We start from the raw sequence: 56,562 nt of genomic DNA, 5'->3' as shown, positions 1-56,562 counted from the left end.
TTCTTGGTCTTAGGGTCGTACACCTCGTTCTTGCCCGGCACCAGCTGGCCGATCTCGTCCAGGCCGGAGAGGCTGAGGATCTTGCCGTCCGACATGGTGGTGAGCGTCGGGTACCAGCGGGCCTCGTTCATCGGGTCGACCTTGATGTACTTCTCGGCGACCGGGTCGAACTCGAAGGCGTCGCGGATGCCCTGGAAGTCCTTCTTGTCCAGGGCGAGCTTCTCGGCGATGCCGTACGTGTTGCGGGAGTCGGCGCCCGACAGACCCTGCACGCGGTAGTTGTCCTGCGTACCGGTCTCGTACTTGGCGCCCTTCTTCTGCGCCTCGACATAGATCCGGCCGAGCCCCGGCTCGTTGCGCAGGAACGCGCCCGTCGCCTTGTCGAAGATCTTCGTCGCGCGCTCCACGACGACCGGGTCCTTCGACACGAACGTCTTGCCGTTCTCCTTGCCGGTGAACTTGGTGCCTGCGGGCAGGGTGATCGGCTTGTCCGGGTTCTCGTTGTGGACGACCATCAGGCCGCCCGCCTTGGTGACGTCACCCTTGAGCTTCTCGTACCGCTTGGTGCCGCCCGCGATCAGCAGGTTGCCGTTGGCGAGCTGTGTGTGGCCGGTGCAGAACAGGTCGGCGGGCGTCGGGATCTTCTTGATCGTGCCCTTGACCGGGTCCCAGATGCGGGTGTCGAACTTCTTCGCGTCGAAGTTGTCCGCGTTGTTGCCGGAGCCCGCGACGAGCAGGACCTTGCCGGTGTGCAACAGGGCCGCGTGGATGGTGTTCTGCCGGTACTCCTCCGGGAAGTTCACCACCTCCCACTTGCCGTTCTCGGCCTTGTACTCCGGTCTGTTGATCTTGTAGTCGTGGTACTTCTCGGTGCTGAAGCGGTACACCCACGGCCCGTTCATCCCCGCCAACGCGAGGACCACCGCCGTGCCTATCGCGAGACGACGGGCGCGGCGGCGGCCTGCACGGTCATTCATTCCTTACGTCCCCCAAGTCCACCAAGGGCAATCTGCATGGTCTGGTCGTTGCCCCCGCTCCCCACGCTGCCCTCGCCCGTCCCGCCCGATGCGGCCCACTGGGGCTTGTGCTGCGGCGCATGGGTGGAGTGGGGGGCGTGCGGGGCGTGTGGCGTCTGTGCCGTCGGCTGGGCCGGCACCGTCGGGTACGGCGAGGGGACGGCATCCTGCGGCTCGGCGCCGGCCGGACGGGCGGCGAGCTTCTTCTTCTCCTGGCGCAGCATGAGCCGCCAGACGACGATCGGCGTCGCGGTGATCCCCGTGGCGAACGTCGCCCAGATGATCATCGCGGGGTGCGAGTGCCCGAAGGCGAAGCCGGCCGCGATCGAGCCGCCGAAGATCAGGATGAAGTACCAGTGGTACCGGAACGTCCCGAACCAGCGGTCCGGGCTCGCCGAGTCGCCCTTGGGCGTGACCACGAACTTGCTCTTGCGCCGCAGCGCGGAATCGATGAGCGCCTTCGCGTAGAGCGGCGCCGACAGCGCCGACATCACCATGCCCGCCACACCACCCGAACCCTCCGGCTCGTGCGGGGAGACGTTGTGCCGCCGGTTCCAGATGTACAGACCGATCTGGAGCGCCGAGGCGTTGCCGTAGAGCATCAGCCACACGGTCGGGTCGATGTTCACACCCGAGGCGCCCAGGCCCAGGAACAGCGCGCAACTCAGCGCCGCGAGGATCCAGTTGAGGGCGGACATCGGGTAGAAGATGATCATCATCGTGTAGTTGAAGAGCTTGCTCGGCGGCAGCGAGTACCAGCCCTTCCAGTACTGCGTGAGGATCGTCTCGTACGTCCCGCGCGACCAGCGCATCTGCTGCGTGAAGAAGTCCGTCCACGCGCTGGGCCCCTCGCCGACCGCGAGCACGTCCGGCGTGTAGACCGAGCGCCACTTCCTGCCCGTCGCCGGGTTCTTGTGGCGGTGGATCTCGAAGCCGGTCGCCATGTCCTCGGTGATCGAGTCGTACAGGCCGCCGATCTGCTTCAGCGCCTTGATGCGTACGGCGTTGCTGGTGCCCACGAACATGGGCGAGCCGTAGCGGTTGCCGGCCCGCTGGATCAGCGCGTGGAAGAGGAACTGCTGCGACTCGGCGGCCTTGGTGACGAAGTTGTCGTAGTTCCCGTAGACCTGCGGGCCGATGACGAAGCCGATGTTCGGGTCCCGGAAGAAGCCGAGCATCCGCTCCAGGTAGTTGGGCAGCGGGACGTGGTCGGTGTCGACGGAGGCGAAGAAGTCGTAGTCGTCGCCGTGCGCGTCGAGCCAGGCGTTGTAGTTGCCGTGCTTGGTCTTGGCGCGGTGCGGGCCGTTGGGCTGGTTCCACTTCGAGACGCCCTTGCGGGAGAAGTGGTGCACGCCCAGGCGCTCGCAGACCGCCTTCACATCCGGGTCGTCGCCCTCGTCCAGCAGCCAGACATGCATGAGGCCGCGGTGCCGGATCCGCACCGCGGCTTCGAGCGTCTTCGTCACCATGTCCAGCGGCTCCTTGCCGGGCACGAAGGAGGTGAGGAAGGCGACTCTGGTGCCGGTCTCGGGCACCACCGGGATCGGGTCGCGGGCGACCAGGGTCGCGTGCGCGTTCGACAGCACGTTCAGGCAGCGGAACAGCTCGATCAGACCGATCGAGACGAGCATCACGATGTCGAGCGCCGGCAGGAAGTCGTAGGCCGGGTAGTCGCGTTCGGTCCAGTGCGCGGGCTGGAGCAGCCAGACGAGCAGGACGATGGAGAGCAGCGGAGCGGCGCCCAGCATCAGCGCGGCTCGCAGTCGGTGCGGCTCCTGCGAGAGCAGGGACCGGTACTTGACCGTGTACGGCTTGGTCGGGTCGGGCTGTGTGAGGGGTCCGGCGAGCCGGCTGTAGTGCTCGTAGTCGTACTTCGGCAGGGTCTTCTTGATCCGGCGGAAACCGCCGGTCCGGTTCGACGGCAGCCTGAGCTGGGTCGTCTGTGATCCGTCGAAGTTATGCCGGGCGCCCGTCGGCGTCGACGTCATGAGTCATCCCCCCACACGCGGGTCACCGCGTGTTTGTCGGTTCCTATGCGTTCGCTCGGCCCCCCTCGGCCTTCACAAACGCATCAGTAAAGGACCACGGCCCCCACGTCATCCACACTCTATAGACATGGAAGTGTGCCCTTCCGGTTGCATGATGCCCCCCTCGGCATCTGTTCATGAACGGGGCCCCATCCCCGTGTCAACGCAACCGGTCCCGCCCCCAAGTGCCGCGTATCCGCAGCATCTTGCAGCCCAGGGTTCTATGCCGTTCAGCATGATCGCAAGACGCGAAACATGGTGTTTACCGGTCATACGCGCCCATTGTGACGGCTGTTGAGCCCGATTGGTGTGACTGCGACCGGTTGTGCGCGGATGATGCCGAAGTGCTTACGTATTGTCTCCCTGAGTGTTCGAGGAAATCCCCGGCGATCTTCCGGGGCGCGTACTGCCGGGCGTGACGCCGGGCGCACGCGAACAGGCCCCCCGCTGAGCGGAGGGCCTGTCGTGTGTCTGTGCGCCGCCAGGGACTCGAACCCCGGACCCGCTGATTAAGAGTCAGCTGCTCTAACCAACTGAGCTAGCGGCGCGCGGTGACGTCGACAACTCTACCCGACACCGGTGCGTGGTCCGGACCACCGGAGTGTCGCGCCGGGGCCGTGGGCCGGCTGTACATCATTCGGACCGTCAACATGCGACAGCGGGTGACAGTTGAGAAACTGCGAGCGTGGAGAAGCGCGCAAGTCATCGCCGGGTGAGTGAGGGGAATCGTATGGCGACTCCGGTATTCGAGGAATTCGATCCCGCGAGCGACTGCGAATGCCCCGGATGCGTTCACGGACGAAGGGCCGCACCCTATTCAGGGCCGGTGTCGGGCACGGGTCCAGGACCCGCCCGTACGGCGGTCAGGCGGACCCTCGTCGTCGCCGCGGCGGCCTCCACCGTCCTCGGCGCCGGCCACGCCCTGCCGGCCGCGGCCGCCCCGCACGCGCCCCAGCGTCCGGGCGTACCCGCAGGTGACGAGCCCGACACCCCGCAGGGAGGCAAGGCGCCACTGCACGGCCCGTCCGGGAAACCGGCGTCGGGCAAGCTCCGGGTGACGACCCGCGCGGAGATCGTCAACCGGGCCAGGACCTGGGTCGCCGCGCGGGTGCCGTACAGCATGAGCACCTATTGGGGGGACGGTTACCGGCAGGACTGTTCGGGCTTCGTCTCCATGGCCTGGAACCTCGCCGGGAACGAATGGACGGGCAGCCTCGACAAGTACGGCGTGCGGATTACCAAAGAGGATCTCCAGCCCGGCGACATTCTCCTGTTCCACAATCCGTCGGACCCGGAGAAGGGCTCACACGTCGTCATTTTCGGCGGCTGGACGGACTACACGCACACCTATTACATCGCCTACGAGGAGACCCGCCCGCACGCCCGCAGACAGGCCACCCCGTTCGCGTACTGGAGTCACTCGGACCGCTATCAGGCCTACCGCTACAAGGGCCTCGCCGCGAGCACGGGCGGCACCTCGGACCCGGACGACCCGAGCGAGCCGGGCGACCGGGGCGATTCCGGCGGTACGGACGGTACGGGCGGTACGACGGGCGGTACGACGGGGGGCGCGGCCCCCGGCGCCTCCCCGGACCCGGTGGTCCGGTTCCCCGGCCGGGCCTACTTCGGTCCGGGCGCGAACAACAGGTACGTCACCCTGCTCGGCCGGATGCTCGTGGCGCGCGGCGGCGCCCGCTACTACACCTCGGGTCCGGGCCCGCGCTGGTCGGACGCGGACCGCAGGGCGACCCGGGCGTTCCAGCGGGCCCAGGGTTGGACGGGCTCGGCGGCGGACGGACTGCCGGGCCCGCGCACCTGGGCACTGCTGGTGAGCGGGACGGGCCGGGACATCGGCGACAACACCGCAGGGCAGCCGCCCCAGACGCTCCCCGCGACCCAGCCGGCAACGACCCCCGCGACCACCCCGGGGACGGCTCCCGAATCCCCTGCGGGAACGCCCCCGTCCGCCACGTTCCCGGGCGCGGCCGGCCCGCCCTCCGCCGACCAGGCGGTCCCCGTGTTCCCGGGGCGGGCCCTGTTCCGGCCGGGCGCCGACGGCCCGCACATCAGCCGGCTCGCACAGCAGCTGGTGTGGAAGGGATTCGGCCGCTACTACACGACCCGGCCCGACTCGCGCTGGAACGAGGAGGACCGGCGCGCGGTCCAGGCCTTCCAGCGAGCCCAGGGCTGGCGGGGCGGCGCGGCCGACGGCTACCCGGGCCCGGAGACCTGGCGCCGCCTCTTCTCCTAACCACAAGGCTCGTCAGCACAAGGCTCGTACGCACAAGCAGGAACGCAAGGGCGAACGCATCTGGCGCGGAGGCTGGAGGCACACATGAGTACGACGACCGAACAGACACCGGAACCCGAGGGACCCCCGGACAGCGGCCCCCGGCCCGCCCGGCTCATCCAGAACGAGGCGACCACCGAGATCCCCGTCCACCTCCTGTTCCGCGACGAACCCGACCCGACCCTGGTACCCCTGAGGCCGGCGGTCGTAGGGCGCAGACAGGGTACGGGTGAGCAGCCGCGCATCCGCAGACCCGCACAGGCCGCTCCACGCCCGGCGGCCCCGACCGTCGACCCCGACCTGGTCGAGCGCCCGGCGCGGGTGCTGCCCGGCGCGGTCGGCCTGCTCGCCGGTGCCACCGGGGTGGCCGGGGGCGTGCTCACCACCTGGTGGGCGGGTGCGCTGCCGCACCTCGCGACGGAGGCGCTGCGCCTGCCGGCGACCTACGCGGGCGCCGGTCTCGGTCCCGCCCAGTGGGCGGCGTACGCGGGAACGGGTGCCCTTGCCCTGTTCGGTTTCGGCGGACTGGCGCGGGGCCGGACCGGACGGGCCTGGGTGCTCGGCCTGTTCGGCCGCTACCGGGGGACGGTCCGGCGCACCGGCCTGCTGTGGGTCAACCCGCTGCTGCTGCGCGCCCGGGTCGACGTACGGTTGCGGCACTGGCGCGGCGAGCCGATGGCGGCGGCCGACGCGAGCGGGGTCGCGCTGCGGGTCGTCGCCCTCGTGGTGTGGCGGGTGCGGGACACCGCGCGGGCCACGCTCGGCGTCGAGGACCACGAGGCGTATCTGCGCGAGTGTGTCGAGGCGGCGCTGGTCCGGGTGCCGGTGGAGATGCCGGGCGCGGGACGCCGGGCGATGGAGACGGCGGGGGACGCGCTGACCCGCGTCGTCGCGGCGGACACGGCGGCGGTCGGCCTGGAGGTGTTCTCCGTCCTGCCGGTCCGGGTCGAGTACGCCCCCGAGGTCGCCGCCGCGATGACCCGCCGCCGCATCGCGGCCCTGGACGCCCAGCACCGGGCCGCCGCGCTCACCTCGGTCGTGGACTCGGTGGAGGACACGGTGACCCGGCTGACCATGCGCGGCCTGGTCGAACTGGACGACTACGAACGCAAGGTGCTGGTGAAGGACCTGACGGTGGCGTTCTGCGCGGGGCGGAGCGAGCAGGGGCCGTGAGAGTGGGGGAGTCGGGCCTGTGATTGGTCTGGACATGCTCATGGGACGGTAATAATCTGGGACTTGGTCTAGACCTGCACGGCTCACTTCCTCCCTTGAACCTCCCCCACGTTCAGCAGGAGCGGCAGCATGCGCAAAAAGACCAAGTTGTGCGCTGCGGTGGTCGGTCTGGCCACCACCGGCGCGCTCGTCCTCACCACCGGCGGTGCCAGTGGTCACGGCTACACCGACCTCCCCATCAGCAGGCAGAAGCTCTGTCAGAACGGCACCGTGACGGGCTGCGGCGACATCCAGTGGGAGCCGCAGAGCGTCGAGGGCCCCAAGGGCTTCCCGGCAGCAGGACCGGCCGACGGCCGGATCTGCTCGGCCAACCACGCCAACTTCGGCGCGCTCGACCAGCCGAAGACCCCGTCCGGCGGCACCTGGCCGGCCACCACGGTGACGGGCGGTCAGAGCTACACGTTCCGCTGGCAGTTCACCGCCATGCACGCCACGACCGACTTCAAGTACTACGTCACGAAGCCGGGCTGGAACCAGAACCATGCCCTCGCCCGTTCGGACCTCAACCTCACCCCGTTCCTCACCGTCCCCTACAACGGCCAGCGTCCGCCGGCCACCCTCTCCCACACGGGCACCCTGCCGTCCGGGCTCAGCGGTCGGCATGTGATCGTCGCGGTGTGGACCATCGCGGACACGGCGAACGCGTTCTACGCCTGCTCGGACGCCAGATTCTGAGCTTCCCTTGAGTAAATCCACGTCCCCCCACGGGTACGTTCCCCGTACGCCCGCAGGACCAGGTGAGGCGGCGTACGGGGAGCCGTACCGAACAAGAGACCGGGGGAACGGCCATGGACTTCATGTTCTACGCGGGGCCGACATTCATCATCGTGATCACCACGCTGATGGCGGCGGCCCTGATCCGCCGGGGGCTGCGGATACGCCAGGCATGGAACAGCGGCCTGACCGCCGAGGCGCGCTGTCTGCGCACGTACACGACGACGAGCGGCGGCTCCGGCGACTCTTCGGTGCATACAACACTGAACCACGTGTACGAGTTCGTCGCGCGCGACGGCCGCACCATCCGCTTCGACGAGCCGCACGGCTCCGGCACGGTCCTCGAGGGCGACTACGTCACCGTCTTCTACAGCGAGGGCGAGCAGGTCAACGCCACGGCCCACCGCCCGAGCCCGGTCCGGCACGGGCTGGCCCTGGCGGGCATCCTCGGGTTCCTGGGCGTGGTGGTGGTGTTCTGCGTCGGGTTCATGGTGACCTACAGCCAGATCTTCGACCCGATCGGCGACGTCTTCTTCGGGACGGACGACGCGTACGTGGTCGACGAGCAGACGGGGGAGACCTTCCCGGCCGACCAGTTCGCGGAGATGCCGTGACCCTCCACATCTGACGATACGTCAACTACCGTGCGCGCCCATGGAGTCCATGGAGTCCAAGGACAGGAAGCGCACGGTCGCGGAACTCGTGGCGGCCCGGTGGGGCGACCACCGGCCGGGGCTGTGGTGCGAGGACCGGACGCTCACGCATCACGAGGTGGCCGCGGGCGCGGCGGCCAGGGCCGGGCTTCTGACGGACCTGCTGCCGCCGGGCGCCGAACCGCACGTGGGCGTCCTGCTCGACAACACCCCTGAATATCCCCTGTGGTTGAGCGCGGCAGCCCTCGCCGGTGCCGCCGTCGCAGGCATCAATCCCACCCGCCGGGGCCCCGAACTGGCCCGCGACATCCTGCACACCGAGTGCCCGGTCCTGCTCACGGACCGCACCCACCTTCCACTCCTCGCCGACCTCGAACTCCCCGGTATACGCCTGCTGTTGACCGACACGGAGGAGTACGAGGCACTGCTCGCCCCCTACGCGGGCGCGGCGCCCGACACCTCCCGCGCCACCCCCGCCGACCGCCTCCTCCTCTACTTCACCTCGGGCTCGACCGGCGCGCCCAAGGCGGCGATCTGCACCCAGGGCAGGCTCGCCGCAGCCGGGCGGACACTGGCCGAGAACTTCGGGGTGCGCCCGGACGACGTGCACTACGTCTGCATGCCGATGTTCCACGGCAACGCGGTGATCGCGGACTGGGCACCGGCGTTGGCGGCGGGCGCCGGGGTCGCGCTGCGCCGCCGCTTCTCGGCCTCCGGTTTCCTGACCGACGTACGTCGGTACGGGGCGACCTACTTCACGTACGTGGGCCGGGCCGTCCAGTACCTGCTGGCCACCCCCGCCCGGCCCGACGACCGGGACAACCCTCTGCGGCTCGGCTTCGGCACGGAGGCCGGCGCGGTGGACGCGGCGGCCTTCCAACAGCGGTTCGGGGTACGGCTGGTGGAGGGCTACGGGTCCTCGGAGGGCGGGGCGGCGGTGCGGTGGACGCCCGGCACTCCGCCCGGCGCGGTCGGCCGGGCGGCACCGGGCGACGACCTCGCGGTGGTCGACCCGGCGACCCGCGCCGAGTGTCCTCCGGCGGACCTGGACGCCTCGGGCCGGCTGCTCAACGGCACCGCCGCGATAGGGGAGTTGGTGAACCGGGGCCCCAACCCCTTCGAGGGCTACTGGCGCAACCCGGAGGCGGAGTCGGCCCGGCGTCGGGGCGGCTGGTACTGGACGGGCGACCTCTTCTACCGGGACCCGGACGGCTTCCTCTACTTCGCGGGCCGCGCCGACGACCGGCTGCGCGTGGACAGCGAGAACCTGGCCGCCGCGACGATCGAGAACATCCTCGCCCGGTACGAGGGCGCGGTGGCCGTCGCGGTGTACGCGGTGCCGGACCCGGTGGCCGGCGACCAGGTCATGGCAACGCTGGCCGGCACCTTCGACCCGGCGGCCTTCACCGCCTTCCTGGCCGCGCAGCCGGACCTGGGGACGAAGATGGCCCCCAGATTCGTCCGGGTCGTACGGCGCATGCCGGTCACCGCGACCAACAAGATCCACCGGGCGGCCCTCAGGCGCGAGGGCTTCCGCTGCCCGGACCCGGTGTGGTGGCGCCCACCGGGCGAGGAGACCTACCGCGTACTCACCGGCGACGACGTGACGGACCTGGTGGAGCGGTACCGGGAGCGGGGGCGCGAGGAACTGCTGACCAGGTAGCGGGCGAAGGACCGCAAGCGGCTGCGAGAGGTCCAGGTCTTCCACCGGGATGCGGCCACTTCGGCGAGCCGCCCCATGACTCAACGCGACGGCTTCCTACTCTGTGTCACGATCGATTTGCAGGGTGAGGGGTCGATGCACATGAGCGACGACGGTGCCGAACCGACAGGCGGCGGCCCGACAGGCGGCGGCCCGACAGGCGGCGGCCCGACCGGCGAGGGCCCGGCCGGCGGCGGGTGGGGCGTTCTGATCCGGTGGGGCCCACGGCTGCTGTTCCTCGCGGCCGCCATCGCGCTGACCACCCAGTCGGCCCGTGGGGTGCCGAGCTCGGAGCTGAACTGGACGCTGGGAATCTTCGCCGCCTGCAGCCTCCTCCTCGTCTGGCGGCAACTGGCACGGGGAAACGATCCGGACGAGGCCGGCAGTCCCGCGCGTCTGCTGATCGGCGCCGGAGCCGTCCTGTGCGCCGGAGGGGCGACGATGCTGATCCTCTCCAGGACGGGCGTGGAGGCGGACACGCTGCCATTTGTCGGCCTGGTCGTGCTGGTCCTCGGTCTGGGCTGCTTCGTCGAACTGTGGCGACAGCAGGACGACAGGGCGCTGCTGCTGCCGGGTGCGATGCTGCTGGGGATCGTGGGAGTCGTCCTGGTCGTGGTCCTTCTTGTGCTGCGCGGGGGCGGGAACGGTCTGTCCACGGGGCTGCTCGTCGCCCTGGGTGTGGCGGTTTTCGTGTGTCTTCCCCTGGGGCTCAACGCTTTGTCCGAGTGGGGCCTGCGTGCGGTGAGCGGACTCTGGGCCGAGGAGGGCCGCCGGGGTCCCCTCGTCCTGTCCGGCGGGCTCGTGGGAGCGGTCGTCGTCGCCGGGGCCACAGGCTTTGCCGTGTGGCTGGCGTCCCACGACTGGGTGCTGACAGCGATCCTGGCCGGTTCGGTGCTGGTGCTGCTGGTCGCCATCGTTTCCAACACGCACGCGGACGTGGCCCTCGTACTCGCGGGGGTCTGCCTCCTCGCGGCTGCCCCTCCGGAGCTGCCCGCGCCCCCGCCGGGAGGAAACAGGGTGCTGGTCGCGGTCGGCGACTCCTACATGTCGGGGGAAGGCGCGGGCACCTACATCGAGAACACCAACGATGCCGGCGGCGACCACTGCCGCCGGGCGCCGTCCGCGTACGCGGTGAAAATCGCCGCACAGGACCCACGGTTCGACGGCCTCCGGTTCGTCGCCTGTTCCGGCGCCCGGACCTTCCATGTCATCGCCGACGCGGACGACAGACGCGCTCATCCGCAGAGGGGAGTGTCGGACACCCAGATCGATCAACTGAAGAACATGGGATCGTCGCTTCACCCCGCTCTCGTCGTCATCTCGATCGGAGGCAACGACGCCGGCTTCTCCACCATCGGCGAGGCGTGTATCGCACCGGGCCCCTGCGAGACACAGAAGTCCCTGTTCGAGGGCAACCTGGACAGCGTCAAGGACGCCGTGGCAGCGACGTACCTTTCTCTGCGAAGAGCTCTGCCCGCCGACGTGCCGATCGTGGCCGTGCCCTACCCGCAGCCGATCGCCAATGGCGTCAAGTGCAGCGGGGTGGCCCTTACGACGGCAGAGCGCGCTTTCATCCGTGACTTCGTGCACAAGCTCAACATGAAGGTCGAGGAGGCGACACGGGAGGCGCAGGGCATCTTCTATCTGAGGAAGATGGAGGACACGCTCGCCGACCACCATCTCCAGCTGTGCGACAGGAAGAAGAGGGCGGCCGGCGTCAACTTCGTGGGTCTCAAGTCCGTCAACGGAACCTCCGTGCAGCGCTTCAACCCGGCCCACTGGCTCCACAACAGCCTGCACCCGAACGAGCGGGGCCACGAAGCCATGCGGGCGACGTTCGAAGACTGGTTGAAGGACAAACCGCAGCTTCTCGAAGGAGGGGCGGCAACCGAGGAGCCCGACACCTCCCTTCCCGCACCCGAACGCGGGGCAGTGGAGAAGCCCGATCCGCAGTGCCCCCTGGCCCAGATCAACCGCTCGAAATGCCAGTTGGCACTCCGCGACTGGGAAGTACGGCAGATCACCAATCGCTGGCCCGTGTTGCTGGCCGTGCCGCTGCTCCTCCTCGTCGTCTGGGCAGCGATCATCGCCGGCCTCGCCTGCTGCCGCAGGCAATAGGCGATAGGCAATAGGCGATAAGAGACAGGTGATGTGACCCCGAAAACCACCAAGGGCACCCTCCGGAGGAGAGTGCCCTTGGTCATACTCTGTGCGCCGCCAGGGACTCGAACCCCGGACCCGCTGATTAAGAGTCAGCTGCTCTAACCAACTGAGCTAGCGGCGCATGACCCTCGCCGACCGCTTTCGCGGCTGGCGACAGAGAAAATACTACCTGGTCCGGGAGGGTGCTCCGGACCAGGTGGCAGTGGGCGTCGCCGCGGCCCTCGCTACGCCTGGATCGCCAGCGACAGCAGCACCGGCGCCGCACTCCGGTTCAGCCGGTCCGCCGCCTGGCGCAGGCGGTGGGCCTGGCGGAGCGGGAGGGAGAGGGCGAGGCAGCCGACCGTCGAGCCGGCCGTGATCGGGACCGCCGCGCAGACCGTGCCGACCGCGTACTCCTGGAGGTCCAGGACCGGCACCGTGGGCGGCTGGGTCTCCAGGCGGGAGAGCAGGAGCCGCTCATTGGTGATCGTGTGCGAGGTGAGGCGGGCCAGCTTGTGGCGGGCGAGATGGTCGCGGCGGCCGTTGTGGTCGAGCTGGCCCAGCAGGCTCTTGCCGATCGCGCTGGCGTGCGCGGCCGAGCGGAAGTCGACCCACTCGTTGACCGCCGGGGTCGCCGCGCTGTCCGCGCACTGGGTGACATGGATCTCGCCGTCGACGTACCGGCTCATGTAGACGGCCGCGCCGACCGAGTCGCGCAGCCGGTCGAGGGTGTGCTGGAGCTGGGCGCGCAGGGCCTGGTCATGGCCGTGCGTGGAGCCGAGACGGCTGAGGGCCGCGCCGGTGACGTACGAACCGTCGGCGGCCTGTTCGACGTACCCCTCGCGACGCAGCATGCGCAGGAGAGGGGTCAGCCGGTCCGTGCCGAGGTGGGTCTGGCGTGCGATTTCGGCGTCGGTGACACCGGCGGAGTGCCGCGCCACCGTCTCCAGGACGCGCAGGGCGTCCCGGGTCGAGTGGTGCGGCGCGGTCGGCTCGTGCTTGAGAGCCACGGTGTTCCCCCTGGCTTGCTTTTAGCCGCTATCCGGACAGCCAATCCCCTCCACGATAGCTGCCAAGTGGTCCGTATGGAGGGGGCGTTGACGAGATTGTCGCCCGGGGCCCGGCCTCTCAGCAGGGCAACTGTTCACCTGGCATATGCCAAAGGCATCAAAAAGATCGCAAAGATCCCCATGACTCTCCCTCTGTCACAGTCAGAGCACCGCGCTGAGGAATTCGCGTGTCCTGTCCCGCTCCGGGTCGCCGAAGATCTGCTCCGGCGGACCCGACTCGATCACATGGCCGGAATCGAACATGAGCACTTGGTCGGATATGTCCCGGGCGAAGCCCATCTCGTGGGTCACACAGAGCATCGTGATGTCCGTGCTGCGCGCGATGTCCCGCAGCACGTCCAGGACACCCGCGACCAGCTCCGGGTCGAGCGCCGAGGTCACCTCGTCGAGCAGCAGCACCTGCGGGCGCATGGCCAGCGCCCGCGCGATGGCCACGCGCTGCTGCTGCCCGCCCGACAGCCGGGACGGCCGCTCGTCGCACTTGTCAGCGAGGCCCACCAGTTCGAGCAGCTCGCGCCCGCGCGCCTCCGCCTCCTCCTTCGGCAGACCGAGGACGGTCACGGGCGCCTCGGTGATGTTGCGCAGCACGCTCATGTTCGGGAAGAGGTTGAAGTGCTGGAACACCATCCCGATCTTCTTGCGCACCTCGCGCACCTGCTTCTCGGGCGCCGGGAACAGCGCCTCCCCGTCCACGGTGATCGTGCCCTCGTCGGGCTTGGCCAGCGTCATCAGCAGCCGCAGGATCGTCGTCTTGCCCGACCCGGACGGACCGATGAGCGTGACATGCCGACCCGCCTCCACGGAGAGGCTCAGCCGGTCGAGGACGGTCTGCTCACCGAACCGCTTGGTGACCTGGTCGATCCGGACCAGCTCACGTGCGGGAGCGGACGCGGGGGTGTCGGAGATCTTCTCGGTTTCAACTGGCAAGGCGTCGCTCCAGAGCTCGTACGAGGAGGGAGGCGGGAAAGGAGATGAGGACGAAGGCGACGCCGATCACGGTCAGCGGCTCGGTGAACTGGAAGTGCTCCTGGGAGAAGAGCCGCGCCTCACCGAGCATCTCCAGCACGGTGATCGTCATCAGCAGCGGCGTGTCCTTGAGCATCGCGATCACGTAGTTGCCGAGCGCCGGTACGACCCGGCGCACCGCCTGCGGAAGGATCACCGCCGTCCAGGTGCGCCGCGGGGGCAGACTGAGCGCGGTGGCCGCCTCCCACTGGCCCGGCGGCACACCCTCGATGCCGGCCCGGTAGACCTGCATCGTGTACGTCGAGTAGTGCAGCCCGATCGCGACGACACCGGTGGTCAGCGCGGAGGCGGCGAAGCCCCACTCGGGCAGGACATAGAAGAGGAAGAACAACTGCACGAGCAGCGGGGTGTCCCGCACGAACTCCGTGACCACCCCCACCGGCCAGCGCACCCAGCGCGTCGGCGTCCGCATCAGCAGCGCCCAGACCAGCCCCAGCGTGAACGAGATCAGCGACCCGAGGGCCAGCGCCTGCAGGGTGACCAGCAGCCCGTCCCAGAAAGTCGGCAGGAAATCGCGTACGGCGCCCCAGTCCCACTTCACGCGGCACCTCCCGCCGGCTGCCCGGCCAACCGTTCCTTCAGCCGCTTCTCCAGGCCGCGCATGAGCCGCGCGAGGAGGAAGGCGATCACGAAGTAGATCAGCAGGATGTACGAGTAGATCTCCGCGCTCTCCTGCAGCGCGAGCCGTACGAGGTTGCCGCTGAAGGCCAGATCACCCATGCCCATGACGGACACCAGCGCGGTGCCCTTCAGCAGCTCGATCAGCAGGTTCCCGAAGGAGGGGATCATCTCCGGCACCGCCTGCGGCAGCAGGACCAGCCGCATCCGCTGCCAGGGCGTGAACCCGAGCGCGATCCCGCCCTCCCGCTGCGCCGGCGCGACGGCGTTCAGCGCGCCGCGCACGATCTCCGTGCCGTACGCCCCGTAGGTCAGCCCGAGCGCGAGCGTGCCCGCCCACATCGGCACCAGCTGCCAGCCGAAGGCGGGCGGCAGCACGAAGTACACCCAGAAGATCATCACCAGCGCCGAGGTCCCGCGGAACACCTCGGTGTAGCAGCCCGCGAGGAAGCGCACCCACCGGCTCCGATGGGTTCGCGCGATCCCGACGACGAAGGCGACGACACCGCCCAACAGGGCGCTGAAGAAGAGGAGTTGGACGGTGACCCAGACTCCCTTGAGTACGATTTCCCAGAGTCCGGAGGTCATCCGCCGCACAACTCCTTCGCGGTCAGATCGGTCATCTCGTCCTGGGTGAAGCCGAACGGACGCAGGATGCGGAACACCTCGCCGCTCTTCTTCAGCTTGTGCAACTCGACGTTGAAGGCGTCCCGGAGCCTCGTCTCGGTCATCCGGAACGCGAACGCGCCCCCGTCGACGCGCGGCTTGCCGTCGATGACCGGGGCGAAGGCGTCGGCGGCCTCCGCCTTGCGGGAGTTCTTCGCGACCAGCCGGACGGTGACCGCCGTACCGGAGAACGCGTCGACGCGGCCCGCCTCGACGGCGTTCAGCCCGGCCACCTGGTCGGGCACGATGAGGAGATCGCTCTCCTTGTAACCGGCCTCCACGGCATGCTGAATCTGCGCATATCCGGTACCGGTAGCGAGCTTGGCCTTCTTCTCGACGACATCCCGGTAATCGTGAAGATCCTTGGGATTCCCCTTGCGGACAATGAAGGAATCGAGCATCTGATAGTCGGGATCGGCGAAGATCACCTGCTGACAGCGCTCCGGATTGACATACATACCGGCCGCCACGACATCGAACTGCTGGGAATTCAGCCCCGGTATGAGCGAACCGAACTCGGTGGGCACGGGCTGGAGCCGGTCCACCCCCAGTCGCTTGAAGATGACTCTCGCCAACTCGGGCGCCTCACCGGTCAGTTCACCGTCCTTGTCGATGAACCCCTGCGGAATCTCACCGGCGATACCGAGCCGCACGACACCCTGCGCCCGCAGTCGGTCCAGAAGGTCACCGCCGTCGACCCCGGAGTCGGCGGCCACCCGGCTGCACCCGAGAGTGCCCAGGGAGCCGACCGTACCGAGCGCGCCGAGCGCCGCCACCCCCGCGAACAGCGACCGGCGTCTGAGACTTGGTGGTGGGGTTGATGCGATTGTTGGAGCCATGGGCGCGCGGCTACCCGAGAAAGCACAAGTTATGCGCCGGCCGCCCTCGGCGGGATATCAGTGCCCCGGTACATATCCGCGCTGCTTGTCCACGACATTCGTCAGCGTTTTCCCTGCTTCCCACCGCTCGTAGAACTCCACGAACTGGGCACTGAGTTCATCGCGCCAGCCCACTGTGTCACCGCTCATGTGCGGGGAGACGACCAGTCCGGGTACCTCCCACAGCGGACTGTCCGGCGTGAGCGGCTCGTCCTCGAACACATCCAGGGCGGCGCCCGCGATCCACCGCTTCGACAGCGCCTCCGCGAGCGCGCGCTCGTCGACGAGCTGACCCCGGCCCACGTTGACGAAACGTGCCGAGGGCTGCATGACACCGAAGCGGCGCGTGTCGAACATGCGGTGCGTCTCGGCGGTGAGGGGAGCGGCACAGATCACCCAATCGGCGCGCGCCATCAGCCGGTTGAGATCGTCGGGCCCGTGAATCCCGGTACGCGGGACACGTCCGACGAGCGCCGTCGTCACCCCAAGTGCCTTCAGATACTGGGTGATCGCCCGCCCAATGGGCCCGGACCCGACAACACACGCCTTCGTCCCGGCGACCCGCTGCGACTCCCGGTGCCGCCACTCGTGCCGCTCCTGGAGACGCAGGGTCCCCGGCAGGTCCTTGGCCATGGCGAGGACGAGGGCGGCGACGTACTCGGCGATGGACTGGTCGAAGATGCCCCGCGCGTTGGTCACCACGGTGTCGGACGCGACCAATTCGGGACACAGCAGATGGTCGACACCGGCACTCGCCGTGTGCACCCAGCGAGGACGAGCCCCCGCACCCGGCCAGGCGTCCCGCACGGCGCGCGAGGCGTAGTCCCAGACGAACAGGACGTCGGCGTACGGCAGCCGCGCGGCGAGAGTGGACTCGTCGGCGTGGACGACCCGGGCCCGCCCCGTGAGCCGGCCGAGGCGGGGCGGGGGATCGGCGTCCAGAACGAGGAGGGTAGGGAGCGGGGATATCGGAAGTATCGGAGATATCGGAGATGTCGGGGGTGTCGGGGGCATCGGAGCCGTCTCCGATCAAGGACGCGGAAGCGCGGATTGACACGCTCGCACCCGGGCCTGCCTCCGTCAACACGGAGGTAAACGTTCACGACGTGGGCAGCGCGGCGTGAACGGGGTACCCGGGTCGCGGACACGCCGAAAACCGGCAGGCGAGCAAGAGCGGGAAGGTTGACATGACGGCACTCGGATTCCTCCACCCGGGCCACTCCGCCGAGGACGACTATCAGCGCATCGAACAGCTACTCGGCACGGACATCCGGCTGGATCTGGAGAAGAGCTCCGCGGACCGCCTCACGGCGGGCGTGGAGGCACTGCGGTTGTCGGGCGCGGAGGCGGTGGTGTGGGCATCCACCAGCAGCAGCTTCGGGTACGGCTGGGAGGGCGCCCACGACCAGGTACGCACTCTCGCCCTGGCCGCGGGCCTGCCGGCGTCGTCGACGTCGTTCGCCTTCGTGCACGCGGTACGGGAACTCGGGGTGCGAAGGGTGGCGATCGGCGCGACGTACCCGGCGGACGTGGCGGAACGCTTCGCGGAGTTCCTGAGGGCGGCGGGGATCGAGGTGACGGGGGTCCACGCGGCCGGGGTCGCCACCCGGGCGGAGGTGGGGGAGTGGGGCCCGCAGGAGGTGACCTCGCTGGCCGAGAAGGCATCGGCGACGCCCGCGGAGGCACTGCTCCTCCCGGACACGGCACTGCACACGGCGTCCCACATCACCACGCTGGAGAAACACCTGGAAAAGCCGGTCCTCACAGCCAACCAGGTCTCCGTCTGGGAGGCCCTGAGGCTGACGACCCGCAAGGTGAACGCCCCATCCCTGGGCACACTGTTCACAAGGAAATCCGTGGTCCAGGCCACTTCCAGCCCGTCCGGCGTTTGAGGACGAGGCCCGTTCAGGGCCGTAGCGGGGGTCTGGGGGCGGCAGCCCCCTGGGATGGGACGGGTAGGGGCGGCGGGGGCGAAGGAATAAACGGAGCCCCCCTCCTGTTCCCCCGTCCGGAGGACCCCGCCCCGACCCACCCCCAGGAGGCACCCACAGTGACCGCAGACCCGACGGCAGACGAGATCCGGGGCAAGACACACGGCACAGCCCCAGTCCCCCTCTCCGCCCTCGACCTCGTCACCGTAGGCTCCGGCCACACCGCCACAGACGCCCTGCGAACCAGCGTCGCCCTCTCCCGCCTCACCGAATCCCGCGGCTTCCACCGCTACTGGGTCGCCGAACACCACTCCATGCCGGGCGTGGCCTCCTCCTCACCGGCCGTGATCCTCGCCCACCTGGCCGCCCACACCGACCGCATCCGGCTGGGCTCCGGCGGAGTCATGCTGCCCAACCACGCCCCCCTCGTCATCGCGGAGCAGTTCGGCACCCTCGAGGCGATGGCACCGGGCCGCATCGACCTGGGCCTGGGCCGAGCGCCGGGCACGGACGGGGCGACGGCCGCAGCGCTCCGCCGTACGGAACGCCTCAACGAAGGCGCCGACGACTTCCCCCAGCAACTCGCCGAGCTGACCCGCTTCCTGGACGACGACTTCCCGACCGGTCACCCGTACCACCGCATCCACGCCATCCCCGGCCCGATCCAGTCGACGTCCCCGGGCGGAGTCCAGTCGGCCCACCGCCCGCCCATCTGGCTGCTGGGCTCCTCCGGCTTCAGTGCTCGTCTGGCGGGCGTCCTGGGCCTGCCCTTCGCCTTCGCGCACCACTTCTCCGCGCAGAACACCGTCCCGGCGCTGGACCTCTACCGGCAGTCCTTCCAGCCGTCGGCCGTCCTCGACGCCCCCTACGCTCTGATCGGCGTCTCCGCGCTCGCCACGGACGACGAGAACGAGGCCCGCCGCCAGGTGCTGGCGATGGGCCTCAACATGGCCCGCCTGCGCTCGGGCCGCCCCGGCCTGTTCCCGACCCCGGAGGAGGCGGAGGCGTATGAATTCAGCGTGGTTGAGCGGGAGTTCATCGGCTCATGGATGACGAACATCGTCCACGGCACGGCGGACGAGGTCCGCACGGGCCTGGACGACCTCCAAAAGCGCACGGGGGCAGACGAGTTGATGCTGGTCTCACACGCCCACCGGGGCGACCTGCGCCTACGCTCGTACGAACTCATCGCGGACGCCTACGACTTGCCCAAGACGCCGAACTAACGCAAACACCCACACCCGGACGGGCCCCGGACCCCGCCCGGGCGGGGGCCTCCGGCCGAACAGGAACCCACTCCGCGCCGCCCGGGAACTGCGGGCCGGTGGGGGCTCGTCGCGCAGTTCCCCGCGCCCCTGAAAACCCGCCCCGCCTGCGGCCTCGGCTGGTGGGGGCTTGGCGCGCAGTTCCCCGCGCCCCTGAAAAACCCGCCCTGCCTGCGGCCTCGGCTGCGGGGCGGTGGGGGCTTGGCGCGCAGTTCCTCGCGCCCCTAAAGCCCGCGCCCCCGCTGCGTCACCGGGTGGCGTGCTCAGCCTGCGGGCATGCGTGCCGTCTGGGGCGGCGCGGGCGGCGCCCCGTGCAGCGCCGGGCTGCGCGATCCCACCCGGCCGTTTGAACCCCTGGCCGGCCGGAAACCGAACCCGGGCCGGCCAGGGCCCCAGGCCCCCCGGAGACAGACCGGCCCCTCCGGGGCCGAACCGTCTCAGCCCCGCCGGCACGCACTCCCCCCCATCAGCACCGAGATCCGATCCGCCCCCACCGGCCGCGAGTAAAGCCACCCCTGCCCCGTATCGCACCCGATACGACGCAGACGGCCGGCCTGCGCGGCCGTCTCCACGCACTCCGCGGTGACCGTCAGCCCCAGCCGGTGCGCGAGCTGGATCATCGCCTCGACCACGATCTCGTCGGCCGGGTTCGGCGCGACGCCCTCACCCTCGTATTGGAACCCCCGGACGAAAGAACCGTCCAGTTTCAGTACTGACACCGGCAGCCGGCTGAGGTAGGCGAGGTTCGAGTACCCCGTGCCGAAGTCGTCGATCGCGATGCGCACACCCATGTCGCTGAGCGCCTGGAGCGCCTGGAGGGGCCGCCCGGCGGAGCCCATGACCGCGGACTCCGTCAGCTCCAGCTGCAGCAGCCGGGCCGGCAGGCCGGTCTCCGCGAGGATCTCCGCCACGTCCGCCACCAGGTCCGAGTCCCAGACCTGACGCACGGCCACGTTCACGCTCACGAAGATCGGCGGCTCGTCCGGGCGTTCGAGCTGCCAGCGCCGCGCCTGACGGCAGGCCGTGGCGAGAACCCAGCGCCCCAGCTGCACGATCGAGCCGTCCTCCTCGGCCAGCCCGATGAACCGGTTCGGCGTGAGTGTGCCGAACTGGGGGTGGTGCCAGCGCACCAGCGCCTCGACACCGTGCACCCGACCGTCCTCCATGCCCACCAACGGCTGGTAGTCCAGGGCGAATTCACCCCGCTCGATGGCCGGCCGGAGCGTGGAGGACAGGGCCTGGCGGGTCATCCGGTGGGCGTTGCGCTCGGGATCGAAGAGCGTCCAGCGCGACTTGCCGTCCGCCTTCGCCCAGTACAGCGTCGTGTCCGCGGCCTGCATCAGACCCGTGGGCGTCGTGCCCGCCGCATGCCGCTCCACGACACCGATGGACGCGGAGACCGACACCCGCTGACCGGCAAGGTCGAAGGGAAGCTGGAGCGACTTCAGCACCGACTCGGCCAGGTCGGCGAGTTGCTCGGTGCCCGTCGAGTCCTCGATGAGCAGCGCGAACTCGTCGCCGCCCAGCCTCGCCACCAGCGGAGCGACGGCGCCGGGGTTCCGCCGCGCCAGGCCCGCCTCCTCCGCGCACCGGGTGAGCCGTTCGGCCACGGCGGCGAGCAGCCGGTCGCCGACGCGATGGCCGAGGGTGTCGTTGACGGCCTTGAAGCCGTCGAGATCGAGGTAGCACAGGCCGATCCGGCCCGTCCCGCTCTGCTCGTACGACTCCGCCTCCAGGGCCGCCGACAGCCGCTCGAAGAACAGCGTGCGGTTGGGCAGCCGGGTCACCGGATCGTGCATCTGCAAGTGCCGCAGCCGCGCCTGGAGTTCACGGCGCGCACTGATGTCGGCCACGGACAACAGGACGCCCTGGCCCCCGAATCCCTCGTCCGACGTGTCCGAGGTGTCCGACGTATCCGACGTGTCCACCGGCAGCGGAGTGACCGTCACCTGGGCCCAAAGGGAGTGCCCGTCAGGGTGTTTGAGGCGGCGTGTGCAGCGCAGCCGTGCCTGTCGGCCGCGCAGCACCTCGCGATAGGCGTGCCACGCGCGCGTGTCGGACGTCAGGTCCACCAGATCGGCGGCCACCTTTCCGCCCGCCACCGCCGGGTCGATGCCCAGCAGCGCACCCAGCGACTCGTTCGCCGCCACGACCAGGCCCTCGCGGTCCACGACGGCCATCGCCAACGGCGCCGCGGCGAACGCGCCCGGCATCAGGCCCGTACCGACAGCGACCGGGGACGACGTCGAGGGTGCGGACGACGACGTGGACGAGGTTGTGGACGAGGAGTTGGAGGACGTGGAGGACGTGGAGGACGCGTCGGAGTTACTCTCTGTGACGGCCGGCCGGACGTGATCTACCGCGGGCGCCGGCCCTTGGGACGTTCCGCTCACCGCTCGCTCCCGCAGTGCACTCGGTCTTCATATGGATCCCGTCGGGCGGCCGACCGGGCGGCAAACCGCCGCCCCGGCCCAGTCCGTGCAGGAAAGTGTCAGGGAAGTGCCAGGAAAGTGTGCCGATCATAGAGGCTGGCCGGAAGCCCTTCCAGCCACTGTCCAGTGTCCATGAACGACCGGCACTTCTGACAGATCGTTTCTGCCCGCGCCTGGACGGGTTCCTTCGCTCGCGATCGGTTGTGACGGTCCGTGAGTGTTTCGGGGTGTCGTTCCACAAAGGGTGAGCTCTCCCATGCATGGCCGCCTACCCGCCCGTCCGGGATCGTCGCTGGTCACCCCCTCGTTCGCCGCCCAATCACCCTTCTGGTGCAGACAAACAGGGCATATAAACGCAAGATCACACAGGCTGGGCTGCGGTATCCCCAAAACCCGCACCCGGAGGTCCGCGTGCCGCGTCAGCTCCCCCTCAAGGGGCTCACCCGTGATGCCCTGACGGGATTCAAGGGGCTCGCGTGCGCCGGAGCGTACCCCCGCTTGCGCAGCACGGCCGCCGTACTCACCACCATGACGGCCCTCGCCGCCACCTCCCTCATCGCGGGCCCCTCGGTCGCCGAACCCTTCTCGGCGCAGCCCTGCGTCCTCCAGCGCACCGACGCCCACCACTCGGAGGGCCTCGACACCTGGAACGCCGCCTATCCGCGACCGTCCCGCGCCCTCGACGCCGTGATGATCTTCCTCTCCTTCCCGGACGCGCGCCCGCGCAGCACCCCCGCCGCGATCACCGCCGACCACTTCCCCGCCACCACCGACTTCTTCGCCCGGGCCTCGTACGGCAGGTTCACCCTGCGCCCGCACCCGCTCCGGAACTGGATCCGGATGCCGAGGCCGTCCACCGAGTACGTCATACAGCGGGACTGGAGCGCCGCCCACCGCGCCGCCTATCTGGGCGACGCGCTCGCCGCAGCCGACCGCTACGTGGACTTCTCGCGCTACGACATCGTCTACTTCGTGGCCGACCCGGACGCTCCCGGCGTCGACTCCGACGCGACGAAGGTCGTCAACCTCGACGTCCCGCTGCACGCCGACGGCACGGACATCCGCCGGGTCGTCACCGTCTTCGAGAAGCACCCCCCGGACCGGCTCGTCCTCGCCCACGAGACGGGCCATGTCTTCGACCTGCCCGACCTCTACCACCGGCCCGTCGACGGAAAGGGCGACTGGGACACGTACGTCGGCGACTGGGACCTGATGGGCAGCCAGTTCGGCCTGGCGCCGGACCTGTTCGCCTGGCACAAGTGGAAACTCGGGTGGCTGGATCCGCGCCAGGTGGTCTGCGTACGCGGCCGAGGCCCCACCCGGCTGACCCTGGAGCCGCTGGGGGCGCATCCGTCCGCGACGGCGCAAGCGCGTGCGGACACGGATGTCGATGTCGATGTCGATGCCGATGCGGATCTGACGGATTCGGATAGGGGTACGAACGCGAATACGAGCGCGCATGCGGGTGCGAAAACGGATGCGGGTGCGGGTGCTGATACGGGTGTGAGCGGGGCCGGGGGTACCGGAGCCCGGGCGCCCGTCTTCGGGCAAGGGGACGGGGTGAAGCTGGCCGTCGTGCGCACCGGGGTCGACCAGGTGCTCGCCTTTGAGGCGCGGGGTGCGACGGGCAACGACCGCGCGACCTGCAAGCAGGGCGTCCTCGTCTACCGGGTACGCGGCGGGACCCAGTCGGGCGGCGGCCCGGTCGAGGTGATCGACGCCCATCCGCGTACCGAGGCCTGCTGGGAGGACTCCGTCTACCCGCCTCTCGCGGACGCGCCCGTCGCCCTCGGCGAGAGCTTCACGGTGCCCGGCGACGACGTCCGCGTGGAGGTGCAGAGCCGTACGCACTCGGGGGCCTGGACGGTGCAGATCACGGGCGCCGGTTGAGGGGTTTGGCTGGGGGTCCGGAAACGACGTTGGCGAGGCTGTTGGTGAACAGCCTCGCCAATCGACAACGTGCGCCGCCAGGGACTCGAACCCCGGACCCGCTGATTAAGAGTCAGCTGCTCTAACCAACTGAGCTAGCGGCGCCTGCTGACGTCGTAGACCTTAGCACCCTGATCGACGGGAGGAAAAATCGATATCCGCACCCCGCCGGAGACCGCCGCACGGGCCGCTCGTACGGCCGCCCAGAGCAGGATTTCCGGGCCCGGAAGCCAGGGATGGCTGGTGTCGGGGGCGACCACCCAGCGCGACTCGGGGCGGGCATCGCCCGACGCCTCCTCGTGCTCGGCGCCGTCGCTCACCAGGGCGGGAACCGTCACCGCGTCGCCGCGGCCATGGCAGAGGAGCGGCGGAATCGAATACCGGCGGCCGACGCGACTCTCTCCGTCCTCACGGTCCTCACTGCCCTGGCCGTGCCGGCCGTGCCGGCCGATCCGGTCGCCGTGACCGTTCTCGCCGGCCGAGCCCCACTCCTCCCACCGCAGGAGCGACGGCAGCCGCTGGGCCGTACCCAGTGCCGCGAACAGGAGTATCCGGCCCCGGTAGGCCGCGACCGGGCCCGAGCCGGGCCCGTCGTCCCAGAGACGATCGAGCATTCTCCGGCCGAAGACCGCGGGCACGTTGACGACGTCGAACACGGTGCCGCAGGGCAGGACGAGCGGGGCGGTGGGGCGCTCGGCCCAGAGGGAGAGCGTGCTACGCGGATACGTTCCTGCGGAGGCGAGCCAGACGGCGCCCTCCGAGGTGACTCCCGAGACGTCAGAGTGTGGGCTGCTCATGCGTCCAGATGTACCGGCAGTGAGCACCCGGTCTCCGACGGTTGCCGGAAACCGGGACAGGAGGGGGCGAGCTGGAGTACCTTGCCCTCCTGAATATGCCGCACGGACTTTCGAGCCGGGTTGGGCGGCGCCCCAGGGGGACCGACCCGGACCGGCTCACGCCGGCTCACACCGGGTCGACGTGACCGCGTCCCTGTTCGCCGTTGCCGCCCCCGCCGGCGTTCTCGCCGCCGCCGCGCAGCAGCTCACGGCCGTACTCGACCATCTTCCGGGCGTAGTCCTCGGTCCACTCGGCGCGCTGCGCGATGTCGGCCATGGTCAGCCGGTCGAAGCGGCGCGGGTCGGCCAGCTGGGCCGCCGCCATCGCCTGGTACTCGACCGCGCGGTCCGTCGCCGCACGGAAGGCCTGGGTCAGCTCCGTGGCGCGGGTCAGCAGGGCGCGGGGGTCGTCGATCGACTCCAGGTCGAAGAAGTGCTCGGGGTCGTCGGCCACCTGCGCGGGCTCGAAGAGCAGGGGCGCGGGGCGTAGCCGCGGTTCATTGCGACGCGGCGTGGGCTCCGCCATGTCTTGTCCTCCTCGTACGGTCCGCACCGTTCGTACGTGCCCTGCACGCCACACGGCATGTACGGCACACGGTCGTATGGCCCAGCCGTCCAGCCGGGCCACCGTCCATTGTCCCCTGCCCGCGCAAGTGGGCCCCGGCTCAGCCGGACAACCCACCTGAGCTGCGCCTACGGCCGCCAGGCGATCCGGTGTTCGGCGAGATGCGACAGCACCGCGTGGTTGGCCTCCCAGCCGTCCGGAAACTTCACCGTCACCCCCAACTGCACCGGCTCGGTCGACGGATGGTCGTCCAGGAGTTCCGTCACCCCCGCCCGGCACACCACCACGCACGCGTGCCGGTGGCGGGAGGCCAGGACACAGAGGCGGCCCGTCTCCAGGTGGAAGGCGGTGGCGTCGGGGCGGCCCGAGAGGGGGTGCAGGACCACCGTCACGTCGAACTCCCGTCCCTGGAGCCGGTTCGCCGTGTCCACGGTGACGTCCGTGACGCCCAGTTCGGCGAGCGCCGCCCGGACCGCCGCCGCCTGGTCCCGGTGCGCGGTGCCGACCGCGATCCGGTCGGCCGTGAGCGGCGTCGGCTCCGGCCCGCGCTCCGAGGTGGCCGCGCCGCCCCGGTCCAGCATGCGGCGTACGACCATGGCGACCGCGCGTACCGCCTCCGGGTCCGTACGAGGGGTGCGGCGGGCGGGGAGTTCCAGCAGGCCCCAGCCCGATTCGGCGGCCTCGTCGATCACCCGGTCCGGGCCCGAGCCGTCCGACGGGACCGCGAAGGCGAGCCGCCGGTCGCCGTGACCGGTGCCGCTGCGGAACGGGGTGTACGGGTAGAAGGCGGCCGAAACGAGCGGCGCCGCCGAGGCCGGCAGCCGCCAGGACACCGGAAGGCGGTGCTGGGGCAGCTCGGGGTTGTGGGCCAGCAGCGTCGTGACCGCCGAGGCCGACGGGTCGTACGACAGCCCCGCCCACTGCTCCGCGCCGACGATCGAGAAGGGGTCCAACTGGCCCGGGTCGCCCACGAACAGCGCCCGCTCGAACAGCCCGGCGACAGCGAGCAGCGCGTCCGAGCGCATCTGGTACGCCTCGTCCACGATCGCGTGCCGCCACGGTTCGTCGACCTTGACGTGCGCCCACTTCGCGGCCGTGGAGATCACCACGTCCAGGCCCGCGAGCTCGGCGGCCTTCGCGGACTTCCGTACGTTGGGAAGGTCGTCCAGCGCCTTGTCGTACGGGTCGGTGTCGCTGCTGTGGAGGCGGCCCACCGGCAGCTCGGGGTTCTTCTCGGCGAGGCGGACGACCAGGTCGTCGACCTGCGCGTTGGTCTGCGCGATGACCATCAACGGGCGCCCGGCGTCCGCCAGTTCGAGCGCGGCCCGGACGACGAGCGTGGACTTCCCGGCCCCGGGCGGCGAGTCCACGACGACTCCGCGGTGGGTGCCGTGCAGGGTGTCGTGGAGGATCGCGTCGGTGGCCCGGCCGGCGGCGGCACCGGGGTCGAAAGCGGCCTGCTGGGTGTGAGCGGCGTTCACAGCACATCCTCCTCGGTCACCGGGTCGGCCGCCGGCAGGGTCGCCGCCGCTTCCTCACCCGGTGGCCCGCCGTGGGTCCACGGGGTCTGGTCCGCGTCGGGGAGCTTCGCGCCGCCCCGCTGTTCGTGCTCGAAGAGCGTGAAGCAGATCAGGTCCCCCTTCTCGGGTACCGACCCGGCCTCCGGCTCCTTGCCGCGGCCCATCTTGTCGAGAACGCGCAGGACGATCACCGAACCCTGGTCGCCCGGACCGTCCCCGTCCTCGTTCTCATGGCCCACGAACTCCGCCGACTGCGGCTTGCCGCCCAGCGAGCGGTACACCTTCACCCGCTCCCCGAGCTGCGGACGGTCCTCCGTACGGACGGTCACCAGCGGGCGCGGGCTCGGCCGCTTGCCCTCGCTGTACGCCATGACGACATCCACGACCTCACCCACGAACGCCTCCCCGGACAGCCGCCGGCCCGCCATCACCAGCGGGTCGTCCAGGGCCTCCTGCGCCTCCAGCCGGGCCTGTTCACGCTCGCGCGTGGCCAGTTTGTTCGCCGCGGTCACCGCGTCGTCGCGACGCGGTTGCGGGGGCTCGCCCGCCACGACCCGGTCCCGGTGGCCGGTGAACGACCAGCGGTCGCGCGTCCACCGGTCGGCCGCGTGGGCGCCCTCCGGCAGCGTCCGCAACAGGTCGAGGCCGCGCCACACCGCGTCCCAGGTGGGCCGCGTACGGCTCTCGACGAGGGCGCGGATCTCCCGCTCGGCGGCGGTGAGTTCACCGAGCCGGTCGTCCGCCGACTCGCCGTCCTCGGCGGCGGCGAGCGCCGTCCGCGCGCGGTTGTAGTTCTCGATCGCGGGGGCGAGCAGCTTGTTGTCGAACGCCGGGTCGGTCGCCGGACCGGCCGGCGGCCACAGCAGCTGCCCCCGCGCGTCCCGTGCCAACTCGGCCCGCAGCGCGGCCTCCGCGCCCGACACGCCGTCCGGCGGGTCGATCCAGGCGAGCAGCGCACCCAGGTGCTGGTCCTCCAGCGTGGACTGCCCGGTGGCCCAGTGCCGCGACAGCACGTCGGTCGCCGCCAGCAGAAGGGCGGACCCGGGGACCCGGGCGCGCTCTCCGTAGTGGGTGAACCAGCGGCCGAGCAACGGCACCCGGGGCGGCGCGGGATGCGGCGTCTCCGGGTCCTGTTCCGCCGTACGCCGAAAACGCATCGAGCGCCCCAGCAGGCGTACGAACTCGATGCCGGCGCGGCTCGGGACGATCAACTGGGGTGCGTCCGCGCACAGTTCGACCTCGACCTTGACGCGCTTGCCGGTCTCCGGGTCGACCTCGGTGCGCTCCGCGGCCTCCACGGCCTCGGCGTGGGAGTCGATGAACGGCAGGACGACATCGGCGAGTTCGGCGAGGAACGCGAACCTGAGATCGCGGTCGCGCGGCTGCGGTACGACGAGCAGGCGTGGCGCGTCCCGGTCGTCCCCGACCAGCGCGCCCAGCGGGGCGCCGGCCTCACCGGCGGTGGTGAGCGGTACGAGAACGAGGGGCCGCTCGGACAGATGGCGGTGCCGGACCGTGGCGACGGGCTGGGCGCGGCCGGTGCTGACGGCCTCGAGCCGGGCGAGGGTGGCGATCAGCGACATACGGCACCCTCCGGCTCCCGCTCCGGCGGGGTGGTGAACTGGGCGCCGCTCAGCGCCTCCGCGCGCAGGGCCGCCGCTCTCCGCAGGGCGGCGACCGTCGGGTCCTCGGGGTCACCGGACCGCCCGTGGGCCGCCGACAGGACGTCGTCGACCGTGGTGAGGGCGCCCAGTTCGGCCCGTACGGAACGGCCCAGGGTGGTCACCGCGCCCCCCGCGCGGGAACGCTCGCGGCAGTGGAAGGCGAGCTCGCACGCGGACAGGCACTCCGGCGCGTACTCCGCGGGAACCGACTCGACGGCGGCGGTCAGTTCGGCGGCCGGCAGGTCAGGGGCGAAGCAGGTGCCCTCCGGGAGGGTGTCGGCGATGTCCTCGATCCGGGTCAGCCGGGACAGCTGGCGGCCGGTCACCGCGCGCTGTTTGCGGACGTCGACCGCGGACGCGGCCGGAAGGTTGGAGAAGTCCTTGGGGCAGACCAGCAGCACACGGTGGCGCACGGTCGGCGCCGGAGCGCCGTCCAGGGTGAGCCGGGCGGCGACCTCCTCCAGCGCCAGCACGTACACCGCGGCCTGGCGGGCCGCCGCGCCCACCTTCGCGGGGTCCGCCGAACCGTCCAGCATCGGGAAGGACTTGATCTCCACGACCGACCAGCTGCCGTCCGGGTGCACGACCACCGCGTCCGGCTCCAGGAAGGCCGGGGAGCCCGCCACGTCGAGGGCGAGCATGGGATGGTCGAGAAACGTCCAGCCGCCGCTACCGCTACTGGCCCTTGCCGTGGTGGCGTCGCGCAGGGCCAGTGCCGTCCGCGCCGTGCGGCCCTCCGGTCCGGTCGCCGTCAGATTGGGAACCTCGGCCTCCGTTGGCGCGGGGGCGCCCGGGTCCAGCTTCTCGTGCACCAGTCGCAGCAGCTCCGCGCCGCCGTCGGCCTTGACCCGGGCCTCGAAGGTGTTGCCGCGCGCCAGGGCGAACTGGGACTGCCCGAAGGCGGACGGCGAGCCCAACGCGCTCGCCAGCGTCGCCTTGTTCACCCCCGCGCCGTCCAGGATCGCGCGCCTTCTGCAGCCCGGGTTGGCGGCGAGGGCCGCGAGGGCACGCGCGTCCAGCGCCTTCGGCGGTACGGCGGGGCCGCGCAGCTCAGCGAGCCGCTGCCGCAGCGCCGTCCCCCGCGTCCGCGGAAGCGGCACCAGGCTCGGCCCCTGGCCCGGGGCCTGGTCCGAAGACGGACTCGCGCTGCCTTGGAATTCGCTCACGCGGGGCAGTCTGGCATCCACCACTGACAATTGAGGTTTCCGCGTCGGACGAGCGCGTTGCGACGGGTGTGACGCGGGCCGCGATCCACACCTTCGCCCGGTCCGCGTTCCGGATGACGAGCGGTGCCAGCAGCAGCCCGACGCCCATCACGGCGGCGCCCGCCACCGCGTCGAGGAAGTAGTGGTTGGCGGTGCCCATCACCACGATCGTGGTGATCAACGGGTAGGCGACGGCCAGGACCTTGGTGAGGCGCGTGCCGCCGAAGCGCCACAGCATCACTCCGCACCACAGGGACCAGCCGACGTGCAGGCTCGGCATCGCCGCGTACTGGTTGGTCATCCCGCCGAGCCCCCGCGGGGCGCTGGCCTCGCCGCCCCACCAGCCGTACGAGCTGTACTGGGCCATCGTGTCCACGAAGCCGTAACCGGCGTCCAGCAGCCGGGGCGGGCAGGTGGGCAGCAGGGTGAAGCCGATGAGACCGATGAAGGTCGAGGCCATCAACCAGGTGCGGGCCGCGCGATAGCGGACGGCGTGGGACCGGAAGAGCCAGATCAGGACGGCGGGGGTGACGAGGTAGTGCAGCGACGCGTACCAGAAGTCGGCCGGTATGCCGATCCAGGGTTCACGGGTGAACAGCCGGTTGAGCGGGTGCTCCGCGTTCAGCCACAGGGACTTCTCGAATTTGAGGATCGCCAGACCGTGGTCGACGGCGGCCGACTCGTTGCCCCGCACCAGGAGGCGTCCGGCCGAATAGCATCCGTAGACGAGCAGGATCAGCGGCAGCTCGGTCCACCAGCGGAGGCGGGTGGGCGAGGCCGTCTCGGGCCGTGCACTATCGGTCCGCGGCATCCGATCGTCTCTCCCACTCTCTGTTCCCCGTCCAGCTGCGCCTCCGGCGTCGGTGGCCTGCGGTTCGTCCGATTTTACGGTGTACGTGGACGCCCCGTGCGGCGCCCCCGTCACACAGGACGCAAAGATCGGCCCCCAGGTTGCCTCCCGACAGCGTGCGCGATGATGGAGGGGTTCCGCCTCGGTTTTCCGCCATTCGCTACCACTGATTCGCTTGACCGCCCCCTTTCATCCACCTATAGCCACATTCGGAAGGGCTCCTCATGGCACCGCGCATCCTGCTGGCCCGGCACGGACAGACGGAGTGGTCACTGTCCGGCAAGCACACCGGCAGGACCGACATCCCCCTCCTGGAGGAGGGGCGACGCGGCGCCAAGCTGCTCGGCGAACGGCTGCACCGGGCGCCCTTCGAGGGCCTCGCGGACGCCGAGGTGCGCACGAGCCCGCTGGCACGCGCGCGTGAGACGTGCGAGATCGCCGGGTTCGGTGAGCGCGCGGCCGAGTGGGACACGCTGATGGAGTGGGACTACGGGGCGTACGAGGGCATGACCCCGGCGGAGATCCAGGCCGTGCGCCCCGGGTGGCTGATCTGGCGGGACGGGGTGCCGGGGGGCGAGACCCTGGAGGCGGTGACCGCGCGCGCGGACGAGGTGGTGGCGTGGGCACGCTCGGAGGACCGCGACGTGCTGGTGTTCGCCCACGGCCACATCCTGCGCGCGATAGGCGCCCGCTGGCTGGGCCTCCCCCTGGACTTCGCGTCCAGAATCAGACTGAACCCCACATCCCTGTCAGTACTGGCCTGGGCCTACAACGCCCCAGCAATAGAAACCTGGAACGACACGGGCCACTTGACCACTTAGCGGCCGGGCGGCCTTCCAGGGGCGCGGGGAACTGCGCGCCAAGCCCCCACGGCCCCGCAGCCAAGGCCGCAGGCGGGCGGGGTTTTTCAGGGGCGCGGGGAACTGCGCGACAAGCCCCCACCGGCCGGCAGCCGAGGCCGCAGGCGGGCGGGCTTTTCAGGGGCGCGGGGAACTGCGCAAACCAGCCCAGCCCCCGCCGGGCCCCACCACGAACGACACCTCAAGCCGTGCGCCGCACACTCGCGTGCCGCTCAAGAAACGCCGAAACCCCCCCAGCCCGCCGATGAGGCAACAACACCCGCGCAGTCGCCGCCAACATCGTCTGAATCCGCGACGACTGAACCTCGTCCAACAGATCCAGCACCCGCATACCCGCCGTCGCCGCCTCATCGGGATGCCCCCCACGAGCCAGGTCATCGGTGAGCTCGGCCGTGTAGAGCGCGATGTTCCGGGTGAAGTGCGGATTCTGCAGATGCGCCGCACGCCGCGCGTGCCGAGCCGCCCGGGACCAGTCACCCAGCGTCGACCAGCACTGCGCCTCCAGCCCCTCCAGCTCGGCCTCCCCGTAGAAGCTCATCCACTCCGGGTCGGCCTCCGAGGAGCCGCGCCCGTACAACGCCTGGGCCCGCGCCAGCGCCTGCTCGCAGCCGGCGCGGTCGGCGAGCCCCGCCCAGCCGCCCGCCTCGCGCAGCGCGAGCAGCGACATCAGACGGGGCGAGCCCAGCGGCCGGGCAACGCGCTGCGCGGCCTGCGCCGCTCTGACCGCCTCACGCGGGCGACCCGCGTCCCGCGCGAGGAACGCCGTGTTGCAGAAGGCGTGCGCCTCCAGGGCGGCGTCCCCCGACATCCGGGCGGTCGCCAGCGCCTCCGCGTAGTGCGAGCGCGCGTCGTCGAAACGGCCCGAGTCGTGGGCCAGCCAGCCGACGGAGATGGCGAGCTCACCCGCGCCCGCGTGCAGCCGGTCGGCGGTGGCCTGCCGTACCGCGCCCGCGTCGAGCAGTTCGTAGGCGGCCCGCAGCGGGGCGGCGGCCCGCCGGTAGAGACCGTCGGCGCCATGGCGGTCGTCGAGCAGTCTGATACGGCGTACGGCCTCCTCCAGGGCGCCCGCCTCGCCGGCTCCGACGCGGCGCATGGGACGGTCCGCGGCGGATGCCTCGTAGGCGAGCCCGAAGGGGCTCAGTGAGGCGGCTGCCACAGTGGCACCGCCCGTCATGAATGCGCGACGCAGCACGTCGCTCTCCTCGTAGTTGTCGTGCGTTTCGTACGGGTCCTGCGCGTCCTGCATCTCATACGGCTCGTACGCCCCCGGCGTCTCACCGGTGCCGGACGCGGGGATCGCGCAGTACCCGGGGAGCGCGTCCTCCGATTCGCGCGCCCCGCGTCCACGTACCGACGAGCGGGGCGCGAACCCCAGGTCGGCCAGGCTCCGGCCGGGGAACATATGCAGGAACACCCGCTCGTACGCGTAGTTGGGACAGCGGATCTCACCCGCCTCGACCCGACCGACGTAACGAGCGTCACAGCTGACCCGCTCCCCGATCTCGCGGGCGGCCCGCCGTACCGCCGCGGCGAACTCGCCCGGAGAGCGCTGCCCGCGCAACTGCCGGAAGGCGAGGTTCGGCCGCGGCGGCCGGGGGGACTGCGACGAGGTCACCGCTGACGACGTCATGGCCGGGCCCTCTCTGCGAACCGTCGAACCGTGCCGGAATCCTGACGAGTTGGAAGAGTTGGAACAGTTATCCATCGGACGTCCTGTTTCCGGCGGGCAAGAACGTACCCGCTGTGCACGACCCGCCACGCGGGGTTTGGCTACAAACCGGATATCTCATCCACGATCTGCCATGAACTGCCATCCTTTGCGGCGGTCTTGTGCCGTAGCCGTTGACGTTCCGACGCGTTGAACCCGATGGACCGGGAGCCACCCGAACTCCCGACCCGCTCGTTTGCAGGAGGGGTTCCGTGGTGGAGGCCGGGATGGAGATCAGTCAGAGCGCCGATGCCTGTGCGTCGTTCGTGGGGCGTACATCAATCGCGTTGCCCGCATCGTCCGCGTCAAACGCGGCGCCCAACTGTGACTTGGTGACGGTTCCGGCGCGGCAGGGCCTGGAGGCGGTCGACATCCTGCGCCGGGGCGCGGGCGACGCGGTCGGCCCCGTACTGCACGACGACGGCTGCGACACCCTCGGATTCCTCGTCCCACCCGGCACCGCCGCGGCCTGGGACGTCCCGGGCAGCACCTGTACGGAGACCAACGGACGCGGACTGAGCCTCGCGGCCCCCGATCCCGAGCCGCCCGTCGCGGGCTCGGACTGGCTCCTCCCGCCCGGGGACGCGGATCTGGCCACCGACCCGGCGGTGCTGCGCGCGGCCCTCGGTGAGGCGGCCCGGCTCATCGAGGCGGCCGACAACCGCCGCTGACCTGGCACGACCGTCGTACGGTCGCCATGCGGCCGCGGTGTTCGCGCACCCCGATAATGGGGGAATGGGAAAGTCCAGAAACGCGCGGCGTGGACAGCCGGCCGCCGATACCGTCGTCGAGACGGTGGACGGCGGACTCGCCGAGCTGATCCCCGACCGGGACCGGGCGCGCGCCTGGACACTGCTCATCGACGGCGCCCCGCAGTCCCACGTCGACCTCGACGACCCGGCGTACCTCTCCTTCGAGTACCAGCGCCGCCTCGGTCATGTGATCGACCTCGTCGCCCCACCCGGCAAGCCCGTGCAGGTCGTGCACCTCGGCGGCGGCGCCCTCACCCTCGCCCGGTACGTCGCCGCGACCCGCCCCCGGTCCACCCAGCAGGCCGTGGAACGGGACGCGGCCCTCGTCCAACTGGTCCGCCGCGAGCTCCCCCTGGACCCGGGCGCCCGTATCCGGGTGCGCTCCACCGACGCCCGCGAGGGACTCGCGAAGATCCCCGACGGCTGGGCCGACCTCGTCATCGCGGACGTGTTCAGCGGGGCGCGCACCCCGGCCCATCTGACGTCGGTCGAGTTCCTGACGGACGTACGCAGGGTCGTGAACGACGCCGGCTGTTACGCCGCCAACCTCGCCGACGGGCCGCCACTCGCACACCTGCGCGGCCAGATCGCCACCGCGGGCGCCGTCTTCCCCGAGCTGGCCCTGATCGCCGACCCGACGGTGCTACGGGGGAAACGGTTCGGCAACGCGGTGCTCGTCGGCTCTGCCCACCCGCTGCCCATCGCCGAGCTGACCCGCCGTACCGCCTCCGACCCGCACCCCGCCCGCCTCGAACACGGGCGCGCCCTCACCGACTTCACCGGCGGAGCGCTCCCGGTCATGGACGCGGCGGCGGTCGCCTCACCGGCCCCGCCGCCTTCGGTGTTCCGCTGACCCCGGCGACCGGTCGGTTCAAGTCGGTTCAATAGGTGAGGACCTGCACGTGCGGCGGGCCGTCGTGCCAGGTGCAGAACACCGTCACGCGGTCCGCGCCCGCGGCGAACTCCACCCGGATCCACGTCTCCGTCTTCCACACCTGCATCGACCAGCCCGCTCCGGGCGTCGCGGACACCAGCGTCGCGTAGTCCGCACCGAGGTCGAAGACCGCCCGCCCGCCTTCGGTGTCGTACGCCTTCACGGTGGTCGGGGAGTTGGCGGCCGTCGCACTCGCTGAGGGCGTGGGCGTGGGCGTGGGCGTGAGTGTGGGCGTCGGAGTCGGTGCACGGGTGGGCTTCGGGCCCGGAGTCGTGGGCGCCGCCTGCGACTGCCGTTCGCTCGGCTTTCGTTCGCTCGGCTTCCGCGCGGCCGGTTCCTGCCCGGTCGATTCCTGTTCCTGCCGGTCCGTGTCGGCCGCCGTGATGGGGAGCGCGCGGGGCGGGTCGTACGCCGTCCCCGCCATCACCGTGTGCACACCCCACCACGTCATCGTGGCCGCCGCGCCCGTGGCCAGCGTCCACGCCAGAAGGTGTACGAGTCCTCTGCGCATCGCCGGTCATACTGCCTCACCCGCCCCAGCGGTGTCGCCCGTAGCGGTCGGGGGGCGGTCGCCGCGGAGTTATCCACAGGCGCCGGACCCGGCCCGTCGGATTGGCGTACGGTGCGGCGCATGGCAAGTGTGCTCGTGGTCGAGGACGACCAGTTCGTGCGCTTCGCCCTCATCCGGCATCTGACCGATGCCGCGCACCTCGTGCGCAGTGTCGGCACCGCCCTTGAGGCGCTGCGCGAGGTCGCCCACTTCCGTTTCGACGTGGTGATCCTGGATCTCGGTCTGCCCGACCTCGACGGGTCCGAGGCCCTCAAGATGCTGCGCGGGATCACGGACGTCCCCGTGATCGTCGCCACCGCGCGTGACGAGGAGAGGGAGATCGTCCGGCTGCTGAACGCGGGCGCGGACGACTACCTCACCAAACCCTTCTCGGTCGAACACCTGTCGGCCCGTATGGCCGCCGTACTGCGGCGGGCCCGTACGACGCCCGAGGACACCTCGCCGTCCACGGTCATCCGCGTCGGCGGCCTCGCCATCGACCCGCTGCGCCGACAGGCCGAACTGGACGGCGTACGACTGGACCTGACCCGCCGCGAGTTCGACCTGCTCGCCTTCCTCGCCGGCCGGCCGGGTGTCGTCGTCGCGCGCAAGGAACTGCTCGCGGAGGTGTGGCAGCTGTCGTACGGGGACGACCAGACCATCGACGTCCATCTGTCCTGGCTGCGGCGGAAGTTGGGCGAGACGGCGGCCAACCCCCGCTATCTGCACACCCTGCGGGGCGTCGGCGTGAAACTGACGCCGCCCGGAGTGGAGCCGCCGCTATGAGGTGGATGCCATGAGGCCGACGTCATGAGGTGGGCGCTCGTCAAGGTCTGTGTGGCGGTCACGGCGATGGTCGTGGTGGCCTTCGCCGTGCCGCTCGGCCTGGTCATCAGGGAGATGGCCCGCGACCGCGCCTTCTCCAACGCGGAGCGGCAGGCCGCGGCCGTCGCCCCCGCCCTCTCCATCACCACCGACCGGGACCAGCTCGAACGGGTCGTCGCCTCCGCCGGATCGGACGCGGGCCTGGCCGTGCACATCCCCGCGAGCGGCGGCACGAGCGCCGTCGACCTCGGACGGCAGCGGGCCACCGACACCGACATCGCGGCGATCCGGAGACTCGGCCGCGCCTCCACCACCGAGGTGTCCGGCGGGTCCGCGCTTCTCCAGCCCGTCGCACTCAGCTCCGGCGAGATAGCCGTCGTCGAGGTGTACGTCCCCCAGGCCGAGGTCAGCAACGGCGTCGGGCTGGCCTGGGCGGTCCTCGCCGGTGTCGGGGCCGTCCTCGTCGTGGGGTCGGTCGCCGTCGCCGACCGGCTGGGCGTGCGCATGGTGGGGCCCGCTCAGCGCCTCGTCGAGGGCGCGCGGGAACTGGGGGAGGGGAAACTGGGCGCCAGAGTGCCCGAGGAAGGACCGGCCGAACTGCGCCTCGCGGCGGTCGCGTTCAACTCGATGGCCGACCAGGTCGTCCAACTGATGGCGAACGAAAGGGAGTTGGCCGCAGACCTGTCCCACCGGCTGCGTACGCCGCTGACCGTGCTGCGGCTCAACGCCGCCTCCCTGGGGGACGGGCCGGCCGCGGAGCAGACCCGGGCCGCCGTCGCCCAGCTGGAACGCGAGGTCGACACGATCATCCGTACCGCCAGGGAGGCCAAACCGCAGACGGCTCTCCCCGGGCCGGGCGCCGGTTGCGACGCGGCCGAGGTCGTACGCGAGCGGATGGCCTTCTGGTCGGCGCTCGCCGAGGACGAGGGGAGGAAAGTGCGGCTGGCCGGTGTGGAGCGGCCCGTGCGCATACCGGTGGCCCGCGCCGACCTGGCCGCCGCGCTCGACGCCCTGCTCGGCAACGTCTTCCGGCACACCCCGGAGGGCACCGCCTTCGCGGTCGACGTCCACAACGGCGACGACGCGGTGATCGTGCTGGTGTCGGACGCGGGGCCCGGGATCACCGACCCCGAGGCCGCCATGGCCAGGGGGCGCGGCTCGGGCAACGCGGGATCGACGGGCCTGGGCCTGGACATCGTGCGCCGGCTCGCGGAGTCGACGGGCGGGGACGTACGAATAGGCTCGTCGGTGCTCGGCGGCACGGAGATACGCGTCTGGATCCAACTCGCCGACCGTACGCCGACCCGACGAGGACACCGGGTACGCAGGGCGGGGGGCTCCTGGCCGGGTTCGTTGTCGGGTGCGGGCCGGCGGGGCTTCTCGCGCAGTTCCCCGCGCCCCTGAAAAGCAGGGGCTGCGCCCCGTGCTTTTCGTCTTTCAGGGGCGCGGGGAACTGCGCGACCAGCCCCCACGCACCCGCGCCCGACAACGAGACCGACCGCCCCCGTTCCCCCCGCCGGGGCGCGGCACCCCCCTCACTGTGCCGCGCCCCAGCCCCCCATCAACGCCGCGCCTACTCCAGGCCGGCCGGCGGCAACGTCCCGCTCCGCGCCGCGCGCCCGTACCAGAGGGCGCTCGACTTCGGGGTGCGGGCCAGGGTCGCGTAGTCGACGTACACCGCGCCGAATCGCTTGCCGTAGCCGTACGCCCACTCGAAGTTGTCCATCAGGGACCACAGGAAGTAGCCGCGGACGTCCGCGCCCTCGGCGATCGCTCGCCGTACCGCACGCAGATGGCCGTGGAGGTAGGCGATCCGCTCGGGGTCGTGCACGCGGCCGTCGGACTCGGGCTTGTCGTCGTAGGCGGCGCCGTTCTCCGTGACGTAGATCGGCAGGCCCGGAGCCATCTTGGTGTACCGCATGATCAGGTCGTGCAGGCCCGTCGGGTCGATGGACCAGCCCATCTCCGTGCGCTCGCCGGGGGACTGGTGGAACAGGACGTCGTCCGCCGCCGGCCACGGCGAGAAGTCGCTCGCCCCGTGACCGTCGGCGCGCGGGCCGCTCGGCTTCTCCTCGGCCGCCGACACCAGCGTCGGGGTGTAGTAGTTGAGGCCCAGCGCGTCCAGCGGCTGGTTGATCAGCGCGAGGTCGCCGTCCAGGACGTACGACCAGTCGGTGAGCGACGAGGTCGCCGCGAAGAGGGTCTCCGGGTAGGCGCCGTGCAGCATCGGGCCGTGGAAGACACCGTTGGCCAGGTCGTCGATCTTCTGGACCGCCGCCAGATCGGCCGGCGTCTGCGAAAGCGGCCTGACCACGGAGGAGTTGAGGCTCACCGCGACCGTGTTGCGGGCCGGCATCGACGCGCGCAGGGCCGAAGTGCCCAGCCCGTGCGCCAGGTTGAGATGGTGCGCCGCCCGGAGGGAGGCCAGCGGCTCGGTGCGGCCGGGGGCGTGCACACCCGAGGCGTAGCCCAAAAACGCGCTGCACCAGGGCTCGTTGAGCGTGATCCACTGCTCGACGCGGTCGCCCAGCGCCTCACCCATGATCTGGGCGTACTCGGCGAACCGCAGCGCGGTCTCGCGCTCCGGCCAGCCGCCCGCGTCCTCCAGCTCCTGCGGCAGGTCCCAGTGGTAGAGGGTGACCGCCGGCTTGATGTTGTGTTCGAGCAGTTCGTCGACGAGGCGCCGGTAGAAGTCCAGACCGCGCTGGACCGCCGGCCCCCGGCCGGTCGGCTGGACACGCGACCAGGAGACGGAGAAGCGGTAGGCGGTCAGGCCGAGGTCGGCCATCAGCTTCACGTCGTCGCGGTAGCGGTGGTAGTGGTCGACAGCGATGTCACCGTGCTCGCCGCCGGCCGTTTTGCCCGGAGTATGGCTGAACGTGTCCCAGATCGAGGGGGTGCGGCCGTCCTCCCGCACCGCCCCCTCGATCTGGTACGCGGAGGTCGCCGCGCCCCAGAGGAAGGCGGGAGGAAAGGTCACCGGGTTGACGGGCTCAGGCATGGAAGCGCTCCCATAGGAGGTCGTGGAGACCGACGGGTAGGAATGAGGGAAGTGGGGGGAGAGTGCGAAGGGGCCGAGGCGGCGGTGACCCGGCCCCTGAGAGTTCCCGTACGAAAATTCCCTGACGAAAGTCCCGTACGAAGTTCCTGCGCGGGTCAGCCCTTGATCGCGCCGTTCATGATGCCGCCCACGATCTGCTTGCCGAACAGCAGGAAGGCGACGAGCAGCGGCAGTGTGCCAAGGAGCGCGCCCGCCATGATCACGGCCTGGTCGGGCACGTAACCCGTGCCGAGGCCGTTGAGGGCGACCTGGACCGTCGGGTTCTGCTGGTTCAGGGCGATGATCGGCCACAGGAAGTCGTTCCAGGCGAACACGAAGGTCAGCAGGCCGAGCACGGCCATCGCGGGCCGCGCCGCCGGGAACACCACGTGCCACACGACGCGCAGGCTGTTCGCGCCGTCCATCCGCGCGGCCTCGATCAGCTCGGTGGGCAGCGCCTGCACCAGGTACTGGCGCATGAAGAACGTACCGAAGGCGGTGACCAGCGTCGGCAGGATGACGGTCTGCAACTGGTTGGACCAGCCGAGGTCGGCCATCCACAGGTACAGCGGTACGACGGCGAGCTGCGGCGGGATCATCATCGTGCCGATGGTCAGCAGCAGCAGCGCGCTGGAGAACTTGAACCGCAGCTTGGCGAAGGCGAACCCCGCCAGCGTCGAGAACAGCACCGTGCTGACCGTGATGGTGCCGGCGACGACCGTGCTGTTGAGCATCGCCGTGCCGAGTCCCACCTCGTCCCACGCGGCCTGCATGTTCTTGAACAGGTTCGCGCCGAACCACAGCGGCGGCGGAGTCTGGGCGAGCCGGGTGTTGTCACGGGAGGCCGCGATCGCCGTCCACAGCAGCGGGGCCAGCGAGATCAGCGAGAAGACCGTGAGGACGACGTAGGTGACCGGGCCCGCGTGCAGTTGCTTGCCCGCGCCGATCATCCGGCGGCGCCCGGAGCTCTTGTCGGCCTTCGGCTTCGACTCCGGGTCCACCTGAGGAAGCGTCAGATCACTTGTGGTCATTGGGATTTCCTCAGACGTCGGTTGATCAGCATGTTGACCGCGGCGATGATCAGCAGGATCAGGAACATCGACCACGCGATCGCGGACGCCTTGCCGAGGTTGCCGATGATCCAACCCTGGTCGTACATGTACAGACCGAGCGTCTGGTACTGGTGCTCGGAACCGCCCTTGGACCCGCCGAACAGCAGGGGCTCACCGAAGAGTTGGGTGGCGCCGATGGTCGACACGACCACGGTGAAAAGGATCGTCGGCCGGAGCATCGGGATCGTGACATGGCGGAACTGCTGCCAGCGGTTCGCGCCGTCGAGAGCCGTCGACTCGTACAGATCGGCGGGGATCGCCTGCATCGCCGCGAGGTAGATCAGCGCGTTGTAGCCGGTCCACCGCCAGATCACGATGCTGGAGACGGCGAACTGCCCGCCCCAGTCGGACTCGCGCCAGTTGATCGGGTCGACCCCGACGAAGTGCAGCAGCCAGTTGATCATGCCGCCGTCCCACGAGTACAGCAGGGTGAAGACCAGCGTCGCCGCCGCCACCGAGGTGGCGTACGGGGTGAGCATGACCACCCGCCACAGGGTCGAGCCGCGCAGCTTGTAGTTGAGCAGGTGCGCGATGCCGAGCGCCAGCAGCAGCTGCGGCACGGTCGAGATCAGACCGATGGTGAAGGTGTTCTGCAGGGCCTTCCAGAAGAAGTCCGAGGACCACAGGTTCTTGTAGTTCTCCAGGCCCACCCAGGTCTCGTTGTCCAGCGCGGACAGCTGCACGTTGTGCAGCGAGTACCAGCCCGTGTAGAGGAGCGGGACCAGTCCGAAGGCCCCGAAGACCAGGAAGAAGGGGGTGATGAACGCGTACGGCGACGCCTTCATGTCCCAGCGGTACAGCCGACTGCGCCACGAACTCGAGCCCGGGCCCGAAGGCGGCCTACCGCGACCTTGAGCGCCCCGGACCGCGCCCGGCTGGTCGCCGGGCGCGGTCTCGGCACTCGGCGCGGGATGCGCGAGAGCCTGCTTGGAGCTGGTCACTGGCCGAGCACGTCCTTGATCTCGTTCTTGGCCGCGTCCCAGCCCTGCTCAGGGCTCTTGCCCTTCTGCTCGACCTGGAGGATGCCGACGTCCGCGATCGCGGTGCCGATCGGCTGGTCCTTGAGGCCGAAGTACTGGACCGGGATGGTCTTGGCCGACGCCGCGTAGATCTCGGTGATCGGCGCGTTCGAGAAGAACTCGACGGTGGCGGGCTGCGGCTTCAGGGTCGCGTAGGCCGCCGGGGCCGAGGGGAAGCTCGCCTGCTTGGCGAAGACCTTGGCCTGCTGCTCGGGGGCCGTCAGCCACTTGGCGAGCGCGATGGCCTCCTTCTGGTGCTTGCCGGCCACCGGAACACCGATGAAGGCGCCGCCCCAGTTGGCCGCGGTCGGCGCCGCCGCCACGTCCCAGTTGCCCTTGCCGGCCTCACCGGACTTCTCCTGGATGTAGCCGATCATCCACGCGGGGCAGGCCACGGTCGCGAAGGTGGCGTTCGCGAGAGCCTGGTCCCACGGCGGGTCGAACTGCTTCAGCTTCGCCGACATGTCGCTGGTCGCCACCGTCATCGCGGCGTTCCAGGCGTCCTTCACACCCGTGGACTTGTCCCAGATGGGGTTGCCGTCCTTGTCGTAGTAGCGCTCGCTCGCGCCACCCAGTACGGCGTTGTAGACCGAGGAGGCGGAGTCCACGAACTTGGTGCCGCTCGGCGCCTTCTTCATGTAGTCCTTGCCGACGTTCACGAACTTCGACCAGTCGCCCGCCCACTGTGCGGCGAGCTTGGTCCGGTCCGTCTCCAGGCCGGCCTTCTTGAACAGGTCCTTGCGGTAGCAGATCGCCATCGGGCCGATGTCGGTGCCGAGCCCGATCTGCTTGCCGTCCTTGGTGGTGGCCTGCGCGTTCTTCCAGTCCAGCCACTGGGACTTGTCGACCTCCTTGCCGAGGTCGACGAACTTGTCCGCCTGCGTCTGCACGGCCTCGGCGACGTTTCCGATCTCGATCGCCTGGATGTCGTCGACACCGGAGCCGGCCTGTAGACGGGTGATCGTCTTGGGCCAGTACACGTCGGTCTTGGTGGTGACGTTCTCCTTGATGCTGACGTCCGGGTGGAGTTTCATGTACTCGTCGTAGAGACCAGCCTGCTTGTAACCGAAGACACCGAAGGTGCCGATGGTCAGCTCGGTCTTGCCACCGCCGCCGCCTCCGCCTCCACCGTTGTTCGGCTCGCCGTCGTCCGAGTCGTCGGCGCAGCCGGCCAGCAGCCCCGTCGTCAGTGTGGCGACGACCGCGAGGGTCACCAGTCTGCGGGACCCGCGGGTACTCGTGCGCATTGCGTCCTCCTGTTGCCTGACGTGCCGACCCCCCGGCCAACTGCGTTGTTGGGCCCGTTAGTTCACTTGCGGCGGCTCGGGCGGGGAACGTGCGGGATGTGTATGTGTCAGGTACCGTGGGAGCGCTCCCACAGGTGATGTGTTGAAGAGTCGTCGGTCCGGGCGGGGGTGTCAAGGGTGGAGACGCGGCGATGTGTCTTCGGTTATCGGGCTGTTAACTAAAGCTCCTGAAAGCGGAACGGAAGCCTACGGAAGGCCGGTTGGTGACACAGGGCCGCGAGAGGACTGTTGCCGGACTTCGGTCCGGAAAGCGGGCTGTTAGATTCCAGGCCAGACACAGCGGGTGACAGGAGACGGACCATGGTGGGCCACGGAGTGCGGGGCCGGAGTGGCGGGCGGCCGACCCTCGAAGAGGTCGCCGCGCGTGCCGGAGTGGGGCGCGGCACGGTCTCCCGGGTGATCAACGGTTCACCGAGGGTCAGTGATGTGACCCGTGCGGCGGTCGAGGCGGCCGTCGCGGAACTGGGCTACGTCCCCAACACCGCGGCCCGCGCCCTCGCGGCGAACCGCACGGACGCGATCGCCCTGGTCGTCCCCGAGCCGGAGACCCGGTTCTTCGCGGAACCGTACTTCTCGGACATCCTGCGCGGTGTGGGCGCCGCGATCTCGGACACGGAGATGCAGCTCCTGCTGATCTTCGCGGGCAGCGACCGGGAGCGCGAGCGTCTCGCCCAGTACCTGGCCGCCCACCGCGTCGACGGCGTCCTGCTCGTCTCGACCCACGCGGACGACCCGCTCCCCGACCTGCTGGCCCAGCTGGAGATCCCGGCGGTGATCAGCGGCCCGAGGTCGGCGGCGGAGACCCTCACCTCGGTCGACTCGGACAACTACGGAGGCGGACGCCAGGCGGCCGAACACCTGCTGTCCCGGGGCCGCCGCAAGGTCGCCCACATCACGGGCCGTCTGGACGTGTACGGCGCCCAGCGCCGCGTCGACGGCTACCGCGACGCCCTGGAGGCGGCGGGCCACACTGTGGACGAAGACCTGATCGAACCGGGCGACTTCACGGAGGAGGGCGGCCGCCGGGCGATGACCCGCCTCCTGGCCCGCTGCCCCGACCTGGACGCGGTCTTCGCCGGCTCGGACGTCACCGCGGCGGGCGCCCGCCAGGTCCTGCGCGAACAGGGCCGCCGTACACCGGAGGACGTGGCACTCGTCGGCTACGACGACTCCGCCATCGCCCGTCACATGGACCCGCCCCTGACGAGCGTGCGCCAGCCGATCGTGGAGATGGGCCGGGCGATGATCGACCTGCTCCTGGAGGAGGTCGCGGACCGCCGCCCGACGGCGTCCCGGGTCCTGGAACGCCGTCAGGTGGTGCTTCCCACGGAGCTGATGGCTCGTACGTCGTCCTGAGGGGTCGTGTTCCCGCGCTGTTCCCGCGGGGCCGACAACGACGAAGCCCCCGGCCTGCTTTCGCAGGCCAGGGGCTTGATCTTTCAGGGTGAGTGACGGGACTTGAACCCGCGGCATCCTGGACCACAACCAGGTGCTCTACCAGCTGAGCTACACCCACCATGACCGGCTCTGGAAGTCCGAGTGGTCTTCCTGACCGGCCGAGAAAAAGTGTACAGGGTCCGAAGGGGTGCTCGCGCCAGGCTTTTCTCAGCTCACTGTGGGGCGGGCAGCACGTGCTTCGCCGCGATCGAGCGCGCCGTGTCCGAGTCCGGGCCCGGCTGCGGTACGAAGATCGCCTCGCGGTAGTACCGCAGTTCGGCGATCGACTCGCGGATGTCGGCGAGGGCGCGGTGGTTGCCGTTCTTGTCGGGGCTGTTGAAGTACGCCCTCGGGAACCAGCGCCGGGCCAGCTCCTTCACCGAACTGACGTCCACGATCCGGTAGTGGAGGTACGCCTCCAGGGTGCCCATGTCACGGAGCAGGAAGCCGCGGTCCGTACCGACCGAGTTGCCGCACAGCGGGGCCTTGCCCGGCTCCTTGACGTGCTCCCGGACATACGCCAGGACCTGCGCCTCGGCGTCCGCCAGCGTCGTACCGCCGGCCAGTTCGTCGAGGAGCCCGGACGAGGTGTGCATCTGGCGCACCACCTCCGGCATCGTCTCCAGCGCCGAGTCGGGCGGACGGATGACGATGTCCACCCCCTCGCCGAGTACGTTCAGCTCGGAGTCGGTGACCAGTGCGGCCACCTCGATGAGCGCGTCGTCGGACAGCGAGAGACCGGTCATCTCGCAGTCGATCCACACCATGCGATCGTTCATGCGTCTCACCATACGCGGGGGGGTTGGGCACCCGGCGTCGGTGTGGGCCTCGGCTGGGGGCTGCCGCCCCCAGGCCCCCGCTTCGGCCCTTGAGGGGCCTCGTCCTCAAACGCCGGACGGGCTGCGTGGTGCCGGACGGCACTTGAAAGAGCCGACCGGGCTGAGTGGCGTACCTCAGCCCGGCCGGCGTTCCCACGTCACCTGCCGTTATGTGCCGCTCCGCTGGCCCGGCAGGCTCGCGCGGTTTCCGACGTACGGATCCCGCCCGTGCTCCGCCGAGAGGCCGACCGTGCTCGCCGTGCGGCGGGCCTGGATCGGGACCGGGCTCTCCGGGTGCGGGGACCGGTCGTGGCCGTGACCCGGGCCGTGCCCGTGTCCCTGGCCCGCCGTGGTCGGCGTACCCATGCCGCCCTGCGCCCCGCTCACCGCCGTGTCCGGCTCGGACATGCGCTCACCCTGCGGTCGGCGCGCCCGGTAGGCCGCGCGGTACGCGGCCGGGGACGAGCCCAGCTGGCGGCGGAAGTGACCGCGCAGCGCCACCGGCGAACGGAAGCCGCAGCGGCCCGCGACCTCGTCCACCGAGTAGTCCGACGTCTCCAGGAGACGCTGGGCCTGCAGGACGCGCTGCGTGATCAGCCACTGCAGCGGCGCGCTTCCCGTGAGCGAGCGGAAGCGGCGGTCGAACGTACGACGGGACATGTACGCGCGTGCCGCCAGCGTCTCCACGTCGAACTGCTCGTGGAGGTGCTCCAGCGCCCAGGCGACGACCTCGGCGAGCGGGTCGGCGCCGATCTCCTCTGGTAAAGACCGGTCGAGGTAGCGCTCCTGGCCGCCCGACCGGCGCGGTGGGACCACGAGTCGGCGGGCCAGCGCACCGGCCGCCTCGTTGCCGTGGTCCGTCCGCACGATGTGCAGGCACAGGTCGATGCCTGCCGCTGTGCCGGCGCTCGTCAGTACGTCGCCGTCGTCCACGAAGAGTTCGCGTGGGTCGACATGGACGGACGGATAGCGCTTCGCCAGCGTCGGCGCGTACATCCAGTGTGTGGTCGCCGGGCGGCCGTCCAGCAGGCCCGCCGCCGCGAGGACGAACGCGCCTGTGCACAGGCCTACGATCCGCGCGCCCTCTTCGTGGGCCCGACGCAGTGCGTCGAGCGCCTCCTCCGGTGGCGGCGCGGTGATCGAACGCCAGGCGGGCACAACGACCGTGCCTGCCCGCGCGATCGCCTCCAGGCCGTTCGGCGCGGTCAGTTCGAGCCCGCCGGTCGTCCGCAGCGGGCCCTCTTCTCCGGCGCACACCAGCAGTCGGTAGCGCGGCACTCCGGCGTCCTGGCGGTCAATCCCGAACACCGACAGCGGAATGGAACTCTCGAAAATGGGGCCGCCGCTGAACAGCAGCACCGCGACGATCTCCTTGCGGCGTCGCCCGGAGAGTTTCCGGGCCGCGGCTTCCGGCGCGGCAGTGGAGTCGTGGCTCATACTGCTAAGCCCCCCTCGGTGGTCGCGTCGCCCCTAACTTGTCGGGCCTGTCGCTCCAGCACGTTTCCCCTCGGTCCTGCACGAGTCCCCCGCCGTAGACAGTCAAGATCGAATCTACTGTGTCCCATGATGCCGAGATGACCAGTCCGTCACTGGACAGATTGTCGACTTGGCAACTTGGCGTAAAGCATTCGATCACGAAGCGTTGCACTAGTGGGCCGCGCAGGGAAGTGCGCCTCGTCGTAGTGGCCAATCCGCGTAGGGTGCGCGGCCCCGTCCGGACCCTTTCAGTGCAGGTGGAACGGGGGTTTGAGGGTTGTTCGGACAAGGAGTGCACGGTGTCCGGAAGTTGGCTGAAAAGCATCGGGCGCGTGCGCGAAAACAGGTCAATCGACCGGTGTAGTTCCGCCGGAGTGTCGCGTACCCCGACGGGAGCCCGAAGGGGAGCCCGAATGAGCCCTGCCGTGCCGCCCCCGGGGCGGAACGCTCTCTTCGGCCGGCATCCTCGCCGCGCCGCGCTCGGACTGGCGCAGCAGTACCCGGCACACCGCCGTCACGGTCGCCAGCCCGAGCGCCGTACCGGCTGCCCCACCGAGCGAGGTGCCGTACAGGACGAGCACCACGGGGACCAGGACGCAGCTGAAGGCCGCCCAGCGGACGAGATCGCTCGCGGAGTCCCGGCTCGGTGAGGTCATGGCTGCTCCCTGTGACGATGGGTCACGGGGTTCAACGCTTGTTCGAGCGGTCGGTCACTGGCCATCGTGTCCGGAAGATGTGCGCGAGCATGATCGACCCGGGTGAGATGTACGCGAACCCTGTGGAAACAGCCTGTACGTGGCAGCAACCATTGCGTTACGGGCACCCCCTCGGGCATGCTCCCTGGAACCCGTCCGGAGCATGCGCGGGCTATGGGCTACGGAGGCGTGCGGCCGTACCCTTGGGGGTATGGGGTTGGGAAGATGATTCCCGGACACAGCTCCGCCGCACAGTGTCGTCCCGCATCACGTCGTCCCACCACGAGGATCAAAACGCCGAGAATCCCATGGCCGGTCACGAATTCCTGGAACCCGCGGACCGCAAGCGCCCCGTCGCCGACCACACGGCGGCCGAGCCCTTGGCGGCGGAAGAACCACGTCAGTCCTGCGACCCCGCGTTCAAACACGGTGTCGTCGTCGGTTTCGACGGCTCGACGTCGAGTGAGCGCGCCCTCGCGTACGCCATCGGCATGGCCCACCGCTCCGGTTCGGGCCTGATCATCGTGCATGTCGCCAACCGGCTCCCGACCACGGTGTGGGCCGGCTGCGAGCCGCCCGTCTTCGTCGACGTGCCGGACCACAGAACCGAGGTGCTCGGGCTCGAACTCGCCTGTGCGGACTATCTGGCCGAGGTGCCCTGGATCCTTGTCGAGCGTGGCGGGGACATCTGCCATGAGCTCGAAGAGGTGGGGCGGGAGTACGAGGCCGACGCGATTGTGGTCGGGTCGACCCATGGCATCGTCGGGCGGATCTTCGGGTCGGTGGCGGGGCGGCTGGCGAAGCGGGCTCAGCGGCCTGTTGTGGTCATTCCTTAACTTCTCGCTCGCGGTGGGTGAACCTACTGGCGCGTAGAGGGTTTTGTGCGCTTGTGAAGGGCATATAGGGGGCATCGCGCCCGGGGTGTGACGGCCACCGGATTGCTGCGCAGGCTGGGGGTTGGGCGATCCCCGGCGAGTATGGGCGGACCCCTCGTTGCTGGTGGCAGCACGAGGGGTCCGTTTTTGTTTCGTTGGCCTCTGCGGGTGTGTGGGGGCTTGTCGCGCAGTTCCCCGCGCCCCTGGAGGGCGCCCCTTCGGGGCAGCCCTCCAAGGCGCTACTCCACCGTTACCGACTTGGCGAGGTTTCTGGGCTTGTCGATGTCTCGGCCCAGGGACAACGCCGTGTGGTAGGCGAGGAGTTGGAGGGGGATGCCCAGCAGGATGGGGTCCAGTTCGTCCTCGTTCTTCGGGACGACGATCGTCTGGTCGGCCTTCTCCTGCTCCTGGTGGGCCACCGCGAGGATGCGGCCGCTGCGGGCCTTGATCTCCTCCAGGGCGGCGCGGTTCTTCTCCAGGAGGTCGTCGTCCGGGACGATCGCGACCGTGGGCAGCGCCGGCTCGATGAGGGCCAGCGGGCCGTGCTTCAACTCCGAGGCGGGGTAGGCCTCGGCGTGGATGTACGAGACCTCCTTCAGCTTCAGGGAGGCCTCGCGGGCCACCGGATAGCCCCGTACTCGGCCGATGAAGAGCATCGAGCGGGCCTCGGCGTACTGCTCGGCCAGCTTCTTGATCTCGTCCTCCTGCTCGAGGATCGCGGAGATCTGCCCGGGCAGTTTGCGCAGGCCGTCGATGATCCGCTTGCCGTCGCGGACCGACAGGTCGCGGGTGCGGCCCAGGTGGAGAGCGAGGAGGGCGAAGGCGACCGTGGTGTTGGTGAAGCACTTCGTCGAGACGACGCAGACCTCCGGGCCCGCGTGCACGTACATGCCGCCGTCCGCCTCGCGGGCGATCGCGGAACCGACCACGTTGACGATGCCCAGCACCCGCGCGCCCTTGCGCTTCAGCTCCTGGACGGCCGCCAGCACGTCGTACGTCTCACCGGACTGGGAGACGGCCACGTACAGGGTGTCGGGGTCGACGACCGAGTTGCGGTAGCGGAACTCCGAGGCGGGCTCGGCGTCGGCCGGGATACGGGCCAGCTCCTCGATCATCTGGGCGCCGATCATGCCCGCGTGGTACGAGGTGCCGCAGCCGAGGATCTTCACCCGGCGGATCTGGCGGGCCTCCCGGGCGTCCAGGTTGAGGCCGCCGAGGTGGACCGTGGAGAAACGGTCGTCGATCCGGCCGCGCAGGACCCGGTCGACGGCCTCGGCCTGCTCGTGGATCTCCTTGTGCATGTACGTGTCGTGGCCGCCCATGTCGTACGAGGCGGCCTCCCACTCCACGGTGGTGGGCTCCGCCGTGGTGCGGGTGCCCTCCGTGGTGTAGGTGCGGAAGTCGTCGGCCTTGAGGGTGGCCATCTCGCCGTCGTCCAGTGTCACTATCTGCCGCGTGTGGGTGACCAGCGCGGCGATGTCCGAGGCGACGAACATCTCCTTCTCGCCGATGCCCAGGACGACCGGCGAGCCGTTGCGGGCCGTCACGATGCGGTCCGGGAAGTCGGCGTGCATGACGGCGATGCCGTACGTGCCCTCGATCACGCGCAGCGCCTGGCGAACCTTCTCCTCCAGGGTCTCCGCCTGGGAACGGGCGATGAGGTGGGTGAGGACCTCGGTGTCCGTCTCGGAGAGGAACTCGACGCCGTCGGCCTCGAGCTTCTTGCGCAGCTCGGAGGCGTTGTCGATGATCCCGTTGTGCACGACGGCGACCTTGTTGTCGGCCGACATGTGCGGGTGCGCGTTGTGGTCGGAGGGGGCGCCGTGCGTGGCCCAGCGGGTGTGGGCGATGCCGGTGGTGCCGGCGAAGCGCTTGGGGACCTTGGCCTCGAGGTCCCGGACCCGGCCCTTGGCCTTGACCATCTTCAGGCCGGTCGCCTTCGGCGAGGTCACGACGATGCCCGCCGAGTCGTAGCCGCGGTACTCCAGGCGCTGCAGGCCCTCGAGGAGCAGCGGCGCCACATCACGCCTGCCGATGTATCCGACAATTCCGCACATATATAAGAGTCCCTGTCCCTGTCGTACGTAGATGAGGAGTGGATGACCAGCCGTACCAGCCGTACTAGCCGTAGACGATGCGGCGCAGCTGGCGGAGGGTGAGCTCCGCCGGTGCGACCGCGCGGTATCTGAGGTCCGCCTCGATCCGGCTGAAGATCTCCGCGTTCACCAGGCCCTGGCCCTGGAGTTCGCGGTGGCGACGACGGACATAATCCTCGGTCGTCTCGTCGAAGTAGGCGAGAACGTCCTGAATCACCCGCAGTGCCTCGCCCCGGGACAGGGGTGTGGTACGCGTCAGATGATCAACGAGGTCGTCGTGCACCTGACGATCCTGAGGTAAAGCGCGGGCAATCGCAACAATCCTGCCCGATATCGGGCAGCAGTCTGTTGAAACTCTTATGGGACCCTGTTCGGAGCCCGTTCACTTTGTGTCCTGCGTGGCGATGGGTACCCGGAGCACCGTTTTCAGCCATGGACACTCCTCGCATGGGCGTACCCGAGCAGCTTGCCGAGCGCATGAGCATGGCCGAGCAGCACGAGTACCTTCGCGCCAAGTTCTCGCGGCGCACGATGATCAGAAGCGGCGCCGTCACCGTCGGCGCCGTCGCGGGCGGTGCGTTCGTACCGGGCGCCGCCCAGGCCGCGACGCGGACCTCCGTACCGACGCAGACGTACTCCCGGGCCGAGAAGGTCGACGGCGCGCTCGTCGCCCCCTTCGGCCGGCACCTCGCCTGGGGCAACGACCCCCGCACGGAGATCACCGTCTCCTGGCAGGTCCCGGTCGCGGTGAAGAAGCCCTTCATCCGGATCGGCGCCCACCCCTGGGACCTCTCCCGCAAGATCGAGGCCGAGGTCCGCACCCTCTACACCCCGGCCGGCGTCGGCGCCAGCGGCGACCACACCCAGTACTACCTGCACGCCAAGCTCACCCACCTGCGCCCCGGCAAGACGTACTACTACGGCGTCGGCCACGCCGGCTTCGACCCGGCCGAGGCACACCTGCTGGGCACCCTCGGCACCTTCACCACCGCCCCCGCCCACAAGAAGCCGTTCACCTTCACCGCCTTCGGCGACGAGGGCGTCAGCTACCACGGCCTCGCCAACAACAGCCTGCTGCTCGGCCAGAACCCGGCCTTCCACCTGCACGCCGGCGACATCGCGTACGCCGACCCGGCCGGCCAGGGCAAGACCGCCGACACCGGCTTCGACTCGCGCGTGTGGGACCAGTTCCTCGCGCAGACCGAGTCGGTCGCCAAGACCGTGCCGTGGATGCCGGCCTACGGCAACCACGACATGGAGGCCTGGTACTCGCCCAACGGCTACGGCGGCGAGGACGCCCGCTGGAACCTCCCTGACAACGGCCCGGACAAGAAGAACCTCCCCGGCGTCTACTCCTTCGTCTACGGCAACACGGCGGTCATCTCGCTCGACGCCAACGACATCTCCTTCGAGATCCCGGCCAACCTCGGTATCTCGGGCGGCACCCAGACCAAATGGCTCGAGGCGCAGCTCAAGAAGTACCGCGCCTGCGACGACATCGACTTCGTCGTGATCTTCTTCCACCACTGCGCCTACTGCACCTCCACCGCGCACGCCTCGGAGGGGGGCGTGCGCCAGGAGTGGGTGCCGCTGTTCGAGAAGTACACGGTCGACCTGGTCATCAACGGCCACAACCACCAGTACGAGCGGACGGATGTCATCAAGGGGGGCGCGGTCACCAAGAAGCTCCCGATCGGCGGGACTTCGTACCCCGAGACCGAGGGTGTCGTGTACGTGACGGCGGGCGCGGCCGGCCGCAGCCTGTACGCGTTCACCGCCCCGCTGTCCTACGAGGGCCACGAGAACGAGGTCGACTCGGTCGCCTCCTTCATCAACACCAAGGACGGCAAGGTCAACGAGACGGTCACCTGGTCGCGCGTGCGCTACCTCGACTACTCGTTCCTGCGAGTCGACGTCACCCCCGCGTCCAAGGGCCGCCTCGCCACCCTGACCGTGCGCGGTATCGCGGAGACGGGCGAGGAGGTCGACCGCTTCACGGTCGCCCGCCGCGTACGCTGAGCATGCGCGTATGCCCAGAAGGCGGGGCGTACGAGTGAGTTACCAGTAACCGAGTGAGTTGCCGGTAACACCGACAGGCGGTTCTCCGGCGCGAGTCGCATGTTTCGCATGCGTCTCTACATGCGTCTGAGAACCGCCTGTTTGGCGTGTGCGAACTCGTCGTCCGTGAGGACGCCGGTCCGGTGCAGTTCACCGAGTTCACGCAGCCGGCGGAGCAGGGCGTCGTGGTCGTCCTGCCGCGGTCGCGGTGGTACGTCCGTCACGGGCGCCCCCGGATGCGGCAGGCGGGACTGGACGGCCGCCGCGACCAACGCCATCAGCGGGTCCTTCTTGAAACCCCACAGCTCGACGGAGTGGGGGTCGTACTTCGGCGGCGCCTCGGTCGGCGCGTGCCGCACGCCGAAGCGCAGATAGCCGTTCTCCAGGCCCACCGCCGGATGCCACTCCACGGCCGTGATGTCGGCGACGGCCAGGGAACGGGGCCCGGCGGCGGCCTTCGCGTCCTCCGTCTTCCAGTTCCACTCCAGCCGGACGTGCTCACCGTCGAAGGTCGCGGTGCCGTCCCCGGCCGACACGGACAGCGGTACGGCGGGCCCCGGCAGCAGATACCGGTCGACGGCGCCGGAGGGCACCTTGTCGAGCAGCAGCCCGTTCCTGACCTCGTCCACGAAGTACTCGGCGACGCCGTACCGGTCGGACTCGACGTTCAGCTGGTACGGGTCGTGCGGTTCCGCCAGTTTCCCGCCGGTCGCCTGGAGCAGCGGGTCGGCCCCGTCGCGCAGCCGCAGCCGCAAACGCCCCGACTTCCGGCCCTGCTCGAAGGAGACACCGGCCAACGCGCCGAGGGGGACGGTGAGTTCACCCAGGTCCTTGCGGAGCAGACCGACGTTCTTGTCACGCCCCGGCGTGAGCCGCAGGGCGTCACCGTCGAAGACCCAGGTGCCGTCCTTCTGGATGATCTCCGCCATGAGGCAATTGTTGCCGACGCCCTCCGAAGGGGCGCGGGTAACTGCGCGACCTGGCGAACTCTCAGCTGACCTTCTTCGCGTTCTCGATCGCCTCCGCGAGGCTCGTGAGGAGCGGCACGCACTTGTCGTAGGACAGAATCGGCTCGGGATTGCGGGCGATCACCTGCCCCGCCTTCACTGCGGGCAACTGCTTCCAGGTCGCCTCGGTGATGTCGCCGGGCTGAATGGCCGAGGTCCGGTTGTCCATCATGATCACGTCGGCCTTGTACTTGTCGACGTTCTCCCAGCTGAGGTTCTCGTACCAACCGCCGCTCGCCTTCAGGACATCGGCGGAGGGCTCGACGAAGTTCACGCCGAGGGCCTTGAAGTACTCGAGGTCGATGGAGAGGTTGGAGCCGGAGACGTAGAAGATGTCCTGGCTCGCGGAGCCGACCAGCACCTTGATGTCCGGCTTGGCCCTGGTGGCGGCGCGGAGCCTGGCGGCGGCGTCCTCGAACGCCTTCTTCGCGGCGGTCACCTTGGCGGAGGCGGTGTCCGCGCCGAGGGTCTTGGCCAGCTCCAGCATGCGCTGCAGCGGCCGGTCCAACTGGATGTCGAACACGGAGATGCCGACGGTCGGGGCGCCGACGGCGAGGATCTTGTCCTTGGACTCGTCCGGGACGTACCAGAGGGTGCCGGCGCTGTCGAACATCGTGGTGACGAGGAGGTCTGGGGCGAGCGCCGCGTACTTCTCGATGTTGAACTGGCCCCACTCGTTGCCGAGAACGGTCACCTTGGTGACGTCCAGGTCGCCGGCCTGGACGTCGGGCTTGCCGCCCTTGGTCGTGGTCGGGCCGAAGACGCCCTTGACCTCGACGCCGTAGTCGTGGAGGGCGGCGGCGACACCGGTGAACGCGACGATGTTGGAGGGCACCTTGTCGGCCTTGGCGGTCTGACCGCGGTCGTCCTTGAAGGTCCAGGGGCCGGCGGGGGGAGTCGCGGCGTCCTTCGACGCGTCCCCGTTCGCGCCCGCGTCCGTGCCCGCGTTGGCCCCACCGCTTTTCGCGTCTTCGTCCCCACAGGCGGCGAGAACGGCCCCGAGACCGAGGGCGCCGCCTGCGGCGAGGATGCCGCGGCGGGAGAGGTGGGTGGCACGGGCGTTGGACATGAGGTGGCTGCTTTCGAGCGGGGCGGTTCGGCCCGTCGGACAAATTCGATACTTAGGTTAGCCTAACCTCACTAGTTGTCCAGGGTATGGGTGTGGGGGGTAGGGCGTGCTGAAAACGGCCGCGAGGTCCCACCCATTTGGCGGGCGGGGCCTCGCGAAGCCTCGAGTCGGGGCGGGCCGGACTGCTGCCCGGAACCCGCGTGTTTCAGCCAGGTTCAGGACAGGACGACCGTGGCCCCTTTCTGGAAGAGCGTGTTGCCGCCGTCGTCGTGCCAGTCGATCTCCACGCCGTCGACGAAGCCCGAAGTGACCACCGTGCAGGCCGAGTTGCCGGCGGACACCCCTCGGGCGGGGGAGGCCCCCTGTGAACCGTCGTCGTCGTTCCCGGCGGTGACGAGCAGACCGTCGGCGAGGACCTTGGCCGCGGTGTTCCGCACCTTGAGCCCGGCGTAACCGCCGCCGCCCGTACCGCCGTTGCGGCCGTCGCGGGTCAACCGGCAGCCACTGAGCTGGAGGATGCCCTTGCGGTCGGTGTTCTCCACCTTGATGCCGTCGAAGCCGTTGCGGTCGGTGGAGCAGCCGCTGAACTGGATGACTCCCTGCCAAGTACGCAGCAGAAAGCCCTCATTGGCCGACCACTCGGCCCGGCAACTGGTGAACGTCGAGTTGCCGGCGCCTGCGATCCACCAGCCGGCGCCGTTGCCGCCGAGCACGTACACGTCGTGGATGACGGAGTCGGTGGAGTTGTTGAGCGCGATGCCGAAGCTCCCCGGCCAGAGAACGGAGACACGGTCGAAGTGGAGACAGAAGGGCGCCTGGGGGCCGCTGGGCTCGGCCGAGTAGGTGGTGTTGATGCCGTGCCCGGTGACCTTTCGCACCTGGACGTCCCGCAGTTGGAGGTGCTGGACCTGCCCGACGGCCCGGATGCCGTCGACCTCGGCGCCGTTCGCGGGCAGCGCGCTGCCGTCGATGGTCAGCTGCAGGATGCGTACCTCCACCGACTTGGTGGCGTAACCGCCGCTCAGCTTGTCGAGCACGAGGATCACGGCGTCCCCGACGAACCCCGGCAACGGCTTCAGCCCGAACTCCGGGTCGACGGCGCCCCATTCGTTCTCGCCGCCGCCGTGGGTGCCCTGAAGTGTGACGTACGGCGGTATCTTCACCGGCGCGCTCGTACGGTACTGCCCCGCCGGCAGGTACACGGTGTTGCCGGGCTCGCAGGCGTCCAGGGCGGCCTGAATGGCGAGGGTGTCATCGGTGACGCCGTCGCCGGTCGCGCCGTAACCGCGGACGTCGTGCCAGCCGAGGTTGTTGAGCTTGGGGGCGTCTGCGGCTGCGGCTGCGTCTGTTCCCGTGCCTGTGCCTGCTTCGGATGCGGCTGCGGTCGCGGTCGCCGCTCCGATTCCGGTGGTGGTGGTCAGGGCGACGGCGGTGACTCCGGCTGCGGCGCCGCCGAGGAACAGTCTTCGGGTGCGGGGTGAGGTGTTCTCCGTGTTTTCCATGGTGTGGGCCCCCCTTGAGATTGGCTACGGGGGTCACTCAAACATGGAGGGGATCTTTGGGGTACCTGCGATTCCGCGTTTGTCGCTCGCGGCGCAGCTCACACCCGTGGCAGGCTCTCGACGACGCCGACGGATCGGGCTGTGCTGGGCTTGGGGAAGGGGGGTGCGGTGGTCATCGTAGAGAAGGGCCGTTGTGTCGCAGTTCGGGTGGACGAGGCGTCCGCTGCGTACGTCGGTGTGCACGTAGCGCGTTGCGAGCGCCCCGCTTCGTCTGAGCCCGGTCGTGCCGTGCGGGCAGTTGTGGAGTTGAGCCGGGCGTTGAGCGGGATGACGATGCGGGCCTTGCTCGGAGCCGAATTCTCGCTGGATCCGCACGCTTCAGCGACCGTGTTTGAAGTTCCGTTCGGTGAGCCGATGGGACTTGGTGCGGTTGCCCTGTGCGGCAGCGAGCTCGGTCGTCCATTGGTGGCCGGATTGCCGAGCGACTTCGCCAATGCTGCGCTCGCAGGGCTGGCCGGGGACGCCGAGGCCGAGGCTTTGCCTGCTGGGTTGCTGCGCGTGAACCGGGCGGGGTTCGACGAGACAGGTTCCTCCGAGATGGCGTTCAAGCTTGCAGGGGATCTGTTGCGGCGTGTGATTGCTGCGCACCTGCACGACGACCGAGATCCACTGGCCGTGGCTCAGGCAGTGCTGCGCGGGTGGTGAGGCCAGGTCTCCGCTGCCGAGGATTGCTGAGCACAGTTGTCCGGGACGGCTCGCGCGCCGTGATCGGCCGACCACCTCAGGATCAACTCAGTTGAGGACGACTCGTTTCTGACTGATCCTTGGCCCATTCGACGAACAAGCAGGAGGGCTGACGTGGGGCTGATTCTGTTCCCTGGAGACGGAGATACGAGCAGTCCGGATGTCGCCTGGTCCTACACCAGCTTCGCCGAGTTCAGGCGGCGTCTTGCAGAGGCTGAGGGGTTCACTCTCTGTGAGATGTGGGGCTTCGGTGGGGAGCGGGCCTGGAGTGACGTCTCCACCGCACTCGAGCCACTTTTCAATCGCCCGGACAACGGCGGTGGCGAGCTCTCGGCCACCGAGTGCGCCGCAGGTCACGTCCGCTGGAGTGGTGTATCGACGGCCACTCGGTGATCTCCTGTTGAGGCTATGCGGTGAGTTCGGTGGGCAGGACGGTCTCGGCGGTT

Annotated in this window: 48 protein-coding genes and 4 tRNA genes (1 of these 52 only partly in view); 19 read left to right on the top strand and 33 right to left on the bottom strand. The window is 69.9% G+C overall.

Annotation, left to right across the window (positions count from 1 at the left end):
• The 3 genes from ABZ855_RS22945 to ABZ855_RS22935 all read right to left on the bottom strand — a co-directional run.
• A protein-coding gene (locus tag ABZ855_RS22945) for a kelch motif-containing protein (RefSeq protein ID WP_360809564.1) crosses the window boundary here: on the bottom strand, positions 1-977 show its 5' portion. It extends 961 nt beyond the left edge of the window; only the first 977 of its 1,938 coding nucleotides appear in the window; it begins with the start codon at positions 975-977; its stop codon lies beyond the left edge, outside the window.
• On the bottom strand, positions 974-3,004 hold the full coding sequence (locus ABZ855_RS22940) for a glycosyltransferase family 2 protein (protein ID WP_360809563.1): 2,031 nt from the start codon (positions 3,002-3,004) through the stop codon (positions 974-976). The genes ABZ855_RS22945 and ABZ855_RS22940 overlap by 4 nt, the downstream gene beginning before the upstream one ends.
• A 513-nt stretch (positions 3,005-3,517) precedes the next feature.
• Positions 3,518-3,591: transfer RNA gene (locus tag ABZ855_RS22935), tRNA-Lys, on the bottom strand.
• Positions 3,592-3,773: 182 nt separating this feature from the next.
• Between ABZ855_RS22935 and ABZ855_RS22930 the strand changes: the two genes are divergently transcribed.
• The 6 genes from ABZ855_RS22930 to ABZ855_RS22905 all read left to right on the top strand — a co-directional run bounded on the left by ABZ855_RS22930 (position 3,774) and on the right by ABZ855_RS22905 (position 11,753).
• Positions 3,774-5,294 (top strand): peptidoglycan-binding protein, encoded by a 1,521-nt coding sequence (locus ABZ855_RS22930; protein WP_360809561.1) that lies wholly within the window; start codon positions 3,774-3,776, stop codon positions 5,292-5,294.
• An 84-nt stretch (positions 5,295-5,378) separates the two neighbouring features.
• Positions 5,379-6,506 carry an SPFH domain-containing protein gene (locus ABZ855_RS22925; RefSeq protein WP_360809559.1) on the top strand — a complete coding sequence of 376 codons (1,128 nt, stop codon included), beginning with the start codon at positions 5,379-5,381 and terminating at the stop codon, positions 6,504-6,506.
• 129 nt (positions 6,507-6,635) lie between these two features.
• The gene (locus tag ABZ855_RS22920; RefSeq protein ID WP_360809557.1) at positions 6,636-7,241 is read left to right on the top strand and encodes a lytic polysaccharide monooxygenase; all 606 of its coding nucleotides are present in this window, start codon (positions 6,636-6,638) and stop codon (positions 7,239-7,241) included.
• Between the two features lie 113 nt (positions 7,242-7,354).
• Entirely contained in the window at positions 7,355-7,894 is a 540-nt protein-coding gene (locus ABZ855_RS22915; RefSeq protein ID WP_360809555.1) for a DUF3592 domain-containing protein, read from the top strand.
• A gap of 49 nt (positions 7,895-7,943) precedes the next feature.
• Positions 7,944-9,596 (top strand): AMP-binding protein, encoded by a 1,653-nt coding sequence (locus ABZ855_RS22910; RefSeq protein WP_360809815.1) that lies wholly within the window; start codon positions 7,944-7,946, stop codon positions 9,594-9,596.
• A 141-nt stretch (positions 9,597-9,737) separates the two neighbouring features.
• Positions 9,738-11,753 (top strand): SGNH/GDSL hydrolase family protein, encoded by a 2,016-nt coding sequence (locus tag ABZ855_RS22905; protein ID WP_360809553.1) that lies wholly within the window; start codon positions 9,738-9,740, stop codon positions 11,751-11,753.
• A gap of 92 nt (positions 11,754-11,845) precedes the next feature.
• Here ABZ855_RS22905 and ABZ855_RS22900 read toward each other — a convergent pair.
• From ABZ855_RS22900 to ABZ855_RS22870, 7 genes are all read right to left on the bottom strand, one after another.
• Positions 11,846-11,919: transfer RNA gene (locus tag ABZ855_RS22900), tRNA-Lys, on the bottom strand.
• Positions 11,920-12,022: 103 nt separating this feature from the next.
• Entirely contained in the window at positions 12,023-12,787 is a 765-nt protein-coding gene (locus ABZ855_RS22895) for an IclR family transcriptional regulator C-terminal domain-containing protein (RefSeq protein ID WP_360809551.1), read from the bottom strand.
• A 201-nt stretch (positions 12,788-12,988) separates the two neighbouring features.
• On the bottom strand, positions 12,989-13,774 hold the full coding sequence (gene ehuA, locus ABZ855_RS22890) for an ectoine/hydroxyectoine ABC transporter ATP-binding protein EhuA (RefSeq protein WP_360809549.1): 786 nt from the start codon (positions 13,772-13,774) through the stop codon (positions 12,989-12,991).
• Positions 13,764-14,414, bottom strand: a complete 651-nt coding sequence (gene ehuD, locus ABZ855_RS22885; RefSeq protein ID WP_360809547.1) for an ectoine/hydroxyectoine ABC transporter permease subunit EhuD — start codon at positions 14,412-14,414, stop codon at positions 13,764-13,766. The genes ehuA and ehuD overlap by 11 nt, the downstream gene beginning before the upstream one ends.
• The gene (gene ehuC / locus ABZ855_RS22880; protein ID WP_360809545.1) at positions 14,411-15,079 is read right to left on the bottom strand and encodes an ectoine/hydroxyectoine ABC transporter permease subunit EhuC; all 669 of its coding nucleotides are present in this window, start codon (positions 15,077-15,079) and stop codon (positions 14,411-14,413) included. Before ehuC ends, ehuD begins: the two co-directional genes overlap by 4 nt.
• Positions 15,076-15,996 (bottom strand): ectoine/hydroxyectoine ABC transporter substrate-binding protein EhuB, encoded by a 921-nt coding sequence (ehuB, locus tag ABZ855_RS22875; RefSeq protein ID WP_360809543.1) that lies wholly within the window; start codon positions 15,994-15,996, stop codon positions 15,076-15,078. The genes ehuC and ehuB overlap by 4 nt, the downstream gene beginning before the upstream one ends.
• Before the next feature lie 57 nt (positions 15,997-16,053).
• Positions 16,054-17,049 carry a D-2-hydroxyacid dehydrogenase gene (locus ABZ855_RS22870; RefSeq protein ID WP_360809541.1) on the bottom strand — a complete coding sequence of 332 codons (996 nt, stop codon included), beginning with the start codon at positions 17,047-17,049 and terminating at the stop codon, positions 16,054-16,056.
• Positions 17,050-17,222: 173 nt separating this feature from the next.
• On the opposite strand from ABZ855_RS22870, the gene ABZ855_RS22865 reads away from it, so the two are divergent.
• Positions 17,223-17,927 carry a decarboxylase gene (locus tag ABZ855_RS22865; RefSeq protein ID WP_360809539.1) on the top strand — a complete coding sequence of 235 codons (705 nt, stop codon included), beginning with the start codon at positions 17,223-17,225 and terminating at the stop codon, positions 17,925-17,927.
• 158 nt (positions 17,928-18,085) lie between these two features.
• Positions 18,086-19,192 (top strand): LLM class flavin-dependent oxidoreductase, encoded by a 1,107-nt coding sequence (locus ABZ855_RS22860; protein ID WP_360809537.1) that lies wholly within the window; start codon positions 18,086-18,088, stop codon positions 19,190-19,192.
• Between the two features lie 476 nt (positions 19,193-19,668).
• Here the strand turns inward: ABZ855_RS22860 and ABZ855_RS22855 are convergent, their stop codons facing one another.
• Entirely contained in the window at positions 19,669-21,444 is a 1,776-nt protein-coding gene (locus ABZ855_RS22855) for an EAL domain-containing protein (protein WP_360809535.1), read from the bottom strand.
• On the opposite strand from ABZ855_RS22855, the gene ABZ855_RS22850 reads away from it, so the two are divergent.
• Positions 21,344-21,586, top strand: a complete 243-nt coding sequence (locus ABZ855_RS22850; protein WP_360809828.1) for a hypothetical protein — start codon at positions 21,344-21,346, stop codon at positions 21,584-21,586. The two genes, ABZ855_RS22855 and ABZ855_RS22850, sit on opposite strands and share 101 nt — an antisense overlap.
• Before the next feature lie 488 nt (positions 21,587-22,074).
• Positions 22,075-23,553: a M6 family metalloprotease domain-containing protein gene (locus tag ABZ855_RS22845; protein WP_360809533.1), complete on the top strand. Its 1,479-nt coding sequence runs from the start codon at positions 22,075-22,077 to the stop codon at positions 23,551-23,553.
• A 70-nt stretch (positions 23,554-23,623) separates the two neighbouring features.
• Here ABZ855_RS22845 and ABZ855_RS22840 read toward each other — a convergent pair.
• The 7 genes from ABZ855_RS22840 to ABZ855_RS22810 form a co-directional block, all read right to left on the bottom strand.
• A tRNA-Lys gene (locus ABZ855_RS22840) sits at positions 23,624-23,697 on the bottom strand.
• Positions 23,688-24,389 carry a hypothetical protein gene (locus tag ABZ855_RS22835; protein ID WP_360809531.1) on the bottom strand — a complete coding sequence of 234 codons (702 nt, stop codon included), beginning with the start codon at positions 24,387-24,389 and terminating at the stop codon, positions 23,688-23,690. Before ABZ855_RS22835 ends, ABZ855_RS22840 begins: the two co-directional genes overlap by 10 nt.
• A 166-nt stretch (positions 24,390-24,555) precedes the next feature.
• On the bottom strand, positions 24,556-24,954 hold the full coding sequence (locus ABZ855_RS22830; protein WP_360809528.1) for a hypothetical protein: 399 nt from the start codon (positions 24,952-24,954) through the stop codon (positions 24,556-24,558).
• 167 nt (positions 24,955-25,121) lie between these two features.
• Entirely contained in the window at positions 25,122-26,474 is a 1,353-nt protein-coding gene (locus tag ABZ855_RS22825; protein WP_360809526.1) for an AAA domain-containing protein, read from the bottom strand.
• Positions 26,471-28,096 carry a hypothetical protein gene (locus tag ABZ855_RS22820; protein ID WP_360809524.1) on the bottom strand — a complete coding sequence of 542 codons (1,626 nt, stop codon included), beginning with the start codon at positions 28,094-28,096 and terminating at the stop codon, positions 26,471-26,473. The genes ABZ855_RS22825 and ABZ855_RS22820 overlap by 4 nt, the downstream gene beginning before the upstream one ends.
• Positions 28,087-29,277 (bottom strand): hypothetical protein, encoded by a 1,191-nt coding sequence (locus ABZ855_RS22815; protein WP_360809522.1) that lies wholly within the window; start codon positions 29,275-29,277, stop codon positions 28,087-28,089. Before ABZ855_RS22815 ends, ABZ855_RS22820 begins: the two co-directional genes overlap by 10 nt.
• Positions 29,228-30,193, bottom strand: coding sequence for a phosphatase PAP2 family protein (locus tag ABZ855_RS22810; protein WP_360809520.1), 966 nt, complete (start codon positions 30,191-30,193; stop codon positions 29,228-29,230). Before ABZ855_RS22810 ends, ABZ855_RS22815 begins: the two co-directional genes overlap by 50 nt.
• 263 nt (positions 30,194-30,456) lie before the next feature.
• Here ABZ855_RS22810 and ABZ855_RS22805 point away from each other — a divergent pair, with 263 nt between their 5' ends.
• The gene (locus ABZ855_RS22805; RefSeq protein WP_360809518.1) at positions 30,457-31,053 is read left to right on the top strand and encodes a histidine phosphatase family protein; all 597 of its coding nucleotides are present in this window, start codon (positions 30,457-30,459) and stop codon (positions 31,051-31,053) included.
• A 220-nt stretch (positions 31,054-31,273) separates the two neighbouring features.
• Here the strand turns inward: ABZ855_RS22805 and ABZ855_RS22800 are convergent, their stop codons facing one another.
• Positions 31,274-32,722, bottom strand: coding sequence for a hypothetical protein (locus tag ABZ855_RS22800; protein WP_360809516.1), 1,449 nt, complete (start codon positions 32,720-32,722; stop codon positions 31,274-31,276).
• 305 nt (positions 32,723-33,027) lie between these two features.
• On the opposite strand from ABZ855_RS22800, the gene ABZ855_RS22795 reads away from it, so the two are divergent.
• Both ABZ855_RS22795 and ABZ855_RS22790 read left to right on the top strand, forming a co-directional pair.
• A complete protein-coding gene (locus ABZ855_RS22795) occupies positions 33,028-33,471 on the top strand; it encodes a hypothetical protein (protein WP_360809813.1) in 444 nt (147 codons plus the stop codon).
• Positions 33,472-33,535: 64 nt separating this feature from the next.
• On the top strand, positions 33,536-34,405 hold the full coding sequence (locus ABZ855_RS22790) for a fused MFS/spermidine synthase (protein ID WP_360809514.1): 870 nt from the start codon (positions 33,536-33,538) through the stop codon (positions 34,403-34,405).
• A gap of 28 nt (positions 34,406-34,433) precedes the next feature.
• On the opposite strand, the gene ABZ855_RS22785 is transcribed toward ABZ855_RS22790, so the two are convergent.
• A complete protein-coding gene (locus ABZ855_RS22785) occupies positions 34,434-34,997 on the bottom strand; it encodes a hypothetical protein (protein ID WP_360809512.1) in 564 nt (187 codons plus the stop codon).
• A gap of 120 nt (positions 34,998-35,117) precedes the next feature.
• On the opposite strand from ABZ855_RS22785, the gene ABZ855_RS22780 reads away from it, so the two are divergent.
• Entirely contained in the window at positions 35,118-35,822 is a 705-nt protein-coding gene (locus ABZ855_RS22780; RefSeq protein ID WP_360809510.1) for a response regulator transcription factor, read from the top strand.
• 24 nt (positions 35,823-35,846) lie between these two features.
• Complete coding sequence (locus ABZ855_RS22775; protein WP_360809508.1) at positions 35,847-37,265, top strand: HAMP domain-containing sensor histidine kinase; 1,419 nt, start codon at positions 35,847-35,849, stop codon at positions 37,263-37,265.
• Positions 37,266-37,434: 169 nt separating this feature from the next.
• Here ABZ855_RS22775 and ABZ855_RS22770 read toward each other — a convergent pair whose 3' ends face one another.
• The 4 genes from ABZ855_RS22770 to ABZ855_RS22755 all read right to left on the bottom strand — a co-directional run bounded on the left by ABZ855_RS22770 (position 37,435) and on the right by ABZ855_RS22755 (position 42,279).
• A complete protein-coding gene (locus ABZ855_RS22770; protein ID WP_360809506.1) occupies positions 37,435-38,862 on the bottom strand; it encodes a GH1 family beta-glucosidase in 1,428 nt (475 codons plus the stop codon).
• Between the two features lie 155 nt (positions 38,863-39,017).
• Positions 39,018-39,932 carry a carbohydrate ABC transporter permease gene (locus ABZ855_RS22765; protein ID WP_360809504.1) on the bottom strand — a complete coding sequence of 305 codons (915 nt, stop codon included), beginning with the start codon at positions 39,930-39,932 and terminating at the stop codon, positions 39,018-39,020.
• Positions 39,929-40,954, bottom strand: a complete 1,026-nt coding sequence (locus ABZ855_RS22760) for a sugar ABC transporter permease (protein ID WP_360809502.1) — start codon at positions 40,952-40,954, stop codon at positions 39,929-39,931. Before ABZ855_RS22760 ends, ABZ855_RS22765 begins: the two co-directional genes overlap by 4 nt.
• Complete coding sequence (locus tag ABZ855_RS22755; RefSeq protein WP_360809500.1) at positions 40,951-42,279, bottom strand: ABC transporter substrate-binding protein; 1,329 nt, start codon at positions 42,277-42,279, stop codon at positions 40,951-40,953. The genes ABZ855_RS22760 and ABZ855_RS22755 overlap by 4 nt, the downstream gene beginning before the upstream one ends.
• A 360-nt stretch (positions 42,280-42,639) precedes the next feature.
• Between ABZ855_RS22755 and ABZ855_RS22750 the strand changes: the two genes are divergently transcribed.
• Complete coding sequence (locus tag ABZ855_RS22750) at positions 42,640-43,695, top strand: LacI family DNA-binding transcriptional regulator (RefSeq protein WP_360809498.1); 1,056 nt, start codon at positions 42,640-42,642, stop codon at positions 43,693-43,695.
• A gap of 87 nt (positions 43,696-43,782) precedes the next feature.
• Here the strand turns inward: ABZ855_RS22750 and ABZ855_RS22745 are convergent.
• From ABZ855_RS22745 to ABZ855_RS22730, 4 genes are all read right to left on the bottom strand, one after another.
• Positions 43,783-43,855 (bottom strand) — tRNA-His (locus ABZ855_RS22745).
• Between the two features lie 94 nt (positions 43,856-43,949).
• The gene (orn, locus tag ABZ855_RS22740) at positions 43,950-44,555 is read right to left on the bottom strand and encodes an oligoribonuclease (protein ID WP_360809496.1); all 606 of its coding nucleotides are present in this window, start codon (positions 44,553-44,555) and stop codon (positions 43,950-43,952) included.
• 207 nt (positions 44,556-44,762) lie between these two features.
• On the bottom strand, positions 44,763-46,031 hold the full coding sequence (locus ABZ855_RS22735; protein WP_360809494.1) for a helix-turn-helix domain-containing protein: 1,269 nt from the start codon (positions 46,029-46,031) through the stop codon (positions 44,763-44,765).
• A gap of 386 nt (positions 46,032-46,417) precedes the next feature.
• Positions 46,418-46,726 carry a hypothetical protein gene (locus ABZ855_RS22730; protein ID WP_360809492.1) on the bottom strand — a complete coding sequence of 103 codons (309 nt, stop codon included), beginning with the start codon at positions 46,724-46,726 and terminating at the stop codon, positions 46,418-46,420.
• A 347-nt stretch (positions 46,727-47,073) separates the two neighbouring features.
• Here ABZ855_RS22730 and ABZ855_RS22725 point away from each other — a divergent pair, with 347 nt between their 5' ends.
• On the top strand, positions 47,074-47,601 hold the full coding sequence (locus ABZ855_RS22725; RefSeq protein WP_006376589.1) for a universal stress protein: 528 nt from the start codon (positions 47,074-47,076) through the stop codon (positions 47,599-47,601).
• Positions 47,602-47,879: 278 nt separating this feature from the next.
• On the opposite strand, the gene glmS is transcribed toward ABZ855_RS22725, so the two are convergent.
• Both glmS and ABZ855_RS22715 read right to left on the bottom strand, forming a co-directional pair.
• Complete coding sequence (glmS, locus tag ABZ855_RS22720) at positions 47,880-49,697, bottom strand: glutamine--fructose-6-phosphate transaminase (isomerizing) (protein WP_360809490.1); 1,818 nt, start codon at positions 49,695-49,697, stop codon at positions 47,880-47,882.
• Between the two features lie 64 nt (positions 49,698-49,761).
• Complete coding sequence (locus ABZ855_RS22715; protein ID WP_360809488.1) at positions 49,762-50,019, bottom strand: hypothetical protein; 258 nt, start codon at positions 50,017-50,019, stop codon at positions 49,762-49,764.
• A 164-nt stretch (positions 50,020-50,183) separates the two neighbouring features.
• Here ABZ855_RS22715 and ABZ855_RS22710 point away from each other — a divergent pair, with 164 nt between their 5' ends.
• Positions 50,184-51,755 carry a metallophosphoesterase family protein gene (locus ABZ855_RS22710; protein WP_360809811.1) on the top strand — a complete coding sequence of 524 codons (1,572 nt, stop codon included), beginning with the start codon at positions 50,184-50,186 and terminating at the stop codon, positions 51,753-51,755.
• 116 nt (positions 51,756-51,871) lie between these two features.
• Here ABZ855_RS22710 and ABZ855_RS22705 read toward each other — a convergent pair whose 3' ends face one another.
• The 3 genes from ABZ855_RS22705 to ABZ855_RS22695 form a co-directional block, all read right to left on the bottom strand.
• On the bottom strand, positions 51,872-52,723 hold the full coding sequence (locus ABZ855_RS22705; RefSeq protein WP_360809486.1) for a DUF4429 domain-containing protein: 852 nt from the start codon (positions 52,721-52,723) through the stop codon (positions 51,872-51,874).
• Between the two features lie 61 nt (positions 52,724-52,784).
• Positions 52,785-53,870, bottom strand: a complete 1,086-nt coding sequence (locus ABZ855_RS22700) for an ABC transporter substrate-binding protein (protein ID WP_360809484.1) — start codon at positions 53,868-53,870, stop codon at positions 52,785-52,787.
• 215 nt (positions 53,871-54,085) lie between these two features.
• On the bottom strand, positions 54,086-55,372 hold the full coding sequence (locus ABZ855_RS22695; protein WP_360809482.1) for a glycosyl hydrolase family 28-related protein: 1,287 nt from the start codon (positions 55,370-55,372) through the stop codon (positions 54,086-54,088).
• A 342-nt stretch (positions 55,373-55,714) separates the two neighbouring features.
• Between ABZ855_RS22695 and ABZ855_RS22690 the strand changes: the two genes are divergently transcribed.
• Positions 55,715-56,077, top strand: coding sequence for a hypothetical protein (locus tag ABZ855_RS22690; RefSeq protein ID WP_360809480.1), 363 nt, complete (start codon positions 55,715-55,717; stop codon positions 56,075-56,077).
• Positions 56,078-56,562: the final 485 nt, after the last annotated feature.

This window comes from Streptomyces sp. NPDC047042 (assembly GCF_040644035.1).
Lineage (GTDB): Bacteria > Actinomycetota > Actinomycetes > Streptomycetales > Streptomycetaceae > Streptomyces.
The sequence above is the reverse complement of the archived record's forward strand: the minus strand, read 5'-3'. Positions and strand labels throughout refer to the sequence as shown.

Excerpts from the sequence above, each read along its gene's own strand:
- ABZ855_RS22940 (WP_360809563.1), bottom strand. The coding sequence starts at position 3,004 with ATGACGTCGACGCCGACGGGCGCCCGGCATAACTTCGACGGATCACAG.
- ABZ855_RS22930 (WP_360809561.1), top strand. The coding sequence starts at position 3,774 with ATGGCGACTCCGGTATTCGAGGAATTCGATCCCGCGAGCGACTGCGAA.
- ABZ855_RS22925 (WP_360809559.1), top strand. The coding sequence starts at position 5,379 with ATGAGTACGACGACCGAACAGACACCGGAACCCGAGGGACCCCCGGAC.
- ABZ855_RS22920 (WP_360809557.1), top strand. The coding sequence starts at position 6,636 with ATGCGCAAAAAGACCAAGTTGTGCGCTGCGGTGGTCGGTCTGGCCACC.
- ABZ855_RS22915 (WP_360809555.1), top strand. The coding sequence starts at position 7,355 with ATGGACTTCATGTTCTACGCGGGGCCGACATTCATCATCGTGATCACC.
- ABZ855_RS22910 (WP_360809815.1), top strand. The coding sequence starts at position 7,944 with ATGGAGTCCAAGGACAGGAAGCGCACGGTCGCGGAACTCGTGGCGGCC.
- ABZ855_RS22905 (WP_360809553.1), top strand. The coding sequence starts at position 9,738 with ATGAGCGACGACGGTGCCGAACCGACAGGCGGCGGCCCGACAGGCGGC.
- ehuC (WP_360809545.1), bottom strand. The coding sequence starts at position 15,079 with ATGACCTCCGGACTCTGGGAAATCGTACTCAAGGGAGTCTGGGTCACC.
- ehuB (WP_360809543.1), bottom strand. The coding sequence starts at position 15,996 with ATGGCTCCAACAATCGCATCAACCCCACCACCAAGTCTCAGACGCCGG.
- ABZ855_RS22870 (WP_360809541.1), bottom strand. The coding sequence starts at position 17,049 with ATGCCCCCGACACCCCCGACATCTCCGATATCTCCGATACTTCCGATA.
- ABZ855_RS22865 (WP_360809539.1), top strand. The coding sequence starts at position 17,223 with ATGACGGCACTCGGATTCCTCCACCCGGGCCACTCCGCCGAGGACGAC.
- ABZ855_RS22850 (WP_360809828.1), top strand. The coding sequence starts at position 21,344 with ATGCCCAGCAGCGCACCCAGCGACTCGTTCGCCGCCACGACCAGGCCC.
- ABZ855_RS22855 (WP_360809535.1), bottom strand. The coding sequence starts at position 21,444 with ATGCCGGGCGCGTTCGCCGCGGCGCCGTTGGCGATGGCCGTCGTGGAC.
- ABZ855_RS22835 (WP_360809531.1), bottom strand. The coding sequence starts at position 24,389 with ATGAGCAGCCCACACTCTGACGTCTCGGGAGTCACCTCGGAGGGCGCC.
- ABZ855_RS22830 (WP_360809528.1), bottom strand. The coding sequence starts at position 24,954 with ATGGCGGAGCCCACGCCGCGTCGCAATGAACCGCGGCTACGCCCCGCG.
- ABZ855_RS22820 (WP_360809524.1), bottom strand. The coding sequence starts at position 28,096 with ATGTCGCTGATCGCCACCCTCGCCCGGCTCGAGGCCGTCAGCACCGGC.
- ABZ855_RS22810 (WP_360809520.1), bottom strand. The coding sequence starts at position 30,193 with ATGCCGCGGACCGATAGTGCACGGCCCGAGACGGCCTCGCCCACCCGC.
- ABZ855_RS22805 (WP_360809518.1), top strand. The coding sequence starts at position 30,457 with ATGGCACCGCGCATCCTGCTGGCCCGGCACGGACAGACGGAGTGGTCA.
- ABZ855_RS22800 (WP_360809516.1), bottom strand. The coding sequence starts at position 32,722 with ATGACGTCGTCAGCGGTGACCTCGTCGCAGTCCCCCCGGCCGCCGCGG.
- ABZ855_RS22795 (WP_360809813.1), top strand. The coding sequence starts at position 33,028 with ATGGAGATCAGTCAGAGCGCCGATGCCTGTGCGTCGTTCGTGGGGCGT.
- ABZ855_RS22790 (WP_360809514.1), top strand. The coding sequence starts at position 33,536 with ATGGGAAAGTCCAGAAACGCGCGGCGTGGACAGCCGGCCGCCGATACC.
- ABZ855_RS22785 (WP_360809512.1), bottom strand. The coding sequence starts at position 34,997 with ATGCGCAGAGGACTCGTACACCTTCTGGCGTGGACGCTGGCCACGGGC.
- ABZ855_RS22780 (WP_360809510.1), top strand. The coding sequence starts at position 35,118 with ATGGCAAGTGTGCTCGTGGTCGAGGACGACCAGTTCGTGCGCTTCGCC.
- ABZ855_RS22775 (WP_360809508.1), top strand. The coding sequence starts at position 35,847 with ATGAGGTGGGCGCTCGTCAAGGTCTGTGTGGCGGTCACGGCGATGGTC.
- ABZ855_RS22770 (WP_360809506.1), bottom strand. The coding sequence starts at position 38,862 with ATGCCTGAGCCCGTCAACCCGGTGACCTTTCCTCCCGCCTTCCTCTGG.
- ABZ855_RS22765 (WP_360809504.1), bottom strand. The coding sequence starts at position 39,932 with ATGACCACAAGTGATCTGACGCTTCCTCAGGTGGACCCGGAGTCGAAG.
- ABZ855_RS22755 (WP_360809500.1), bottom strand. The coding sequence starts at position 42,279 with ATGCGCACGAGTACCCGCGGGTCCCGCAGACTGGTGACCCTCGCGGTC.
- ABZ855_RS22750 (WP_360809498.1), top strand. The coding sequence starts at position 42,640 with ATGGTGGGCCACGGAGTGCGGGGCCGGAGTGGCGGGCGGCCGACCCTC.
- orn (WP_360809496.1), bottom strand. The coding sequence starts at position 44,555 with ATGAACGATCGCATGGTGTGGATCGACTGCGAGATGACCGGTCTCTCG.
- ABZ855_RS22735 (WP_360809494.1), bottom strand. The coding sequence starts at position 46,031 with ATGAGCCACGACTCCACTGCCGCGCCGGAAGCCGCGGCCCGGAAACTC.
- ABZ855_RS22730 (WP_360809492.1), bottom strand. The coding sequence starts at position 46,726 with ATGACCTCACCGAGCCGGGACTCCGCGAGCGATCTCGTCCGCTGGGCG.
- ABZ855_RS22725 (WP_006376589.1), top strand. The coding sequence starts at position 47,074 with ATGGCCGGTCACGAATTCCTGGAACCCGCGGACCGCAAGCGCCCCGTC.
- glmS (WP_360809490.1), bottom strand. The coding sequence starts at position 49,697 with ATGTGCGGAATTGTCGGATACATCGGCAGGCGTGATGTGGCGCCGCTG.
- ABZ855_RS22710 (WP_360809811.1), top strand. The coding sequence starts at position 50,184 with ATGGGCGTACCCGAGCAGCTTGCCGAGCGCATGAGCATGGCCGAGCAG.
- ABZ855_RS22705 (WP_360809486.1), bottom strand. The coding sequence starts at position 52,723 with ATGGCGGAGATCATCCAGAAGGACGGCACCTGGGTCTTCGACGGTGAC.
- ABZ855_RS22700 (WP_360809484.1), bottom strand. The coding sequence starts at position 53,870 with ATGTCCAACGCCCGTGCCACCCACCTCTCCCGCCGCGGCATCCTCGCC.
- ABZ855_RS22695 (WP_360809482.1), bottom strand. The coding sequence starts at position 55,372 with ATGGAAAACACGGAGAACACCTCACCCCGCACCCGAAGACTGTTCCTC.